The sequence below is a fragment of the Armatimonadota bacterium genome, assembly GCA_016223145.1.
Taxonomy (GTDB): domain Bacteria; phylum Armatimonadota; class Fimbriimonadia; order Fimbriimonadales; family Fimbriimonadaceae; genus Nitrosymbiomonas.
The window spans coordinates 1-57118 of record JACRPN010000008.1 but is presented as its reverse complement, the minus strand read 5'-3'; the positions used below and the strand labels follow the sequence as shown (position 1 = coordinate 57118).

General features: G+C 61.8%; 41 protein-coding genes and 1 tRNA gene. 15 read left to right on the top strand and 27 right to left on the bottom strand.

Translation table 11 applies throughout. From position 1 onward, the window contains the following. Positions 1–11: 11 nt before the first annotated feature. The 4 genes from HZC36_05495 to HZC36_05480 all read left to right on the top strand — a co-directional run bounded on the left by HZC36_05495 (position 12) and on the right by HZC36_05480 (position 2149). On the top strand, positions 12–404 hold the full coding sequence (locus HZC36_05495; protein ID MBI5706426.1) for a DUF4346 domain-containing protein: 393 nt from the start codon (positions 12–14) through the stop codon (positions 402–404). Between the two features lie 13 nt (positions 405–417). Continuing rightward, on the top strand, positions 418–804 hold the full coding sequence (locus tag HZC36_05490) for a hypothetical protein (protein ID MBI5706425.1): 387 nt from the start codon (positions 418–420) through the stop codon (positions 802–804). 1 nt (position 805) lies between these two features. Further along, complete coding sequence (locus HZC36_05485) at positions 806–1303, top strand: hypothetical protein (protein ID MBI5706424.1); 498 nt, start codon at positions 806–808, stop codon at positions 1301–1303. Between the two features lie 111 nt (positions 1304–1414). Continuing rightward, entirely contained in the window at positions 1415–2149 is a 735-nt protein-coding gene (locus tag HZC36_05480) for a sulfite exporter TauE/SafE family protein (GenBank protein MBI5706423.1), read from the top strand. A gap of 40 nt (positions 2150–2189) precedes the next feature. On the opposite strand, the gene HZC36_05475 is transcribed toward HZC36_05480, so the two are convergent. The 24 genes from HZC36_05475 to HZC36_05360 form a co-directional block, all read right to left on the bottom strand. Then, positions 2190–2501: a P-II family nitrogen regulator gene (locus HZC36_05475; GenBank protein MBI5706422.1), complete on the bottom strand. Its 312-nt coding sequence runs from the start codon at positions 2499–2501 to the stop codon at positions 2190–2192. Next, positions 2498–5641 (bottom strand): efflux RND transporter permease subunit, encoded by a 3144-nt coding sequence (locus HZC36_05470; protein MBI5706421.1) that lies wholly within the window; start codon positions 5639–5641, stop codon positions 2498–2500. The genes HZC36_05475 and HZC36_05470 overlap by 4 nt, the downstream gene beginning before the upstream one ends. After that, positions 5641–7194: an efflux RND transporter periplasmic adaptor subunit gene (locus HZC36_05465; GenBank protein MBI5706420.1), complete on the bottom strand. Its 1554-nt coding sequence runs from the start codon at positions 7192–7194 to the stop codon at positions 5641–5643. The genes HZC36_05470 and HZC36_05465 overlap by 1 nt, the downstream gene beginning before the upstream one ends. Next, positions 7191–8393, bottom strand: coding sequence for a TolC family protein (locus tag HZC36_05460; GenBank protein ID MBI5706419.1), 1203 nt, complete (start codon positions 8391–8393; stop codon positions 7191–7193). Before HZC36_05460 ends, HZC36_05465 begins: the two co-directional genes overlap by 4 nt. A gap of 528 nt (positions 8394–8921) precedes the next feature. Then, complete coding sequence (locus tag HZC36_05455) at positions 8922–12017, bottom strand: efflux RND transporter permease subunit (GenBank protein MBI5706418.1); 3096 nt, start codon at positions 12015–12017, stop codon at positions 8922–8924. Then, on the bottom strand, positions 12017–13552 hold the full coding sequence (locus HZC36_05450) for an efflux RND transporter periplasmic adaptor subunit (GenBank protein MBI5706417.1): 1536 nt from the start codon (positions 13550–13552) through the stop codon (positions 12017–12019). The genes HZC36_05455 and HZC36_05450 overlap by 1 nt, the downstream gene beginning before the upstream one ends. Then, positions 13549–14739, bottom strand: coding sequence for a TolC family protein (locus HZC36_05445; protein ID MBI5706416.1), 1191 nt, complete (start codon positions 14737–14739; stop codon positions 13549–13551). The genes HZC36_05450 and HZC36_05445 overlap by 4 nt, the downstream gene beginning before the upstream one ends. A gap of 953 nt (positions 14740–15692) precedes the next feature. After that, positions 15693–18047, bottom strand: a complete 2355-nt coding sequence (gene hypF / locus HZC36_05440; protein MBI5706415.1) for a carbamoyltransferase HypF — start codon at positions 18045–18047, stop codon at positions 15693–15695. Then, positions 18041–19033 (bottom strand): hydrogenase expression/formation protein HypE, encoded by a 993-nt coding sequence (gene hypE / locus HZC36_05435; GenBank protein ID MBI5706414.1) that lies wholly within the window; start codon positions 19031–19033, stop codon positions 18041–18043. The genes hypF and hypE overlap by 7 nt, the downstream gene beginning before the upstream one ends. Positions 19034–19095: 62 nt before the next feature. Next, positions 19096–20211, bottom strand: a complete 1116-nt coding sequence (gene hypD / locus HZC36_05430) for a hydrogenase formation protein HypD (GenBank protein ID MBI5706413.1) — start codon at positions 20209–20211, stop codon at positions 19096–19098. Next, positions 20183–20521, bottom strand: a complete 339-nt coding sequence (locus HZC36_05425; GenBank protein MBI5706412.1) for a HypC/HybG/HupF family hydrogenase formation chaperone — start codon at positions 20519–20521, stop codon at positions 20183–20185. Before HZC36_05425 ends, hypD begins: the two co-directional genes overlap by 29 nt. Further along, positions 20512–21258 (bottom strand): P-loop NTPase, encoded by a 747-nt coding sequence (locus tag HZC36_05420; protein ID MBI5706411.1) that lies wholly within the window; start codon positions 21256–21258, stop codon positions 20512–20514. The genes HZC36_05425 and HZC36_05420 overlap by 10 nt, the downstream gene beginning before the upstream one ends. After that, on the bottom strand, positions 21255–21662 hold the full coding sequence (gene hypA / locus HZC36_05415; protein MBI5706410.1) for a hydrogenase nickel incorporation protein HypA: 408 nt from the start codon (positions 21660–21662) through the stop codon (positions 21255–21257). The genes HZC36_05420 and hypA overlap by 4 nt, the downstream gene beginning before the upstream one ends. Further along, positions 21655–22164, bottom strand: a complete 510-nt coding sequence (locus HZC36_05410; protein MBI5706409.1) for a hydrogenase maturation protease — start codon at positions 22162–22164, stop codon at positions 21655–21657. The genes hypA and HZC36_05410 overlap by 8 nt, the downstream gene beginning before the upstream one ends. Then, complete coding sequence (locus HZC36_05405) at positions 22121–23584, bottom strand: Ni/Fe hydrogenase subunit alpha (protein ID MBI5706408.1); 1464 nt, start codon at positions 23582–23584, stop codon at positions 22121–22123. The genes HZC36_05410 and HZC36_05405 overlap by 44 nt, the downstream gene beginning before the upstream one ends. After that, positions 23581–24597, bottom strand: a complete 1017-nt coding sequence (locus HZC36_05400) for an oxidoreductase (protein ID MBI5706407.1) — start codon at positions 24595–24597, stop codon at positions 23581–23583. Before HZC36_05400 ends, HZC36_05405 begins: the two co-directional genes overlap by 4 nt. After that, complete coding sequence (locus HZC36_05395) at positions 24594–25097, bottom strand: hydrogenase iron-sulfur subunit (protein ID MBI5706406.1); 504 nt, start codon at positions 25095–25097, stop codon at positions 24594–24596. The genes HZC36_05400 and HZC36_05395 overlap by 4 nt, the downstream gene beginning before the upstream one ends. Continuing rightward, positions 25090–26790 carry a CoB--CoM heterodisulfide reductase iron-sulfur subunit A family protein gene (locus HZC36_05390; protein ID MBI5706405.1) on the bottom strand — a complete coding sequence of 567 codons (1701 nt, stop codon included), beginning with the start codon at positions 26788–26790 and terminating at the stop codon, positions 25090–25092. The genes HZC36_05395 and HZC36_05390 overlap by 8 nt, the downstream gene beginning before the upstream one ends. Next, positions 26787–29480: an FAD-dependent oxidoreductase gene (locus HZC36_05385; GenBank protein MBI5706404.1), complete on the bottom strand. Its 2694-nt coding sequence runs from the start codon at positions 29478–29480 to the stop codon at positions 26787–26789. The genes HZC36_05390 and HZC36_05385 overlap by 4 nt, the downstream gene beginning before the upstream one ends. Then, positions 29473–30636 carry a (Fe-S)-binding protein gene (locus HZC36_05380; GenBank protein ID MBI5706403.1) on the bottom strand — a complete coding sequence of 388 codons (1164 nt, stop codon included), beginning with the start codon at positions 30634–30636 and terminating at the stop codon, positions 29473–29475. Before HZC36_05380 ends, HZC36_05385 begins: the two co-directional genes overlap by 8 nt. Next, positions 30633–31064: a hydrogenase iron-sulfur subunit gene (locus HZC36_05375; protein ID MBI5706402.1), complete on the bottom strand. Its 432-nt coding sequence runs from the start codon at positions 31062–31064 to the stop codon at positions 30633–30635. The genes HZC36_05380 and HZC36_05375 overlap by 4 nt, the downstream gene beginning before the upstream one ends. Then, positions 31064–34429 (bottom strand): FAD-dependent oxidoreductase, encoded by a 3366-nt coding sequence (locus HZC36_05370; GenBank protein MBI5706401.1) that lies wholly within the window; start codon positions 34427–34429, stop codon positions 31064–31066. The genes HZC36_05375 and HZC36_05370 overlap by 1 nt, the downstream gene beginning before the upstream one ends. Continuing rightward, positions 34422–35333 (bottom strand): CoB--CoM heterodisulfide reductase iron-sulfur subunit B family protein, encoded by a 912-nt coding sequence (locus tag HZC36_05365; protein ID MBI5706400.1) that lies wholly within the window; start codon positions 35331–35333, stop codon positions 34422–34424. Before HZC36_05365 ends, HZC36_05370 begins: the two co-directional genes overlap by 8 nt. Next, positions 35330–35935, bottom strand: coding sequence for a 4Fe-4S dicluster domain-containing protein (locus tag HZC36_05360; GenBank protein ID MBI5706399.1), 606 nt, complete (start codon positions 35933–35935; stop codon positions 35330–35332). The genes HZC36_05365 and HZC36_05360 overlap by 4 nt, the downstream gene beginning before the upstream one ends. Positions 35936–36644: 709 nt before the next feature. Between HZC36_05360 and HZC36_05355 the strand changes: the two genes are divergently transcribed. From HZC36_05355 to HZC36_05315, 9 genes are all read left to right on the top strand, one after another. Beyond that, positions 36645–37898 carry a nucleotide sugar dehydrogenase gene (locus tag HZC36_05355; protein MBI5706398.1) on the top strand — a complete coding sequence of 418 codons (1254 nt, stop codon included), beginning with the start codon at positions 36645–36647 and terminating at the stop codon, positions 37896–37898. A gap of 64 nt (positions 37899–37962) precedes the next feature. Beyond that, positions 37963–39891 carry an asparagine synthase (glutamine-hydrolyzing) gene (gene asnB, locus HZC36_05350; protein MBI5706397.1) on the top strand — a complete coding sequence of 643 codons (1929 nt, stop codon included), beginning with the start codon at positions 37963–37965 and terminating at the stop codon, positions 39889–39891. Then, a complete protein-coding gene (locus HZC36_05345; GenBank protein ID MBI5706396.1) occupies positions 39870–41975 on the top strand; it encodes an alginate lyase family protein in 2106 nt (701 codons plus the stop codon). The genes asnB and HZC36_05345 overlap by 22 nt, the downstream gene beginning before the upstream one ends. After that, complete coding sequence (locus HZC36_05340) at positions 41972–43333, top strand: hypothetical protein (protein ID MBI5706395.1); 1362 nt, start codon at positions 41972–41974, stop codon at positions 43331–43333. Before HZC36_05345 ends, HZC36_05340 begins: the two co-directional genes overlap by 4 nt. Continuing rightward, positions 43330–44583 carry a glycosyltransferase gene (locus HZC36_05335; GenBank protein MBI5706394.1) on the top strand — a complete coding sequence of 418 codons (1254 nt, stop codon included), beginning with the start codon at positions 43330–43332 and terminating at the stop codon, positions 44581–44583. Before HZC36_05340 ends, HZC36_05335 begins: the two co-directional genes overlap by 4 nt. After that, on the top strand, positions 44571–45785 hold the full coding sequence (locus HZC36_05330; GenBank protein MBI5706393.1) for a glycosyltransferase family 4 protein: 1215 nt from the start codon (positions 44571–44573) through the stop codon (positions 45783–45785). Before HZC36_05335 ends, HZC36_05330 begins: the two co-directional genes overlap by 13 nt. Beyond that, positions 45785–46981 carry a glycosyltransferase family 4 protein gene (locus HZC36_05325; GenBank protein MBI5706392.1) on the top strand — a complete coding sequence of 399 codons (1197 nt, stop codon included), beginning with the start codon at positions 45785–45787 and terminating at the stop codon, positions 46979–46981. The genes HZC36_05330 and HZC36_05325 overlap by 1 nt, the downstream gene beginning before the upstream one ends. Before the next feature lie 73 nt (positions 46982–47054). Continuing rightward, positions 47055–49193: a bi-domain-containing oxidoreductase gene (locus HZC36_05320; GenBank protein MBI5706391.1), complete on the top strand. Its 2139-nt coding sequence runs from the start codon at positions 47055–47057 to the stop codon at positions 49191–49193. 116 nt (positions 49194–49309) lie between these two features. Further along, the gene (locus HZC36_05315; protein MBI5706390.1) at positions 49310–50626 is read left to right on the top strand and encodes a glycosyltransferase family 4 protein; all 1317 of its coding nucleotides are present in this window, start codon (positions 49310–49312) and stop codon (positions 50624–50626) included. 277 nt (positions 50627–50903) lie between these two features. On the opposite strand, the gene HZC36_05310 is transcribed toward HZC36_05315, so the two are convergent. Further along, positions 50904–52232 carry a hypothetical protein gene (locus HZC36_05310; protein ID MBI5706389.1) on the bottom strand — a complete coding sequence of 443 codons (1329 nt, stop codon included), beginning with the start codon at positions 52230–52232 and terminating at the stop codon, positions 50904–50906. Between the two features lie 436 nt (positions 52233–52668). After that, positions 52669–52744 (bottom strand) — tRNA-Glu (locus HZC36_05305). Positions 52745–52881: 137 nt separating this feature from the next. Between HZC36_05305 and glpX the strand changes: the two genes are divergently transcribed. Next, a complete protein-coding gene (glpX, locus tag HZC36_05300) occupies positions 52882–53832 on the top strand; it encodes a class II fructose-bisphosphatase (GenBank protein MBI5706388.1) in 951 nt (316 codons plus the stop codon). Between the two features lie 407 nt (positions 53833–54239). Next, positions 54240–54950 (top strand): hypothetical protein, encoded by a 711-nt coding sequence (locus HZC36_05295; protein MBI5706387.1) that lies wholly within the window; start codon positions 54240–54242, stop codon positions 54948–54950. A gap of 219 nt (positions 54951–55169) precedes the next feature. Here the strand turns inward: HZC36_05295 and HZC36_05290 are convergent, their stop codons facing one another. Continuing rightward, positions 55170–56333 carry an AIPR family protein gene (locus tag HZC36_05290; protein ID MBI5706386.1) on the bottom strand — a complete coding sequence of 388 codons (1164 nt, stop codon included), beginning with the start codon at positions 56331–56333 and terminating at the stop codon, positions 55170–55172. Between the last annotated feature and the right edge of the window lie 785 nt (positions 56334–57118).

Below are 57118 nucleotides of genomic sequence, written 5' to 3'. Positions count from 1 at the left end.
AGGATTGCACCATGAAGAACCGGCCTCCGTTGAGCCCCTATTCGGGAGCGAAATTGACTGTCGAGCGGATTCAGGCCCGCAACCCGGAAGTCTTGAAGCTCGACCCCAGCGGCTTCTTCATCGTGCTGCCGAATTCTGAAACCGGCATGATCGTCTGCGAGCATTACCGGAACGACGGCAGGCTCGCGAACGTCGTCGAGGGGCGGAAAGCCGCCGTCATTGCCTCTACCGTGGTAGAAAAGGGCCTCATCTCTCGACTTGACCACTCCGCCTATCTTGGCCGCGAACTCGCCAAGGCCGAAATCGCCATCCAAACCAAGACCTGGTACGAGCAGGACGCCGCTCTAGGCGAACTGCGCGATGCCGTCCAGTGCCCGAACACGTCGACCTGCAATTGCCAATGAGGAGGAATCCACCATGAAGCCAACCCTACTTTTCTCGCTCGCGATCCTCGTGATCTCCCTGACCGCTTCCCTCGCCCAGTCAGGACCAAAGACACCGGCCCCCAAGGACAGCCCGTTGACGGTGAACCAGATTGCCGCCGCCCCAACCTCTCACCTGGGGAAGGTCACCGTCATTGGAATCGTGGCCACCGTGACCCCCAAGAAGGGCTTCCTGCTGATCGATCCCAAGGAGTACAAGGAGTGTGGACTCTCCTGCCTCTCGGAAGCCGGAACCAAGAAGATCCCCGTTAAATGGACCGCTGCGTCTCCCAAGAAGGAGCAGAAGGTCAAGGTGGACGGCACTCTCGCCAAAACGGAGAAAGGCTTCTCGTTCACCGCAACCAAGGTGACATCGAACTGAGATGGGCCGGTTGCTTCGCTCTTCGGTCTCTTATGCGTTCCAAGCGTTCGTGATCGTGCTCGCCGGGCATGCGCTGTACGTACGCCAGGTCTCGGCGGCGCCGACCTCGGGCTGGGACGATGCGGGGCTGACCGACAATGGCTGGCTCGGGCTGGGGGCGTATCTTGGCGGCAAGGAGTACTTGATGGGGCTCTCCTATGCGCTCGGCGCGGCGTATGGCGTTTGGTCCATTGGGGTAATGATTCGGGCTCGGCAAGCGGCCGCTACCGCAGGCGCTGCGGGGAGCATTACGCTGGTCGGGGTGGTGATGGCGCTGGGGTGCTTCTTGAGCGGATGCTGCGGCTCGCCAATGCTCGGGGTTTATGCGAGCATGTTCGGCGCGAAGGCGCTAGGTGTGGGAAAACCGATTATGCTGGGTGTCACGGTTCTCTCCGTGCTCGGCGGCTGGCTCTACATGCGCCGCAAGTGCCCCAGTCCGTGCTGTGGAGCCGAAAGGTAGCGGTAGGCGAGTTCCCGTGTCTCCTCGGCGGCGGAGGTGCCGGTGCTGGTGTTCTCCAGACCCGTCACGCGGCCGACCCCAACCAAACAAAAGCCGGTATCGTTTGACCTTATGACCGTTCACGAGATCGGCCTGATCGCGTGCATCTTGCTTGCGGCGACGCTTTATTCGTCGGTCGGGCATGCCGGCGGTTCGGGCTATCTGGCGGCAATGGCGCTCTTCGCGGTCGCGCCGGAAAGCATGAAGCCCGCCGCTCTGGTTCTGAACGTCCTTGTCGCGGTGATCGCCACGACGCGGTTCGTTCTCGCCAAAGCGTTCTCTTTGCGGCTGTTCTTGCCGCTCGCCATCGCTTCGGCTCCACTTGCGTTCGTCGGGGGAGCGTGGACGCTTCCGGGGAAGTGGTACAAGATTCTGGTCGCCATCGCGCTTGTCGTGGCCTCATTTCGGTTGGCCTTTACCGGCAAGGCGAAGGAGAAGGAACTGGTTGCACCGCCCTGGTGGCAGACCGTGGGTCTCGGCGCGGCTATCGGGCTGCTTTCGGGGCTGACGGCGGTCGGCGGCGGGATCTATCTGACGCCAGTGATTTTGTTCGCAAGTTGGGCGCGGCCGCGCGAGGCGAGCGGGGTCTCGGCGGCGTTCATCTTGGTGAACTCTGTCGCGGGGCTTGCGGGCCGGTGGCAAACGGCGCAGAACCTCCCGCCGCAGCTTCCCCATTGGGCGGCGGCGGCGGTTGTAGGCGGCTTGGTGGGATCGCATTTGGGCGTTCGGAAGTTCGGGGCATTGGGTCTCAAGCGGGCGCTCTCCGTCGTGCTGGTGATCGCGGCGCTGAAGCTTGCGTTTGCCTAAGGCCCATTCCGCCCCAGGTTAGGCGACATATCCTCCATTCTCACCTGGCTGCTTCCCCTCGCTCGCCGGTGCGGATGACGATGCTGTCTTCGATCGGAATGATGAAGATGCGCCCGTCGCCCGCGTTGCCGGTGTGCGCGGCCTGGGCGATCAGGCCGATCACCGCCTCGACCTGATCGTCCGGGACCATGAGCTCGATCTTGGCCATCGGCTCTGACTCGTAGAACTCCGCGCCGACGTTGGTCGTGGTGGCCTGGGAGCTGACTACCGCCGGCAGGCGCCCGATCTTGTGCAGGGCGTTCAGCACATCGTCCAGCTTGTGCGGCCGGATGACCGCTTTGACTTCCTTCATTCGATGATCTCCTTCTCCTGGGGCATTTCCTGGCCCTCGGGGGTGACGATGACGGGCGCGGGCCGGGCGCGCTCGAACCACGTGTAGAGTACCGGCAGAACGAGGAGCGTCAGCAGCGTGGCCGAGGCGATGCCGCCGATCACGACGGTGGCCAACGGCCGCTGGACTTCCGCGCCAATGTCGGTGTTGATCGCCATGGGAACGAAGCCCAGGGCGGCCACCATTGCCGTCATGAGCACGGGCCGAAGCTTTTCCATGGCCCCTTGGCGCACGGCTTCTGCAACCGACAGTCCGTGTTCCTCCCGGAGCCGGTTGATCGCTGAGACCATGACGACGCCGTTGAGCACGGCAACGCCCGAGAGCGCGATGAACCCGACACCGGCCGAAATGGAGAACGGCAAGCCGCGCATCGCCAGGGCGAACACGCCTCCGGTGACCGCGAGAGGTACACCCGTGTAGATGAGCAGCGTCTGCTTGATGGAGCCGAAGGTCATGAATAGAATCATGAAGATGAGTGCCAGCGCGGCGGGCACGACGATCATGAGCCGTTGGCTCGCCTTCTGCAGGTTCTCGAACTGGCCGCCCCAGGTGACGTAGTATCCTTCGGGGAGCTTGACCTTGCTCTGGATCGCCTGCTGCGCCTGGGCTACAAACGTGCCCATGTCGGTGCCGCGGACGTTCATCTGCACCACTACACGGCGCTTGCCCGATTCTCGACTGATCTGCGCGGGTGCAGGCTTGTTGTCGATGTGGGCCAATGACGACAGAGGCACGCTCTCCCCGTTGCTCGCCTTCACGGGCAAGCTGGCAATCGCCTCCGCGTCGTTGCGGATGTCTTCGGGAAGCCGGACGACCATGCCAAACCGCTTGTCACCTTCGACAATCTGGCCGATCTCCTCTCCACCTAAGGCCGAGCTGACCAGTTCCTGGATCTCGTGGATGCTCACGCCATAGCGCGCGATGGCCTCCCGGTCGATATCGAATTGGAGAACGGGTATCGGCTCGACCTGCTCAACTTCCACGTCCGCCGCACCGGGGAGCGCCCGCACGACGGCCGCAATCTCGTCTGCCTTCTGCTTGAGGATGTCGAGGTCTTCGCCGAAAACCTTGATCCCGATGTCGGCCTTGACACCCGAGATCAGCTCGTTGAACCGGAGCTCGATCGGCTGGGAGAAGTTGTAGCCCTGTCCAGGAACTTCGCTGACTTTCTTCTCGATCTCTTCGCGTATCATGTCCTTCGTCATGCCCGCGCGCCATTGGCGGCGCTCCTTCAGGATCACGTAGGAGTCGGTGATGCTCAGAGGCATCGGATCTGAGGCAACCTCGGGCGTTCCGCTTCGAGAAAAGACTGTTACCACTTCGGGCACTTCCATCACCTTTCTCTCAGCGGCAGTCACGAGCCGACTGGTCTCCTCGGCATTAACTGTGCGTGCTCGAAGGGGCTGAACGACCAGGTCCCCTTCGTCAAGCCTGGGAATGAACTCGGAACCAAGACGGGTGAAGACGAGCCCGGCCGCCACGAGAACCAACACCGACGCTCCAACGACCAGCGCCTTGAACCTCAAGGCAAAGCCAAGCGTCGGCGAGTAGAGCTTGCTGAAGAAGCCCATCACCGGATTGTGCTTTTCTCGGGTGTCACCGGATAGAACCAAGCTCGCCAACGCGGGGACCAAGGTGAGAGTGAAGAGAAGCGCTCCGATGAGACAAAACGCGACGGTCCAGGCCATCGGCTTGAACATCTTGCCTTCCGTTCCTTCCAAGGCAAGAATCGGGATGTAGACGACGGTGATGATCGCCAGGGCAGTCAGCGTGGGCTTGGCAACCTCTCGCGAGGCCTCGAGGACGGATTGTCGAACCTCCTCTTTCGAGAGGGTCCGACCCTCGTGTGCGCGGCGTTCCGCAAGCCGCCGCACCATGTTCTCGATCATGAACACGGCTCCGTCCACGATCAGACCGAAGTCGATTGCTCCGAGGCTCATGAGGTTTCCGGATACGCCGTAGCTGGTCATCAAGGAGAACCCGAAGAGCATGGACAGCGGAATCACTAGAGCCGCTAGCAACGCGCCTCGCAAATTGCCGAGAAGCACGAGAAGGACGATGATGACGAGAGCGCCGCCTTCCAGGAGGTTCTTCTGGACGGTACCGATAGTCTTGTTCACCAGTACGGAGCGGTTGTAGACAGGGGTGAGCTTCACGTCCTCGGGAAGCTGCGCCTGCACTTCTCTTATGCGCTTTCCGACCGCTTCAGCGACCGTCCGACCGTTCGCACCCTTGAGCATCATGGCGATGGCGATGAGCGCTTCCTTGCCGTCTTTGGATGAGATACCGGTGAGAACGGGCGCTCCCATCTCGATGTCGGCCACGTCCCTCACGAGAACCGGCGTGCCCTCCTCGGTCGCGATGGGGATGTTCTCAATGTCAGCGGACTTAGTTGCCATTCCAACCGAGCGGATAAGCACCCTCTCGCCGCCGCTGTCCACCACGCCGCCGCCTGCATTCTGGTTGTTGTTCTGAAGAGCCTCGATCAGGTCATGAACTCCCAGCCCGTGGGCCAGCAACCGCATGGGGTCGGCAACGACCTGATATTGCTTGACGTTCCCATCGGCCACGTTGACTTCGGCTACGCCGGGGACGGTTCGGACCTGAGGAGAAATCTGCCAGTCCATGATCGAGCGAAGCTCTTTCATGTCACGCTTGTCGCTTTCGACCGCAAACATGTAAATGTCCCCGAGTCCCGTAGAAACAGGTCCCATTTGGGGCGCTTCAATGCTCGTTGGAAGCACCTCTCGCACGTTGCCAAGCCGTTCGTTTACGAGTTGGCGAGCGAAGAAGATATCCACACTGTCGCCAAAGGTGACCGTCACCTGGGAAAGGCCATATTGGCTTAGGGACCGCACTCCCTCCACGCCCGGCAGCCCGCCCATCGCCGTCTCGATGGGGAAGGTGACGAGGCGCTCGACCTCCTCGGGTCCCATACCGCCCGTTTCCGTGTTGATCTGAACCTGGTTGGTGGTGATGTCCGGCACGGCATCGAGATTGAGCCGCGTCCAAGAGACCCCGCCCCAGATAGCAAGCGCAATCGCGCCCATGATGACGAGCAGCCGCTGGGTAAGGCTGAAGTGAAGCAGTTTGTCAAGCATCAGTCTTCGTGCCCCTTGAGTTCGCTCTTGATCTTCTCGCTCTTCAAGATGAACCCGCCCTTGACGACGACATTGGCCCCTGCCGCGAGGCCGCTCAGCACCTCGACGTATTCGCCTTTCGTCCGGCCAAGCTCGACGACCTTCTCCTCGTACTTGCCGCCCTCTTCCGCGACGTAAAGCAGCCTGTGGTCGCCGTCCTCGACGATGGCGCTGCGGCGGACCGCCAGCACCACGTCGCTTTGGCCAACGCCCAGAAAGACGGTGGCGAACATGTCCGCTCGGAGCGAGCCGTCCGCGTTGTCCACCAGGACTTGCACCGGCATGGTCCGAGCCTTCTTGTCGAGGCGGCTTCCCACGACTTGGACAACCCCGGCGAAGATGCGGCCCGGAAATGCCTTCACCGCCACCTGCACCGAAGCTCCGTTCGTGACCTTGCCAATGTCCCTTTCAGAGACACTGGCCGTGACCCAAACCGACCTCAGGTTTTCGATGTGGCAGATCTCGGAGGTGCGCTCCAAGGCCTGTCCAAGGGTCGCCTCGCGGTCCGTGACGATGCCGCCGATGGGTGCGAGAACGGTTACCGCGCCGCCTGACGCGCGCCCGCTTCCGGAAAGGGCTGTATAACTGACCTTCGCCGCCAAGAGGCCCTGCCGGGCCCCTCGCTCTGAAGCCACAGCGGAACGGTGCTTGATCCTCGATTGTTCGAGGCCCAGGCTTGCAGCGCGTACCTCGGCCTCTGCGGTTTGAATCTCCCTGGAGTTCATCAGGTTACGCTGAGCAATGGACTTTTCGCGCTCGAAGGTCGCCTTGGCGATCTCGATCTGGCGCTTGGCCCTTTCCTGTCGCAGCCGGTCCTTTTGGACTTCGAGCCTTGCTTCTTCCAACTCGCTCCGAGAAATGAGCTCCTGTTTGAACAGCCGCTCCGCTCTCTCAAGTTGAGCCTCGTGCACGACATGCTCCTGGATGGCCCCCTCCAGCTCCGTTTCAGCTTCATTGAGGTCCTTTTGGGCCTGTTGAAGCGCAGGCTGGCTAAAGGCGCCCGCGCTGGCAAACTGTTTTTGACGATCCAACGATGCCTGGGCGGTCTTAAGCTGGCCCTTTGAGAGTTCCAGTTCGGCGGCGGCTTCTCGCACTGCCGCCTGTGAAGTTTCGAGGTCGCGCTGAGCTTCAATGATCCCCGCCGATGCCTGCGCCAAGTCGGAAGACTGCATGATCGCGATCGGCTGGCCCGCCTTTACGCGATCCCCGACGCCGATGAGCATCTGGGTGACTTTGCCCGCGACCGGCGGCGTAACCACTGCCTTTCCCTGAGAGGAATTCGTGACAACGCCTGGGACCTTCAGCTCGCCCTGCATGGGCATGTTGCGAGCCTCTTCCAGCTGGACGCCGGCTGTCTTGGCAGCTTCCGAAGAGAGGACGATATCTCCGGTATGTGCGGCCTCCTTATGCTCGGCCTCGACATGCGGGGTTTCTGGCGGCGGGCTTTGCTTGCCGCACCCAGCGATGAGCAAGGCCATGGCGAGGACAAACGACGGTATTGCTGACCTTCTCACTTGGGCACCTCCAAAAGCTGGCCACTGGCCTTCAAATAGGCGGATTGGGCCTTCGCAAGTCGAAGCTTGGACTCCACCAGGCCCTCCTCGGTCTCTCGAAGCGCTCGCGTGCTTTCCAGAAGCTCCACCAGCGTTATTGCTTTCTCGGTGAAGCCGATTCTTGACTTCTCGACAAGGGCGCGTGCGTTCTGGACGATGGCCTGATATCTCTGAATCTGCTCTTGTGCCGCGGACAGATTGGTCCTTGCGGCGGCAAGCTCGGACTCGGCGATTCGTGTCGCATCCGCCAGCGCCTTTCTCGCTGCTTCTGCCTTGGTCCGCGCGGCGGCCGTTTCAGCGCGGGACTTTCCGAAATCATTGATGGGGAATCCCAGCTGAATCCGCAATCCGTATTGCTGATCACGCTCTTGCCATGGGGAGCGCCGGCCCTGAATCTCCAGTTCTGGAGCGGCGCCAAGTTTGGCCACGCGGGTCTCTGCTTCTGCCGCGCGGATTTCTGAAGCGAGCAAAAGTAGGTCGGCCCTTTGTCCCGGAAGCCGGGCAGGATCAATGACATTTACTGAAAGCTCGGCAAACGCTTCAACTGACATTGCCATGCCCACCAGGCCGCTAAGTCGCTGAAGGCTGGCTTGTAGCTCTGCGTTTCGCTGACCGTTGGCAAGCTTGGCACGGTCAAGTTCGATCCCGACTCGCATCAATTGAACACCCGGTAGCTTGCCCTCGTCGACCAGAGTGCGGATGGAGTCATAGAGTCGTTGAGCGATCTCCTGGATCTGGGCCGCGTTCTGTGCAAGCGCCCTTGCGGCTGCGGCTTCGCTGAATTCGTCGATCACGTCGGCCTGTAAGAGCGCAAGGACTGCCTGTAGTTCAGCCTGAGCCCGAAGGATCTCGGCGTCGCCGGTCGCTTTCGAAGCAGCGGTCCTTCCGAAAAGATCGATCGGCTGCGCGATCGCAAGATCGGCCTCGGTGCCATCGAGGGCGAGGTTATTCTGATAGCCGATGAATAGCCGGGTCGCGGGATAGGCGCCAAGTCCGCGCCGCGACAGTCGAGCGCTTGTCAGGCGTAGCTGCGCGGCCTGCACGCTCGGACGGTTTGCTCGTGCAAAGGCGAGGGCTTGGGAAAGCTGAAGAGTTTGTTCCTGCGCCTGAGCGGCCGTTAGGACGACAGCCGCGCAGGCGAAAAGCGCTATGGGTTTCAATGAGGCTCCTGTCTGAGTTAGGGTCGAGGCTCCGGCATGGCGGAGCGATAGACGACGACTATCTCAGACAGAAAGGGGGAGCCCGCGAGGAGGCGGCTGACGGCGGGCCGTGCGCCAGGTGCGTTTCAATGAGTTCGATGGGGCCGGCCGCCACGGGTGCGGTTGGAAACTCAAGGAGGCAGGGCACCTCCGGCATCGCAAAGTCGAAGTGGACGCTCGATGGGACGGCCGCCTTGGCTCCAGACTGAGGGCTAGAGCAAGCTACCAACGCGCAGCAGTCGTGGCAGTCGCCGTGCTGCGTGCCCAAGCCTGAGCCCAGGGGGTCGCCTGGAAGGTGCTTCAGCTTGGGGCACGTTTGGCAAGATGCGCCGTCTGGCAGGCGAAATTGCTCTTGGCAGGCGTGGACTTGGCCCACGACGACCAGCAATATGCTCAACACTGCGGCAAAGGAACGAAACAACCTGGCGATGATACCCATAACACCCCCACGCCACCGACCGTTCCAGATCGTCAGACTCCGCACTATTTCTATACATCCTCCACGACTTCAGGGTCCTTGTGAAGCCAGACGTAGAGGACGGGCAACACCACAAGAGTCAACAAGGTCGCTGAGGCGATGCCACCGATAACGACGGTCGCGAGAGGGCGCTGGACCTCCGCCCCAATGCCCGTGTTCAACGCCATGGGAATGAACCCAAGGGCAGCCACGAGCGCGGTCATCAGCACCGGCCTTAGCCTCAGCTGAGCGCCTTCGTTGACCGCGTCCTGCACGGCGCGGCCGTCCTTTCTTAAGTGGTTTATCGCAGAAACCATCACGACCCCGTTGAGCACGGCGACGCCCGAAAGCGCGATGAACCCCACCCCCGCCGTGATGCTGAACGGTATGCCGCGCAAAGCCAGCGCGACTACCCCTCCCGTGATCGCCAACGGCACTCCACTGAAGATGAGAATGGCCTGCTTGATGGAGCCGAAGGTCGTGAACAGCAGGACGAAGATCAGTGCAAGGGCCACCGGAACCACAATGAGCAGCCGGGCGCTCGCCTTTTGCAGGTTCTCGAACTGCCCTCCCCAAGTGACGTAATAGCCCTCCGGCAGGGCCATCTTCGACTTGAGGGCTGTCTGAGCCTCCTTGACGAACGAGCCTAAGTCTCGGCCCCGAACATTGAGCTGCACGACCACGCGCCGCTTTCCACTCTCGCGGCTGATCTGCGCTGGCGCCGGGACAAAGTTGAGGCTCGCCAAGGTCGAAAGGGGCACATGCCCGCCCACTGGCGTCTCGATCGGCAAGGCGCCCAGAGCGTCCACATCGTTGCGAATGTTCTCGGGGAGCCGAACGGTTAAGGCGAAGCGCTTGTCGCCCTCGACCACCTGGCCGATCGGCTCTCCGCCCAATGCCACGGCGATGAGCTCTTGAATCTCGCTGACGTTCACACCCTGGCGGGCGATGGCGTCGCGATTGATATCGATCTGGAGAACCGGCACCTCGTCGACCTGCTCCACTTCGACGTCTTCCGCCCCTTGAATCTTGTTTACGATGGAGGCGGCTTCATCGGCCTTTGCTTTCAGGATCTTGAGGTCTTCTCCAAACACCTTGATTCCCACGTCGGCCTTGACTCCAGCGATCAGTTCGGAGAACCGCATCTGGATGGGCTGGGTAAAGCCGTACCCTTGGCCCGGGACTTCGTTCGCTTTTTCTTCGATTTCCGCAATGAGTTTGGACTTGGTCATCCCAGACCGCCAGGTGTCGCGGGGCTTGAGCATGATAAACGTGTCGGTGAGGCTCAGCGGCATCGCATCCATCGCCACCTCGGGGGTCCCGCTCTTGGAGAAGACGTGCGACACTTCTGGAATCTCAAGCACCTTCTTCTCGGCTGCCGCCACGAGCCGAACAGTCTCCAACGCGCTCACGGTTCGAAGCCGCACCGGCTGCAAGAGAATCGAGCCCTCGTCGAGCTGGGGGATGAACTCTGAGCCGAGCCTCGAAAAGACGATTCCCGCCAAAACGATCAGCCCAGCAGCTCCACCGACGATCAGCCATCTCCACCGAAGCGCGAACCCAAGCGTCGGCCGATACAGCTTGGAAAGCAAAGCCATGACCGGATTCCTGGCTTCGCGAGTATTTACGGACAGGACCATGCTGGCAAGGGTTGGGATAAGCGTGAGCGTGAGAATCAGAGCTCCGATGAGCGCGAACACTACCGTAAAGGCCATGGGCTTGAACATCTTTCCCTCGATTCCTTCAAGCGCGAGAATGGGAAGATAGACGACGGTGATGATTGCCACTGCGAACGCAGTCGGTTGGGCCACTTCGCGCGAGGATTCGAGCACGGTGTGACGGACCTCATGGCGCGTGAGAGTTCGCCCCTCCCTTTCCCGGGCCTCCGCAACGCGTCGGACTGCATTTTCGATCATCACAACCGCGCCGTCCACAATGAGGCCAAAGTCGATGGCGCCAAGGCTCATCAGATTACCGGAGATGCCGAACCGGTTCATCCCAATAACGGCAACGAGCATCGAAAGAGGTATGGCGAGTGCTACGATGAGCGCTCCCCGAAGATTGCCCAAGAGCACAAGCAACACGGCGATGACGAGCGCTCCACCTTCCAACAAACTCGTTTGGACCGTATGGACCGTTGTATTGACTAGGTCTGAGCGGTTGTAAACTGCCGTCAACTTCACGTCTTTCGGAAGCTGGCCCTTGATCTCTTGAACCTTGGCGTCGACTGCATCGGCGACCGTGCGTCCGTTTGCCCCCTTGAGCATCATGACCACCGCGACCATGGTCTCCTTTCCGTTCATGGTGCTGACGCCAGTGAGGACGGGAATCCCGAGCTTCACCTCAGCCACGTCTTTCACGAGCACCGGCACGCCGCCCTCCGATTTCACCGGAACGCGTTCGATGTCGGATACTTTGGTGGCCATGCCCACGCTTCGCACGTAGACTCGTTCGCCGCTGTGCTCGACGACGCCCCCTCCTGCGTTCGAGTTGTTTTTCTGGAGAGCCGAGACCACTTCGTCGACCGCGATTCCCCGTGCGATCAAAGCTCTGGGTTTGACGATGACTTGATACTGTTTTTGGCTCCCATCGGCGGCGCTCACTTCAGCGACGCCTGGCACGGTGCGAATCTGAGGCGCGATGAACCAGTCCTGGATGGTTCGCAGCTCCATTGGGCTCCGCTCGTCGCTCTCAATGGCGTACATGTATATGTCGCCCAAGCCGGTAGCAACGGGTCCCATTTGGGGCGCCTCTACATTCGACGGGATCTGTTCCCGGACGCTCGCAAGCCTTTCAAAAACGAGCTGTCGGGCGAAGAAAATATCGACGTCTTCCCGAAAGGTGACGGTCACCTGCGAGAGTCCGTATTGGCTCATGCTTCGGACTTCCTGAACGCCCGGAATGCCTCCCATTGCGGTCTCAACAGGGAAGGTTACGAGCTTCTCGATCTCCTCAGGGCTCATGCCTCCGGTCTCAGTGTTGACCTGAACTTGGTTCGGAGTGATGTCTGGAACTGCGTCAAGAGTCAGAATCTTCCAGGAAGCGATGCCGGCTCCTGCGACTACCAATCCCGTAGCAAGCACGAGAAACCGCTGTGTCAGGCTGAAGTGAAGGAGCTTGTCCAGCATCACTCCTCTCCCTTGAGCTCGTCTCGCTTGAACTCGCTGACGAGCACGAAGACCCCCTGGGTCACAACTCTCTCGACCGCCTTCAATCCGGTGCGGATCTCGACGAATCCACGCTCTGCTCGGCCCGTCTCCACTTCGCGCTTCTCGAACTTCTGACCCGCATTCACGAAAACGTAGGACTTGCCTTCTTCCGTTGAAATTGCTGCTTTGGAGACGGCCACGACCTCAGACTGCCGCCCAACGCCTAAGCGAACCGAAGCGAACATCTCGGGCTTGAGCAACCCCTTCGCCACAGTAACGAGGCACTGGACGGGAAGAGTCCGGGTTTTCGGATCGAGATTGCCGCCGATCACTTGAACGACTCCCGCAAACTCTCGGCCCGGCTGGGATCCAATTGTAACGGAGCACGTTTGGCCGATTTGGACTTTCGCGATATCGATTTCAGGCACGTTGCAGGAAACCCAGACCGATCCAAGGTTCTCGATTTCCATCAGAGCCTGAGTGCGTTCGACAGCCTGCCCCTTGGTCACGTCCAGCCGGGTAAGAACGCCCGTGATGGGGGAGACCAGTGCCACGCGACCAACCGATCCAGTGGCTCCCCCGCTTAGGCTCCTGTAGGTTGCCTTAGCGTTTACTACTGCATTAGAGGCATTGTCCAAGGCAGCCCGAGCAGACTGGATTCGAATCTCAGCTCTTTGCTTGTCGAGCGAGCTGCTTCTAACCTCGGCCTCAGCAACCTGAACCTCTTTGGCATTCAAGAGCCCTCTGTCGAAGATGGCCTGCTCGCGTTCGAAAGCCGCTTTTGCGATATCTACACGTGCTTTGACCTTGTCGACTGCGATCCTGGACTGCTGCTCCGCAAGTCTTGACGCCTCCAGATCCGCCTTGGAAACCAGCCCCTCTTTGAAAAGGCGTTCGGCTCGATTCCGCTGCTCGGACTTGAAGCTGAGGTCTTGTTGCGCAGAGACAAGCTCGCTCTGGGACTCATTCAACTCGGTTCGCGCACTCTGGAGGGGCGCTTGACTGAAAGCACCTGCACGAGCCAGCTCGGTCTGCCGCTTTAGACTCCCACGCGCCGCATCGAGCTTCGCAGCAGAAAGGTCGGCCTCGGACTTGGCTTGGGCAAGATCTGCGGCGGCGGCATCTCGCAATCGCTGCGCTTCGGCAATAGCGGCCCATCCTTGCGCCAGGTCGCTCGACTCGATGATCCCCAACGTCTGGCCCGCACGGACTGAGTCGCCGAGTTGTGCCTGGAGGGACACGACCCTTCCGGGCACAGGAGGAGTTACAACCGCCCTCCCTGTACCCGTGCTCGTAACAACTCCGGGGACTTCCAGGCTGTCTCGCATCATTCGCAAGGCGGCCGCCTCGGTCTCGATCCCCGCGGTCCGCTGCGCTTCTGCGTTCAGCTCGACCGTCTTTACCGCCTCCTCATTGACCGAGGCCGTAGACGCGGTTTCCTTCTGAGGCTCAGGTCCCCCTTGGCACCCCGCGAGTGCGGACAATAGAAGGAAATAGACTAGTAATCGCTTCACTTCAGGACCTCCGACAAGTGTCCGGCAGCTTTGTATTGAGCCGTGACTGCAAGCGTAAATCGGAGGCTTGCTTCGACCGCCTCCTGCTCTGTTTCGCGCAGAGTTCGGGTCGTTTCCAGAACGTCGGTCAGAGTCCCCACGCCTTCGGAAAAGCCTTTTTGGGACTTAGCGACGAGTGCTCGAAGCGAATCGAGAATCGCTCCGTAGTTCTCGACCTGAACCCTGTCCGCTTCGATCTCCCCTTTCAGCGCGGCCAGCTCAGCTTCTGCCCTCCCCGAGGCATCTCTGAACGCTTCAAATGCCGCCTCAGCCCTCTTTTTTGCCGAATCGACTTCAAAGCGAGATTTGCCGTGGTCGAACAGGGCCCACGTGAGCTGGATACGCGCCCCGTAAAGTGCTTGCGATTCAGTCCACGGCGATCGCCGGGCCTGCAATTCGAGTTCAGGCATCCTCGCAGCCCGACTGATTCCGGCTTCTGCTTCTGCGATGAGCGCTTCGGCTTGAAGTTGAAGAAGGTCCGCGCGCCCCGAGACATCAGTCGCTTCCAAGGGCGCCAGGCTGGCCCGCAGGTCCAAGTCCGATACTCCGAAGCCAACGGTACCTCTAAACCGCTTGATCGCCGAATCTCGCTGAGCGCGACGCAAACTCGCCGTCTGCCTCGCTTTTTGAAGCTCCAAGTCGGCTCGCAAAAGTTGGACCTCAGGAATCAGCCCCTCGTCGAACCGGCGTTGCGCCGCGTTTTTTAGTCCTTCAGCCAACTTAAGAAGCTCGTCCGCGCTGCTCGCGAGCCGGGTTGCAGTCACAGCCTGGAAGTAGGCCTCAAGCACATCGGTTTGCAGGTCGAGCATGACCCCTCGGTATTCCGCCTCGGCACGCTTCACGTCTGCAAAGCCGGCCTTGCGTCCCGCCGCTGACCGTCCAAAAAGATCCACAGGCTGACTAAGAAACAGATCCTCGTCGCTCCCCCCGACCTCCGATCTCGTGGATCTTCCAACGCCCAAAAAGGTCGGCGGATAGCTGCCAAGCACCCTGGCCGCAAGACGGGCTTGGTCCAGACGCAGGCGTGCTGCTCGCACGATTGGCCGGTTTTGAGCGGCGACTCGCAGAGCATCGTTGACGCTCAGCGGCTCTTGTGCCGGACAATTGGCGACTGCCAAGAAAGGAAGGACGAAAACATAAGGTTTCACTCGATTGCTCCAACGCTGAATGGACCGGTGGCGTAGCCGCAGTCGAACCCGCGGCAGGCCAGACGACTAAAGCAGCAAGGAGCAGGGAGGGGCGCGGGATGCTTGTTCGAGAGGAGGGCCGGTGGAGGGGCATCCAGGGATTCTCGTGAGGATGGGAACCAGAGGGTTTCTTGTCCCCTGGGGTATCGACCAGTCTTCGCCGAGCATCGCCACTTCGACACTTGGTGTCGACGGCGCTTGTATGGACAGCTTGGATACGGGCTCCGCCTGGAGCGTTAATTGGCAGCACGCACGACAATCGTTCTCGACTGTGACCCCGAAGTGACCCATCAGCAGTGCTTCACTGATGTGAACGCGGCAAGGAGAATGCGGGCACGTGGGGCACTCCTGGCCGTTCGGCATGACGTAAGCGGGCCGGCCAATTCCGAGTTGGCTCGAGATTAACGCTGCAATCCAGAACATGGCGACCCCCGGCCGCATGTGCGGATTATAGCCAAAGCGGTCACATGCGTACGCGCTTGCCAGGTGCGCGCCTTGAACCAAGCAGATTTGCCTCGTAACCGCACTCGGGAGAAGCTCGCAATGATCTCCTCGGTAAACTTGGGCCATCCACAACAGATGCAAGGCGGTTCACGCAATTGCTTCGAACTGTCTCAGAGGATTGGTAGAGCGCCTCGATGTGTTGACCGAGCCATTTTGTCTCTCAAATGTCTCTCAATTGGGGGAGACAAAATGAGACGATCTGAGACCCCCGTAGAATCTAAAATGGTCGTTTGAAGCTACCCAAATCTCTTTTACACCGAGGATGTCGGCGGTTCGAGCCCGTCATCGCCCACCACCCTTTTGCAGGCCCTTCCATTAGTGTCCGTTCTCGGAGAGCCGCGTTCAACTCGGCCACAGTGAGGCGTTCGAGACGATTTTGAAAGGGAACAGAATCCTCGGCTTAGCAGCCGTCAGCTCGCCTGCGAAAATGGGATCCGTGAAGCAGCGACCGCCGCTTGTCCCAGGGCCACGCCGCCGTCTCCGCAAGGGACCACCGAGTTCATGAAGAAGCCAAGTTCAGCGGCCTCAAACGACTCCTGCAGGCGTGAGGCGATGGCATCGTTCACGACGCAGCCACCGCTCAGGCATACGCCCCCAATCCCCCACTCCCTTGCCGCGTCAATCGCCATCTGCGCCATGCCCTTGGCAAATGTCCGCTGCGCGGTCGCCGCCAGATCGTTTGTAGAGGCACCCTCCTGCTTCATCCGGCAGAGCCTTACAAACAGCGTCGGACCGTCCAACTCCCTAAGCGTTCCAGAGCCGGTCTCCCGCGCCACGACGGGCGGCTCGATGTCCAGTGCGGTACCCCTGGCCGCCGCGGCCTCTAGGCGCATCGCCGGTTCCCCCTCGTAAGTTCGCTCATCGCATAGCCTCAGCAGGGCGCTCGCCGCATCGAGGAACCGCCCGGCGCTGCTCGTCATCGGCGAGTTCACACCCGACTCCAACTGCCGCAGAACCACGTTGCGCTCCACCTCCCCTCCCCGAAAAGGCAAGTCCAAAATGAAGTCGCCAAGCTCGTCACCTTGTAGCCCGGCAGCAAACAGATACGCCGCAGCCATGCGGGCGGGATACCGGGTTGCCGCATCACCGCCAGGCATCGAGACAGGCCGCAGCCCGCCGACTTTGTCAAAGCGCCCGTGCTCGACTACAAGCACCTCACCGCCCCAAACCTGCCCATCGGATCCAATGCCAATGCCGTCCAGCGCAATCCCGACCGCCCGGTCCAGGCCATGTTCCGCCATCACCGAGGCCACGTGGGCGTGATGGTGCTGCACCGGAACGATCTGTGTGCCTGGGCTCTCGGCGGCGAGCTCGCGGGCGACCTCCGAGGTCAGGAATTGGGGATGGAGGTCACAGGCGATGAGCTTGGGCATCCTGTGCCCCGTGAGCGCCAAAAGGTGGCCGATGGTCTCTTTCAAATAGTCCAGGGTCTCAAGATTGGCGATGTCTCCGATGTACTGAGAAAGGTACGCCTTGCCATCAGCGTAAAGGCAGATGGCGTTCTGCAATTCGGCCCCAAGGGCGAGGATTGGCTCGGGACCAAGATCCACTTCGATGGGGGTGGGCGCCCAGCCCCGAGAACGGCGGATGAACCGCGGGGCCCCAGCGCTCCAGCGGACCACCGAGTCGTCGCACCGCGAGACGATGCGCCGGTCGTGCAGGAGGAACCCATCGGCCACCGGCGCGAGTTCCGAGAGGATCGCGCCGTTGTCGATTGCCATGGGCAGGCCCGGGAAGTTCGCGCTCGTCATGACCAGCGGGAAGTCGATGCGCTCGAAGAGAAGGTGGTGAAGCCCGGTGTAGGGGAGCATCACCCCGACGGTGTGCATCCCAGGGTTCACCGAGTGCGCCAAGTTGGCACCCTGGCAAAGGGGGAGCACGACGATCGGCCTTCGCGCACTGGCGATCGCCTCGAGTTCCTCTGGCGTTGCTTTGGCGATGGCTGGAATCATCGCGGGCGTGGCCATCACAGCAAACGGCTGGAAGAACCGATGCCGTCGCTCCCTGAGGCGCGCAACCGCCACTTCGCTCGTGGCGTCGCAAGCCAAGTGCGAACCGCCGATCCCCTTGATCGCCACGATCTTTCCGGCTCTCAGCGCCTCGGCGAGGCACTCGACCGGCTCTCTCTCGATCGTGCCATCGCCGCCGACGAACTCCAGCCTCGGTCCGCAGTGCGGACAGGCCGTGGCTTGGGCGTGAAAGCGGCGGTCCAGGGGGTCTTCGTACTCGCGAGCGCATTCGGGGCAAAGCGGGAATTCGAGCATCGAGGTTCGCTCGCGGTCGTACGGGAGCGTCTCGGCGAGGGTGTAGCGCGGGCCACAGTTGGTGCAAGAGGTCGCCCAATAGCCTTGGTAGCGGGTCGCGTTCTTGATGTCCGAGAGGCACTCTTCGCAGATGGCGACATCGGGCGGAATGGTGCCGCCGCCGGAGCCCTCGGAGGTAGATGCTTCGATTCTGAAGACTCCGCCCCGCACGTCTTGGGGGATGTCTTGAGTGTTCCACGGTTCGGCTTCAAGGCTGTAAATCCTGGCGAGCGGCGGCAATTCGTTCGCAAGACGCTCTTCAAAGGCTGCCACCTGTCCAGGTGGCCCGGACACCAGAGTCTCCACCCCGGCGTCGCCCCGGTTGCGAACCGAGCCCCCCAACCCGAGTTCCGTCGCCAACCGATAAACATAGGGCCTGAATCCGACACCTTGCACGATACCGGTTACCTTGATGAAGACGGCTTTTTGCGTCTCGGGCTGAAGCTGGTCGACAGTTAGCATATTCTTGGCAGCATCTCCCCGGGCAGAAGATCGACGATCCGAGTGCCGCCGGCTCGGGCGCGAAGGTACACCGATCCGGCAGGCGCGGCAAGTACCTCGCCAACGATTTGGGCGTTTCGACCGAGGGGATGGGCTCGCATCAGATGCAATGCCCTCTCGGCGTCGTGTGGAGCAACGAACGCCACAAACATGCCCTCGTTGGGTACGAACAGCACATCCAGCCCGAGCATTTCGCAGGCCGCACGCACCTCGGCGCGAACTGGCAGTTCGGCCTCTCGAACGCGGATGCAGACGCTGGAACTCTCGGCGATCTCTTTGAGGACACCGGCCACGCCCCCGCGAGTAGGGTCGCGCATGGCGTGAACCTCGATTCGCTTTTCTAACAGCACGCGAACCAACGGCCAGACCGCCGCACAGTCGCTCTTGAGTTCGGTCTCAAACTCGATCCCCTCACGCGCGGCCATCACTGCGATTCCGTGGTCGCCGGCCGTGCCGCTGAACAGGATCTGGTCGCCGGGACGGGCGCCGGAGCAGGATATCGTGTGGCCGTGCCCTAACTCGCCGATCCCGGACGTGGAGAGGTAGAGCCCGTCGCACGCCCCGCGCGGCACGACCTTGGTGTCGCCGGCGACGATGTGGACCCCAAGCCCCTCGCATTCATGCCTCATGGAGTCTGCGACCCGGCGTAGGTCCTCGATGGGCAAACCCTCTTCGAGGATGAACGACGCGCTGAGGTGCAGCGGCCGCGCGCCGCACATCGCAAGGTCGTTGGCGGTGCCGCAAACGGCAAGCTTTCCAATGTCACCCCCAGGGAAGAAGTGAGGCGTGACCACGAAACTATCGGTGGTGAAGGCCAGCTTTCCTTTTGGACTGGGAAGTACGGCCTGGTCATCCATGCCCCCCAACACGGGGTTATCAAACGCGGGCAGGAACACGTCGCAAATGAGTTGGCGGGTGAGCTTGCCTCCGCTTCCGTGGCCCAGCATGACGCGCACACTGGTCGGAGTTCCCACCGGACACGAAGCTACCTGCACCTCAGCGACCGCGCTCACGATCTCACCTCCTGCAGAGAATCAGGGCTAACCGACGGATAGGCGAAGTACGCGGCGCAGGCGCCTTCACTGGACACCATCGTGGCTCCCATAGGGTGCTCGGGCGAGCAGTTCTTTCCGAACGCGGGGCAATCGGCCGGCTTCCTCAGCCCCTGCAAGATCAGCCCTGCGATGCACCCGTTCCCTTCTTCTGCCGCCGGTAGCCCCATGCCATAGGCGGCCAACGCATCGTGGGCGCGATATTCAGGAGAAACGGTTAATCCGCTTCCCGGGATTACCCCGATCCCGCGCCATTCTCGATCTTCCGGAACGAGCACCTCATTCATCGCCTGTCGAGCCCGCAAGTTGCCTGCAGCGCGAACGGAGCGTGAGTATTGGTTCACGACACAAGTCTCCCCGGCCTCTAGTTGCCGGACTAACCGCAGGACCCCCTCCATGAGGTCGAGGGGCTCGAAGCCGGTGATGACAAAGGGGACTCGGAAGTCCTGCGCAATCGCCTCATAGTCGCTCGATCCGGCCACCGAACACACATGCCCGGGTCCGAGGAATCCATCGACTCCGACCTCTGGCGTGGCCAACAGCGCCCGGATAGCTGGTGGCACCAGCACCATCGCGGAGAGCACCAAGAAGTTGGATATTCCGAGCCTTCGAGCTTGAAGGACCGCCATCGCATTTGCAGGCGCCGTCGTTTCAAATCCTACAGCAAAGAACACCACCTTGCGATCCGGCTGACGCTGCGCCAGCAGCAGGGCGTCGAGGGGAGAATAGACCGTTCGAACGTCCGCGCCCCCAGCCCTCGCCGACAGCAGGCTTTCGCGGCTCCCCGGAACACGGAGCATGTCGCCGTACGAGCAAAGGGTCACACCGGGTTGCCCCGCAATGGCGATGGCGCGGTCGATGAACGAGATTGGCGTCACGCAGACCGGGCATCCGGGGCCGTGCAGGAACTCGACCGAGCCTTCAAGGAGCTGGTGAATGCCGTTTCGCAGGATTGAGTGGGTTTGTCCGCCGCAGACCTCCATCACACGCCATCTGCGGCTCGCGATCCTCTTTATCTCTTGCGCGGTGCGCCGAATCGGCGCCTCATCGCGGTATTCGTCCAGGTATTTCATGGTTGTCGAGGGGAGTTTTCAGGGGGATCAAAGCTGCCTCAAAGGGCCTGTGCCCAGGGTCCCAGTCCGCCTTGTCACGCCATTCGGCAGCCTCCAGGTCGCTGAGCAGTTCGAAGGTCTTCTGTGCCTCTTCGTCGTCGAGAGTCGAGATTGAAAAACCCGCGTGAACGATCACGTAGTCGCCAATCTGGGCTTCCGGAGTGAACTCAAGGCAAACGCTTCGCATTACGCCGCCGAAGTCCACTTTGCCCGACCTTATGCCGTCCACGTCCTCGATCGAACGCACCTGGGCCGGGACGCCTAAACACATGCGTGCATCTCCTTGCTTCGGCCCGTTAGGAGACCCAGCCCGGTAATGGCGCGTTGAAGGTCCTCGCTGAACTGGGTGGCAAGAAGCCGCTCCGGCGCGCCAATCGCCGCCTCATAAGACGGGTCAAACCGGACGTCCCAAGTCGTGATCGCGTCGGGTCCGGGCGCACCCTCGGTAACCCGGTTGCGCACAGTCCCCAGAATCGGCCGCTGGCAACGCAAAAGCAGCCCCTCCAGCCGCGCCACGGTCTCATGCGAAAGCAGAGAAGGTGTGGTGACCACGAGGTATTCGGCCCGCGGAAGGTGGCGGATCAGGTCGAGCGTGGCGTCGCCGACCCCCGGCGGCATGTCGAGCACGAGCAAGTCGAGTTCGTCCCAACGCGTGATGGCGATGAGTTCGAGCAGAGCGCTGGAGACGTCGGTACCGCGAAACGGCACCGGGCTCGTGCCGGCATAGTATGCGGGCGTCATCAGGCGAACCCCGGCAATCTCTGGCGGCACGATTCCCCGGTCCTCCTCGGGAAAGGCGTCTCCCGCACCGAGAAGGATGTGGGCCGACGGACCGTGAAAGTCGAGATCGAACAGGCCGACTCTCTTGCCTGCTTTCGCCATGAGAAGGGCAAGACAGGCAGAGACGGAGCTCTTGCCCACGCCCCCTTTCCCGCTGGCGACGGCGACCACCCGCTCGACGCCCTTGAGCCGGTTCTCGATGGCAGATAGCCTTGGATCGATGTTCATGCCGTACCTCTCATCGCGGTTAGGGTCACGCCGCGCCCGCGCACCACTTCGAAATCGGGTCCGCCACACCTCGGGCAGCCGAGATAAACGTGCGCCATTTCGGGAACGAAGTGGATCGCCTCCAGTTCGAATTCGCTCAGGGGACTCAGCGCGGGGCTCCACTCCGCATCGCAGCTTCGACACCGGAAGACCGCAGGTTCGCTCTCAAACGCGAAGCTCGTCTCGCGGAGCGCCACGGGCGCCGATGGAAGCAGGTTCTCAAGCGCAAACCGCATTACATCGGGATCGACGCGCTGCAGTTCGCCAAGCCGGACCGTCACCTCCGAAACCTGCGACAGCCCGCTCCGCCGAGCCTCTTCGGCTGCGGCGCTAAGGGTGGCCTCCGCCAATGCCCATTCATGCATAAGTTGCCTCTCTCATTAGGATTTGCTGCGTGATCCTGACCATTTCTGGCACCGCCTGGCGCACCTTGCGAGTCATCCTTCCGCCAACCGTCGCCACGTCCTTGGCGCCCATCGCCACGATCCGCACGTCTCGCGGAAACGACATCCCGAGGGTCTCCGCCGCCTGAAGCATTTCGGGGAGACCCACATAGTGCGGCGATCCGGGCGAGCATGGCCGAAACGACTTCGGGTCGAGCTCAACAACCGACCCGGGCGCGGTGTCTGGCGAGCAGATCACGTCGAGGATAACAGCCCGCTCAAACCCGATCAGCTCCGCCAACAGCGCCATGCCGCTGACGGCGGTATGGGTCACGAGCGCCGCCTTCCCCAGACGGCGCTTCAGTGACCGCGCTGCGAGCAATGCCGCTCCATCGTCGGCCAACAGATCGTTGCCGAGCGCGAGCACGATGGTCTTCGGCTTAGTCGCGAGTGATTTCTTGGCAGAGCCTCCGCTTCGAATCATAAATCTGGAGCTTGAGGGGCATGTGGCCCGGCAGAGCGTGGGTGGCGCATCCGTGGCAGGGGTCATAGGCCCGGAACGCCATCTCGACCATGTTCAGCACTCCATCGTCCACCTTCCCCTCGCGAATCAAGTTGCGCGCCGACTTGTCGACCGACATCGCGATCCGCGCGGCGTTGTTTTGGGTCGCCACGATCAGATTCGCGCTGGTCAGCACCCCGCGCGGGTCCGACGTGTAATGGTGGATGAGCGTGCCCCGGGGGGCCTCGACGATCCCAATGCCCTCGTCGGGGGTCGCGGTCGGAAGGGTCCGCGGCATCGGATCGAGGATATCGGGGTCGGAGGCGAGTTCCTTCATGCGTTCCGCCGCATACAGCAGCTCGATCAGCCGCGCCCAATGGTTGGCGAGTGAAAAGTGGACCGGCTTGCCGCCCAACGTTGAAAAGAACTGCTCGTAGGCCTCCTGTGCCAGCGGGGTGGCCATTCCGTCGGAGGCGTTCAGCCTTGCCAGAGGCGCCACACAATACACGCCGCTCTCGGGACCGTCTTCAAACCCCTTCCAGCCGACGTCCTTCAGGTAGCAGAACTTGATGTAGCTCCATGGCTCGACATGCTCGGCGACGTGGTCCAAATACTGGTCCGCATTGAACCGCAAGAACTCCTTCCCTGAGGGATCCACCACCCTGATGACGCCCTCGTAGAAGTTGACCTTGTTGTTGGCGTCCACCTGGCCCATGTAGTACGTCTTGTGGGTGTACGCGTCGGAGGTCACCCATTCCACATACTGTGGGTTCTTGAGCACCACGTCGTCGAAGACCTTCAGGCTGAACTTGCCAAACTCAATGGCGCGGTCGGCGGCAACGACAAACTCCTGTTGAAGGTCTTTGGTGATCGCTTTCGACACGCCGCCGGGCAATCCAAAGACCGGGTGGACCACCTTTCCGGCTGCCTTGATGATGAGGTCGCGAAGCTGCCTCCGCACGCCGATGACCTCTTTGCCGACTTCTAGGCCCACCTTGCCGAGCACCCCGAGCACGTTGCGCTCGGCCTTCGGAGCGCTGGGGCCGACCACAAAGTCCGGTCCACCAAGGAAGAAGAAGTGGAGCGCGTGGTCCTCGACGAAGAACGTGCAATACACCAATTCGCGGATCTTTTTGGCTGAGGCGGGCGGCTCGACGTGGAAGAGCGCGTCGAGCGCCTTGGTGGCCGCCATGTGGTGGGCCGTGGGGCAGACCCCGCAGATGCGCGAAGTGATCTGCGGCATGTCCTCCGCCGCACGGCCTTCGGCGAACTTCTCGAAGCCCCGCAACTCGGGGATTTGGAAATACGCCCGTTCGACGTCGCCTCGATCGTCCAGGAAGATGTCGATCTTTCCGTGGCCCTCTAGGCGCGTGATGGGGTCGATGACGATCTCGCGTTTCATGGCTTCACACCTCCCGCAAGCTCCGACTCACGGGCGTCCGTGTTTTCGGGGACACGCACTTTCCGGTGAAGAAGCGAACCGGGAAGGCTGTACCGGTAGAAGGTGCCGACGGGGTCCACCAGCACCTCCATCGCCGACTCAATCGTGGCATCGTCCTCGCCCTCGACCACTGAGGCCAGCCCGGAGAGCGCCTTCGCGCCGAAGTCGGCGACCCGGGTCGTAGGGCCGAGGCAGCCGGTGCAGGGCATGTTGCCGGTGGTGCAGACCGCCCCGCACCCGCTCCGTGTCGCGGGTCCCAGGCACATCAGGCCCTGGGCCAACAGGCAGACCTCGGAATCGGCGATAACCAAATGGGGCCTCTTGAGTTCCTTGATCGAGAGGCGGTCCGGTTTGGTCGCCTTGCGCGGGCACTCTTCGCAGAGCGCCACGTCGGGTGCAAGAACTGTGCCCTTGGGCGGCAAGTTGCCCGAAAGCACCGCCTCGACGGCCGCCTGAAAGAGCTTGACCGGAGGCGGGCATCCGGGAATCGTGTAGTCCACGGGGATGGTCTGGCCCAGGGTCCGGACCGTATCGTAGAACCTCGGCAAGGTCACCGTGTGGCCGTTGAGACGGGTGACCTCCTGGGGAAAGGTCCCTTCCGGATTGACGGTGGACTGTGACTCGACGTAAGCCCGGTCGAAAATGGATTTGCGGTCGAAGAGGTTCGCCAGCCCCGGGATGCCGCCGAGGTGCGCGCAGCTTCCAAAGGCCACGATGAGTTGGGCTTTGCGCCGTAGGAGCTCGGCCATTTCGACCTGTTCTGAGGTGCGGATGGCGCCGTTGATGAAGCAGACGGCCATCTCGCCGTCTTCCATGGCTTCCACGTCGCTTCGCTTGAAGTCCATGGCCACAGGCCAGAGCACGATCTCGATGGCCTCCGCCACTGCGAGGATGTCTTCGGCGAGGTCCACCACCGACTCTTCGCAGCCGCCGCAGGACGCGCACCAATAGAAGCCGACTTTGGGTTTGTTCATCGCACGACCTCCAATTCTCTCAACTTCTCACCGGGCTGCCCCTCCACGATGGAACTCGATTCGCGGAGCATCGCAAGCTCCTCTTCGAAACCCTCGGGCCGCGTCAGGTGAAGCGGCCCCAAAGCCCGAAGCGTTTCGGTCATTTCGCGCATGGTTTTCTGCACCAGGTCGCCCTCAGAGGCCGAAATCCACACCAGCCGGAAGCGCTCCTGTTCGATGCCCATTTGCACCAGAAGCCTCTTAAGGGCTTTGGCCCTGCGCAGGGTCTTGTAGTTGCCCTCTTGGTAGTGGCATTGCTCCGGGTGGCAACCGCCGATCACCACCCCATCCGCCCCGGCGTGAAACGCCTGTAGGATGAACTGCGGGTCTACGCGGCCCGAGCACATTACGCGGATGATCTTCACGTTTGGAGGGTAGGACAGGCGCGAGACCCCAGCCAAGTCAGCGGCGGCATAGGTGCACCAGTTACAGAAAAACGCCATTATCTTTGGCTCATACATGGACTAACTCCCGTTCTATCGTCCCCTCCGTAAGGCTCCGCGTCGACGCGAGGATCATCTCGGAGATTTGGCCATCGGTGAAGCCGCGCTGCTGCATCGCGCCCGAAGGGCATGCCGCCACGCACGTGCCGCAACCCTTGCACTGGATGGCGTTCACAAATGCCTTCTTGCCCGAACCCCCATCGCGCATCGAGATCGCATGGTAGGGACAGAGCCCGGCGCAGGTGGCGCAACCGGAACAGAACTCTTCCTTCACCCAAGCGTTGATCGCTTCCACGCGCATCTTCTGTTTGGCCATCAGGGCTGAGGCCTTCGATGCCGCGGCGTATCCTTGCAGCACGCACTCCGACACCGTCGCGGGCGCCCTCGCCGTGCCGCAGAGATACACGCCGTCGGTGGCGAACTCCACCGGACGGAGCTTCACGTGGGCTTCGAGGAAGAACCCGTCGCCGCTCAAGGGCACCTTGAGCATGCGCGAAATCTCCTCCCTTCCAAGCGCCGGGGCAAACGGCACCGTCAGCACGACGCGATCGGCGGGAATTTGGAGCGGCCCCTCGGATGTGCTGACCTTGACAGCCGTCGCTTCCCCATCCACGACGATTTCGGGTGGCGCTTTGACGGAATAGCGAACGAAACGCACACCCTTGTGCATCGCGTCGCGCAACGAGCGTTCAAAGTCCACCCCGTAGGTCATCAGTTCCCGGTAGAGGACGGTCACCCGGGTATCCGGAGACCGCTCCTTCAGTAACAAGCTGTTCTTGATTGCGGCCATGCAGCAGGCCCGCGAGCAATAGCCCACTGCGCCGGCGCTCTTCTTGGCCTCGTCCCATCCGACGCACTGGATCATCACGACGCTGGAATGGCTCACCCCATCCCTTAGCTCGTTCTCAAGATCGAGCTGCGTGATGACGCCTGGCTCGTCGGGAGGTTCGCCAAACTCCCGGCCGCCCGTCGCGACGATGATCGTGCCTGCTTCGACGGTCGTACCGTCCCTCAGCCCCACGTCGAAGTTGCCCACGTAGCCGCCGACCTCGGAGACCTCCGCGCCGAGGTGGACCCGCAGGTTCGGCAGGTCCGCGATCTGTTCTTTGAGGCCCCTCAAGAGTTCTTGTGCGTCCTCGCCAGAAGGATAGAGGGTGTAGAGCCTGCGCACCGTGCCCCCAAGCTCGCGCTCCCGCTCGACAAGATCGACCTGAAAGCCTTGGTTGGCCAGCGCGATGGCCGCCGACATGCCCGCGACACCGCCTCCGATGACGACGCTGGATGTGCGGACGGGAATTTCGGCCTCCTCTTGCGGCTCCAACAGCCTGGCCTTCGCGACCCCCATGGCGACCAGGGCCTTGGCCTTCTCGGTCGCCTTTTCGGGCTCGCGCATGTGGACCCAGGAGCAGTGCTCGCGTAGGTTCACGAACTCGAACAGGTACTTGTTCAGCCCCGCCTTCACACAGTTCTGTTTGAACAGGGGTTCATGGGTTCGTGGGGTGCAGGAAGCCACCACCACGCGGTTCAGCTCGTGCTCTTCGACTGCGGCGCGGATCGAGTCCAGTCCGTCCTTGGAGCAGGTGTAGATGTTGTCCTCGACGTGGATCACGTCGGGAAGGGTCCGGACGAACTCCGCGACGTCCTTGATCCGGACGACGCCGCCGATGTTCGTGCCGCAATGACAGAGGAACACTCCCACTCTCGGGCTCATCGCTTTCCTCCTACTAGGGTCTCGGCCGCCCGGCAGGCCGCCGCAGACGCCTGAACGACGCTGTCGGGAATGTCCTGCGGTGCCTGGCAGAAGCCGCACACGTAGATGCCTTCTCGGTTCGTGTCCACCGGCCGGCGAAGCTTGTCCTTGACGCTGAAATAGCCAAACTCGTCCACGTTGAGACCCAGGACTTTGGAGAGTTCGCTCGTGCTTCCAGAGGGTAGGAGCGCTTGGGCGAGCACGACCATGCCGAACGAAGCGCTCTTGAATTTGCCGTCGTCTTGGTCCTCATACCAGAGCGACAAGTCGTTCGTTACCGGGTTCTCCGTCACGCTTCCCGGCTTGCTGCGAACGTAGCTGACCCTGTATTCGCGCTCAGCTCTGCGTGTGTAATCCCAGAAGCCCTTTCCCATCGCTCGGAGGTCGGTATAGAAGATCGTCGAACTCAGGTCGGGCTCATGCTCGTTGGCAAGGATCGCTTCCTTGGTGGCGTGCATGCAGCACACCGTCGTGCAATACGGCATGCAGTGGACGTCGCGCGAGCCGACGCACTGGATAAAGGCGATCTTCTCGGGCACTTTGCCATCCGAGGGGCGCTCGATGTGGCCGTGAGTCGGTCCAGAGGCGCAGATCAGCCTCTCGAACTCCATGGCGGTGAGCACGTTTGGGAAGGTCCCGTAGCCGTACTCCTCAAGGGCCCGGATGTTGTAGTAATCCAGGCCGTTGGCCACCACGACCGCTCCCACTTCCGCCTCGACGATCTCGTCCCTCATCGAGTGGTCGATGGCCCCTGCCCTACAGACCGCCACGCACTCGCGGCATCCCGAACATATCGCGCACTCCAAGCATCGGTTCGCTTCGGCCTGCGCCTCTTCGAGCGTGAACACACTCGCCACTTCGTCGAAGGTGCGCCGTCGCAGCTCGGGCTCCACTTCTTCTGGCTTGTGCCTTTGCTCGGCTTCGTGCTCTCTCTTCAGCGCGATGATCTGGCCGAGCGACAACTCGCCCACGCCCAATCTCGCTTCGAGAGGCTCCACGGGAACGCCGCGAAGGTACTGATCGATCGAATGGGCGGCGAGCCGGCCGGACGCCATCGCGTGGACTACCGTTTGGTCGCATCCGGCGGCATCGCCACAGGCGAACACTCCCACCCTGCCGGTCCGGCCGCAATCGTCCACCCCAAGGAATCCTCGTTGAGTCGTGGACAGGCCGGACGCGCCGGCGATGAACTCCAGGTCAGCGGCCTGGCCGATGGCGAAGATCACCGTGTCCGCCGCGATCACGTGCTCCGAGTCAGGCTCCTCCTGAAGAGTCAATCTCCCGGCTTCGTCGAACGTCGCCGACACCACTTCGCTGCACTCAACGCCTTGAACGGAGCTCTCTCCAACAATCCGCTTGAAGGAGACTGACGGGTGGAGCACGACTCCCTCCGCCTCACCCTCGTGAATCTCGTCGGGATGTGCCGGCATCTCGCTCCGCGATTCGACGCAGGCCATGCGCACTTCCAAGGCGCCCAGCCTCATCGCCGTCCGCGCGCAGTCGAAGGCCACGTTGCCGCCTCCCAGAACCAGAACCCTGGGACCCAGCTTTGGCGGGTCACCCAGAGCCACGTCTCGCAGGAACGCGGTGCCGAGCAGGACGCCGGGAAGGTCGGCCCCGGGGATCGGCAGTTTCTTCGATTTGTGCGCGCCGGCCGCGATCAAGGTCGCCTCAAACCCCTGCGTCGCAAGATCACTCAGCGAAAGGTCCCTTCCGATCCGTGTGCTGGTCCTGATCTCCACACCGAGGGACTCGATGAAGCCGATTTCCTTCTGAAGCACGTCCTTGGGCAGGCGATAGGCAGGAATTCCCACTGCGAGCATCCCGCCGGCCAGCGGAAGCGCCTCGAACACGGTGACCCGGTAACCCAGGAGCGCCAGATCGTGGGCTGCCGTTAGGCCGCCGGGCCCCGCGCCGATGATCGCGACCTTCTTGCCCTTCTTGTCGGGGAGTTTGGGCGGAGTGGGATCGCTGACGTGATCGCAGACAAATCGCTTCAGCGCCGCGACCGCGATCGGCTGGTCCACGTGCTTCCTGCGGCAGATGGTCTCGCATGGGTGCATGCACACGCGCCCGCAGATCGAGGGCAGCGGATTGGACATCCGGATGAGGTTGTAGGCCTCATTAAGCTTGCCCTTGGCGATGAGCGCGATATAGCCCTGGACGTCCATGCCTAACGGGCAGGCGTTCTTGCAGGGCGACTCCAGCTTGTCGATCACGAACCGCTTCGGGACCGCCTGGGGGAAAGGAATATAGATCGCCTTGCGCGTCGAAAGGCCCATGTCGAACGCGTTGGGCACTTCGACCGGGCAGACCTTGGCGCAGTCGCCGCACGCCGTGCAGTTGTCCTTGACGAACTTGGCCTTTTTCTTGATCAGCGCCTTGAAGTCGCCGGCCTCACCCTCCAGCGCCACGACCTCGGCATGCGTCAGCACCTCGATGTTCGGATGATCGAAGCACTCGATCATCTTGGGCGCCAAGATGCACATGCTGCAGTCGTTGGTCGGGAAGGTCTTGTCGAGCTGGGCCATCCGGCCACCGATGCTGGCCTGCTTCTCGACCAGCTTGACCTTGATGCCTCTTTCGGCCAGGTCGATCGCGGCCTGAATGCCCGCGATTCCGCCACCTATGACGAGCGCGTCCTTAGACATGGGCTTCCATCGCCTCCGCGACGAGATTGGCAAGGTCTTTGACCTCGATTCCCTGGACTTCAGGGGATATTGTCTGGTTGGTGTGCTGGGTGCACTTGAAGTGGATCTGGCACTTGGGGCAGGCCGTCACCAGCGTGCTTTTCGCCTGGGAGAGCCGGTCCAGCCGGATTTTCTCGCGGACCTTGTCGCAGCCCGAGAACGCCGACGTCCCGCAGCAAGCCGATTCGGCCTTCGTTTCCGTCATCTCCTCAAGCCGCAATCCGGGGATGCTGTTGATGACGTCCCTCGGCTCTTGGAACACCCGCATGTGCTTTCCGAGGCGGCACGGGTCCTGATACGACACGGTTCTCTCGGTCTCCGGCTCATCTTTGAACCGGATGGTTCCGTCGCTGATGAGCTCGCTAAGGAACTGGGAGCTGTGGACCACCTCCACGTTGAAGTCCACGAACTCAGGGTAGTCCAGCTTCAGCGTGCGGTAGCACTCCGGGCAGGACGTTACAATCCGCTTCACGCCACGCTCCTGGATCATCGCGGCGTTCTTGCGAGCGAGCGCCTTGAAGACGTCTTCTTCGCCGGTCCACAGCTTGTCGTGTCCGCAGCAGACCTCGTTTGCGAGCACGACGGGAGCGATGCCCGCCGCGTTCATGATCTTGACCATGCTTTGCGCGATCGTTTGGGTGTGCACGACGTCTGGGAACACCAGGTCGAAGTACGGCAAGCAGCCGACGAAGTAAAGGGTCTCACCCTCCACAGCAACCTGCAGATCGCCGACCCAGTCCATTCGCTTCTGCTGGAGGTCCCTTTCCGCCATCAGGTTCGCAATCTCCGAGAGCTGCGATCCACCGGTGCAGAGCCGAACCTGGCCGTTGGCCCTCTCCTTCCGGATCTTCGACCGCGCCTGGCGGACGAAGCCGGGAAAGTCCACGTCCGACGGGCACTTGAGAGCGCAGGCGTTGCAAGTAAGGCAGTCCCAGATCATGCCGGAGTGGTCGTCAATCTCACCCTGAAGCGCCTTGGAAACCACGGCCCGAGGGGAATATCCGCCGTCGCGGTCCAACTCATACGAGGCGCGTGCCAGCGGGCATCGCCCCGTGCACTTGGCGCACGAGATGCAGCTATAGGCCCGGGTCGTTTCGATGAGGGGTTCGAGGTTCATTTCAGCGGTCCTAAGCGTCGAATGGTCTCAGCAAACTCATTGGCGGTCTTCGCGAGCCGGTCGCCCTCCGCAGCGGAGATCCACTCCAGGCGGACCCGTTCGGGTTCGAGACCCAGGGCAAGCACCAGCTTCGCCAGCCTCTCAAAGCGCTTTTCGGCGAAGATGTTGCCGCGGACGTAGTGGCAATCGCCCGGATGGCAGCCCGTGATCAGCACGCCGTCCGCGCCATTGGCAAGCGCCTTCAGCACGAAGCTGGAGTCCACCCGCCCGGAGCACGGCACGCGCACGATCCGCACATGGGGCGAATACTCCCTGCGGGAAGTCCCGGCAAGGTCCGCCGCTTGATAGGAGCACCAGGTGCATGAGAACGCCAGGATTCTCGGCACAAACGCAGCTGGCTCACGTTCGGCGACAAGAGGTTCGGTCATCATGAGAGCGCCCCCGCTACTTCGGCAAGGATCTGCCGGTCTTGGTAGTGCCTCGGCTGCGGAATGTGCGCCGGGCATTCGATGGCGCAGAGCCCGCATCCCCGGCAAAGAGCTTCGTTGACGACGGCGACCTCCTTGGCACCGTCGTAATAGATCGCAGTGAAGGGGCAGACGTCGATGCAGGTCTTGCACCCTTTGCAGAGCGCGTCGTCGATCCAGGTCACAAACGGCTCCGTTTCGACCGATCCCCGGTCCAGAAGCGCCATGGCTTCTGCGGCCGCGGCGCCCGCCTGGGCGACGCTGTCGGGGATGTCTTTCGGACCCTGGCAAGCGCCTGCGAGAAAGATGCCGTCGGTGAAGGTGGACACCGGCCCGAGCTTGACGTGCCTCTCCAGGAACCACCCTTCCTTGCTGCAGTTGACGTTGAATGTGCGCCGAACGTCCTCAGTGTCGGTCTGCGGCTCAAAGCCGACGGCGAGGATCACCATATCCACCGGAATCTCGCGGATCTTGCCTAGCAGCGTGTCTTCTGCCCTCACCACCAACTGGTTCCGACCCTCGACTTCCCGCTCCTTGATCTCGCCGACCCGGCCGCGAATGAAGTGCACACCTTCGGACTGCACCTTGTCGTAAAACTCCTCGTACCCCTTGCCGGGCGTACGGATATCGATGTAGAAGTTGAAGACCTCGGCCTCCGCCCTTTCCCTGGCAAGATGGGCGAGTTTCAGCGAGTACATACAGCAAACCCTGGAGCAGTAGCGGTTCGTGTTCTCGTCCCGGCTGCCGACGCAGTGGATGATCGCCACAGACTTCGGCTTCTCGCCGTTGCGCATGCGCAGTTCGCCGCCCGTCGGGCCAGAGGCATTTACCATGCGCTCGACCTCAAGGGCCGTGAAGACGTTGTCGTGCCTTCCGTAGCCGTACCGGGAAATCCGCTTCGCGTCGAAGACCTTGAAGCCCGTCGCGAGCACGATCGCTCCGACTTCAACCTCCTGGACCTCGTCTTGCTGCGAGTAGTTGATCGCCTTGGGCTCGCACACCGAGGCGCATAGCCGGCAATCGCAACAGACGCCGCAGTCCAGGCACCTCTTGGCTTCGGCAACGGCCATGTCGCGCGTGTAGCCCGTGCGCACTTCTGCGAAGGAACGGCGGTGACCCAGCCCCGTCAGCGGGACTGGAATCTGGGGAGCGTAAGCCGTATAAGACGTGTCGACGGTCCAGGTCGGCACGAACGGCTCTTCGGCTTCTCTCCCAACGGTAAGGTCTTCCCCGTTGATGAACCTTTCGATGGAAATCGCGGCTTTCTTGCCCGCGTAAAGGGCGTTGACGACAACGTCGGGCCCGGTGACGCAGTCGCCACCGGCGAAAACGCCGTCCATCCCAGTCTGAAGCGTGAGCCGATCGGCCTTGAGGGTTTTGAAGCTCGTTTGTTCCCATCCGGCAGATTCGCCGAGCGATTCGAGGTCGGGAGTTTGTCCGACTGTGACGATCACCGCGTCGCAGTCGATCTCGAACTCTGAACCAGGGATGGCTTCGGGCGCAGCCCTGCCGGAGGCGTCGGGCGCGCCGAGCCTCATCCGCACGCACCTCAGACCTTGGACGCCGGGTTCCGGTTGGCCGAGAATCTCCACCGGCGCCGCAAGCTCCATAAGGGTGATTCCCTCATCAAGAGCCTCTTCCACTTCCTTGGGATCGGCTGGCATCTCATGGCGGGTTCGCCGATAGAGGATCTGGACGCGCTCGGCTCCACAGCGCCTTGCCGTTCTGGCGGCATCGAGCGCGGAGTTGCCGCCTCCCACGACCACTACGTGCCGTCCAATCTCGCATGGGCCCTCGAGGTTCACCCTTTTCAGGAACTCCACGCCCCGCCAGACTCCTGGCAGCTCCTCACCGACAATCCCCATCGTCCGCTCGCGATGCGCTCCAATGGCGACAAACACTGCCGAGTAGTCCTTGCGGAGCGAGTCGAGCGTGATCTCCTTGCCAACAGGCGTGTTGAGCCGGATCTCGATTCCGGTCTGCTTGAGGCGCTCAATGTCGGAGAAGAGAATCTCTCTGGGAAGCCGAAACTCCGGGATGCCGAGGGACAACATGCCTCCCGGGACGCTCGCGGCCTCGAACACCACGACTTGAAACCCCTTCTGCCTGAGCAAGTAAGCCGCCATAAGGCCCGCCGGCCCCGAACCCACGATCGCGACCCTTTCGGAACGATCGAATTCGGGTCTTGGAAGCTTGTAGTCGGAGAATTGATCCGATACGAACCGCTTGAGCGCCGGAATGTTGAGCGCTTCGTCGGTCTTCGTGCGCGAACAATTGGACATGCACGGGTGCGTACAGACGCGACCGCAAATCGCCGGAAGCGGGTTGTCCCGCAGAATGACGTCCAGCGCCTGGCCAAACTTGCCCTGCGCGATCAGCTTCACGTAGCCCTGGGCGTTCTGATGGATTGGGCACCCCGCTTGGCAGGGCGGCGTGCCCTTGCGATCGATCGTGTAGACGTTGGGTACCGCTTGCGGAAACTGGCGATAGATGGCCTTGCGCGTGGACAACCCTTCGTCGAACTCGGAAGGCAAGTCCACGGGGCACACCGTCGTACATTGTGCGCATCCGGTGCACTTGTCCGGGTCCACGAACCTGGCCCTGCTTCGGACGCGAACCTTGAAGTTGCCGACGTACCCCTCGACCGACTCGACCTCCGAATAGGTCAGCAACTCGATGTTCGGGTTCGAGCGCACCTGGGTCATCTTGGGGGTAAGGATGCATGCCGCGCAGTCGAGTGTGGGGAAGGTCTTGTCGAAGCGCGCCATGTGCCCTCCGATGGAGGGTTGGCGCTCGACCAGATACACCTTCTTCCCGGAGTCGGCAAGCGTGAGGGCGGCCTGGATGCCGGCAATGCCCGCGCCCACCACCATCGCATCCGGCAGAACGCGAACGCTGCGCCTTTCGAGCGGCTCGTGAAGCGCCACCCGGCGCACGGCGGCAGCGACCTGGCCCTTGGCCTTTTCGGTGGCGTCGCCCATGTCGTGGGTCACCCAGCTCACGTGCTCCCGGATGTTTGCCATCTGGTAAAGGTAGGGGTTGTTCCCCACCTCCGAAAGCGTCCGGCGGAAGGTCGCCTCGTGCATCAGCGGCGAACAGGAAGCCACCACCACGCGGTCGACGAGCCCGTCTCTCAGGTCCTGCTGGATCAGGTCTTGGCCGGGGTCGGAGCACATGAATTTGTACTCGCGCGCCACCGCCACGAACGGCAGCCCTCTGGCGTGCTCCACAACCTCGGAAATCCGCACTTTTGCGGCGATGTTGATCCCGCAATGGCAGACGTATACGCCAATCTTCGGCGCGCCGGGAACGAGGGATTCAGACATGGGCGTGCTCCTTCAGGGCCGCACTTTCAAGGGCAGGTTCAAGGGGTATGAGCAGCCTTCTCAGCCCCAGCTCCGCGCCGGGAATGCCGAGGGCAACCCCAATGAGCTGCGAGAAGTACACGGCGGGCATCTCCTTGAGTCCCGGGCGAGATTCCCTGAGCTTTCGTTGAGAGCATTCGAGGTTGTATTCGCAGATTGGGCAAGCGGTGACGATGACGTCGGTGCCGGCCTGGACCGCACTGGCAAAAACCTCGCCAGAAAGCGCTAACCCAACCTCTTCGGCCGTGGCCATCAAGGATCCGCCGCAACACCGTGTGTTGGCGTCCCAATCCACCGTCTCCGCGCCCAAGGCGCGGACCACTCGATCCATCGAGGTCGGCCGGTTCGCGTCGTCGAAGGGCGCCGTGGGGCGAACCAGAAGGCACCCGTAATAGCACGCCGCCTTGAGTCCGTGGAGGGGACGGACTACTTTGGCGGCGATCTCCCTCGCGCCAATGTCGTTGGCGAGAAGGTCAAGGGGATGTCGGACTTTGACGTTTCCGGCGTAGGTCAAAGCGTTCGATTCGAGGGTCTTGAGCGCGGAGATTCCTCTTGGGGTCCGCTTTGCCACCTCGTCGCCGGCCTGGTTCAACACCATGAAACAGGCGCTGCAGGGCGCCATCATTTCGACCCTTGCGGCGCCGGCTCCGGATTGCTGTTCCGCAAGCGCCAGGTTCCTGAGCGGCATCGTAAGCGAGGCTTCAAGGTCTACGGATGAGCAAATGGTCGCCCCGCAGCAGTTCCAATCCTCCAGCGCCTCCATCTCGACGTCGAAGGCCTTCAGCACCGATTGGAGCGACTCGGCGTAGGCCTTGCCCGAGCCCTTCATCGTGCAGCAGCATCCTGGGAAATTGAGAAGCCTCACGAGCCAACCTCCTTGGCGCCATCAACCCGTTCCGTGCTTCCATTGACGAGCCTCGAGAAATCCGCTCTGTTCTTCACCGCGTCGGGCAGAAGCTCCAAACGCCCCTTGAGCCACAGCTTTCCAGCGATGCGGATCATTCCAAGGTGCTTCAGGGGTTTCTCGCGCAAATAGGTGTGCAGCATGACGAGCCCATCGTTGGACCTGCCCCTCGACGCCGTCACACCATGAAAGCTGCGCGTCAGGAGGGGTGGGGCGAAGCGCTTGGGATAGGTCTTGCGGGCGATCGTCTCTCGCCTTAGGGCGTGGATGATCTCCGTGATCGGGATCTTTTTGGGGCAGACCTCGGTGCAGGCGTAGCACGAAGCGCAATACCAGATGGCCTTGCTCTTGAGCAGGCGCTCGGAGAGTCCGCTTCTGGCCATCCCTACAATCTGCCGTGGCGTGTAGTCCATGAAGCCGCTGACGGGGCAGACGCTGCTGCAGGCTCCGCATTGGAGGCACGCGCGCAGCGCGCTCCCCTCCTCATTTTCGATCTTCGATACAAACGAAAGATCCGACTCAGACGACGCAATGTGCCCTTCATCGGTTGAAGCTGTTGGCATGGCTCCACTCCGCGTCTTCTCACGGGCGCCGAGGATAGGGTTCGGCCTTGGTCGGTGAACTGCCGCCAGTTGGGCCTGTTGTGGCGCCCGGACGACGCTAGCAAAGAGAAGCTACCCAGGCAGATGTCATCTTGTCAAATCCATCAGAATATTTAGAACTTACTTGAAAATTCTGAAAATTCATTGCACCTCGATTCATGATGGAATCGTGAGGAAAGGTGTGTAGATCCAGCCATGGCCGGCGGCATCGCACCGGCGATCACCGGTTGGCCCGGTTTCCGCCATTCCGGGATTTCACACAAATTTGGTGCAGAAAGAGCCCCGAAGTTGGCAATCTGAGGGCAAAGAATCCATACAATTGTTCGTAGATTCGAATCCTGGTGGGTTTGCCTGACCTCATTGGCACAATGCGCCGGCCAGAGCATCCAGGTCCGGCGACTCTGCACTCCCATCCCGCACGAAGCCATGCACGTCTTTGCAAGGTACTATCCGCCAGACGGATCGAGTGGCATGGTTGTGGCGACGGTTGTGTGCCTGCCGATGTTTTGGGGCCCCGTCGACACGACGAACTTTTGTGGTGCTCAATCCGCACCCTTTCTTGACGGACCGCCGTGGGTCTGATGGGTGATCGCAAGCATGGAGGAGGACTGAGTTGGCGATAAAGGGAGAGTTGGGGAGCAAATTAGAGGCCACGCCCGGGTTCGGGGTTGTGCAGCTTGGCGTCAGTCCAGCCAAAATCCAGGTGCTTGGTCTTGGCTACATTGGCCTTCCGACCTCTCTCATGTTCGCGGGCGCTGGGTTCGAAGTGGTCGGGGTCGACCTTAACCCGACCACCGTGGATCTTCTCAACTCCGGCAAAACCCACCTGAGCGAAAAGGGCCTTGACGCAAAATTCGAGGACGTTCGTCGCGGGAGCAACTTCAGGGCTACGACGACACCCGAAGGCGCCGATGTCTTCATCATCGCGGTCCCCACACCCGATCGAGGCGCAGAAGGCGCCGACTTGAGCTTTGTTCGCGCGGCTTCAGAGTCTATTGCGCGCGTGATCCGGCACGGAAACATGGTGGTTCTCGAAAGCACCGTCCCACCCGGCACCTGCGTCGACGTGATCGCGCCGATCATCGAGCAGGTTGCGGGGCTGCAGCATGGGAAAGACTACGACTTGGTGCACTGCCCCGAACGCGTGATCCCCGGCTCGATTCTCAAAGAGCTTGTGGAGAACAAGCGGGTCATTGGCGGCACGACGCTGGCTGCGGCCGAGCGAGCCAGGGAGCTCTATGCCTCCTTCGTGCAGGGAGAAATCCTCCTCACCGACGCCACCACCGCAGAACTCGTCAAGGTAATGGAGAACACCTATCGCGACGTCAACATCGCGCTGGCAAACGAGTTCAAGGCGATAGCCGAGACGGTTGGCGCAGACGCCTACGAAGCCATCAGGCTTGCCAACCTCCACCCGAGGGTCGAGATCCACCAGCCCGGAATCGGCGTGGGAGGCCATTGCATCCCGGTCGATCCCTGGTTCCTGGTCGCGGCCGCACCGGACAAAGCGCGGTTGATCCGAGTCGCCAGAGACATCAACAGCGCAAGACCCCATCAAGTGGCAGAAGAGATCATGGCCGCAGCCGACTCTCTGCAGGCAAGCTCCATCGCCTTTCTCGGCCTTGCCTACAAGCCCGACGTCGACGATTTCAGAGAGTCTCCTGCCTTGGAGATCGTCCAACTCGTTGCAAGCAAGTTCAGAGGCTCGTGCCGGGTCGTCGAGCCCTTTGCAGAATCGTTGCCCGATGGCCTCGCCAAGCTGCCCAACGTTCAGATCGCGACGTTGGAAAGTGCCCTTGAGGAATCGGAAATGATCGTCACGCTCGTGCGGCATCAAGCCTTTGTGAAGCGGGGCGCACCCGACTGCAACCCCTGCCGCGTGCTGGACTTTGCCCGCGTTTGGCCCAGCGGGGAAGGGCGGTGATCCGCCTGCCGGTTTGTTTGCCGAGGTTTGGACGTCCATAATATCGAGTCCCTCCTCATAACCCATGTGTGGCATCGTCGGTACCCTCTCGTTCAAGGCATCGGGCCGTGGTGTCGATGAACGGCTCCTCGTCGCGATGCGCGACACGATGGTCCATCGAGGCCCGGATGGCGGGGGGCTTTGGGTCAGCGCCGACTCTAGGGTTGGATTTGGACACCGGCGGCTCGCGATCATTGACCTGTCGGAGGCTGCGAACCAACCCATGCAGAACCCCGAGGACACCCTCAGCTTGGTGTTCAACGGCGAGGTGTACAACCACGCCGAGATCCGGAAAGAGCTGATCGCGCTCGGCCATACGGTCTGGAAGACCGACCACTCGGACTCTGAGGTGGTGCTCCGCGCCTTTGAGCAATGGGGCATCGAGTGCCTGAGCCGATTCCGCGGCATGTTCGCGCTGGCCATTTGGGACTCGGTGAAGCGAGAGCTCTGGCTGGCGCGGGACCGACTCGGAATCAAGCCCCTCTATTACTCGCTTCATGGGGGCAGGTTCTCGTTTGCCTCGGAGATTAAAGCGCTCCTATCCGACCCGGGGCACCCGCGCGAGCTTGACGAGGCCGCGCTTTTCCACTTCTTGAGCTTCCTGGCAACGCCTGGCCCGGAAACCCTGTTTCAAGGCGTGCGAAAGCTCCCGTGCGGGCGATGGCTCAGGGTCAGCGAGTCCGGCGAGATGCGCGAGGAGCGCTACTGGGACGCCCTGACCCATGCGGCGGAGTGCCCGGAAACGGGCACCGCAGCCGGGCAGGTCCTGGATCGGCTCCGCGAATCCGTCGCGCTGCGCAAGGTTAGCGACGTGCCGGTCGGCGTCTTCCTTTCGGGGGGCCTGGATTCGACCTCCAACGCGGCCCTCTTTCGGGAAGGAGAAGCGCTGGTCAAAACCTATAACGTCGCGTTCGAAGGGGACAACGCGAGCTACCAGAACGAACACGAACATGCGCGTGAGGCCGCCAAGTTCGTGGGCGCCGAGCATCATGAGGTCTTCCTCAACAGTGAGGACGCGCTCGCCTTCTTGCCCCAGATGGTCGAATTCCAGGATGAGCCCATCGCCGACCCGGTCTGCGTGCCCCTCTACTTCGTAGCGAAGCTGGCCCGCGAGGACGGGACGATCGTGTGCCAAGTGGGAGAAGGGGCTGACGAGCTGTTCTGCGGCTACAACCAGTGGCGTTACATGCTCAAGCTCGCCGGCCTCGCCGACACGCTGCCCGGACCTCTGAAGCGCCTAGGCCTATCGGCACTCGACCTCATCGGAAAGGGGAACAGCCCCATGCGAGAAAGGTGGCGGCGCGCCGTCGCCGGAATGCCGCCGTTTTGGAGCGGCGCCGAGGCGTTCACGCAGCCCGAGAAGGACCTGATCCTCTCGGACAGTCTGAAGAAACGGGTTGGCCCTTTGACCTCTTGGGACGTGATTCGGCCGCACTGGGAGCACTTCCAGACGCACGCTCCCGAGCGCTCACATTTGAACTGGATGACCTATGTGGACCTCAACCTGCGCCTGCCTGAAATGCTGCTCATGCGGGTGGACAAGATGACGATGGCAGTCAGCCTCGAAGCCAGGGTGCCGTTCCTGGACCACAAGCTGGTCGAACTCGTAATGGGGCTGCCGTCAAACACCAAATACCAGGGAGGCGAGCTCAAACCTTTGCTCAAACAGGCGGTACGGGGCCTGATTCCTGAAGCCACGATCCAGCGCAAGAAGCAGGGATTTGGTATTCCCATCGACGAGTGGTTTGACCAGCGCCTAGGGGGATTCGCCCGGGAAAAGGTCCTTGCGTTCAGCCGGCGGACCGACCTCTTCGATGCGGGACGCGTCGAGAGGTGGCTCCCGCAGGCGAGCACCAAGCAGATTTGGTATTTGCTCAACCTGGCGCTGTGGCATGAGAGGTTTTTGGAGGGCTGCAAAGAGGTAGGTGAGGCGTGGGTGTCAACCCGAAGCTGACGCGCCTCCTCAGCATCCCGGCGCCCCTGCTCGCGGCGAAACTGGCCCAGGTCGTAGCGGCAAGGATGCGCGCACCGGCGCTTCGCGCCGCAGACAGGTCCAGATCAACCTATGGCCCGAAGACAGGCGAGCACCTGGGCCGCGTGCTTCGCGGACGTGAGTGGGCATTCGCCGACACTCCGGACTGGCTTTCGCAGGCCAACGACGCCACCCTAAGGCACGAGTTCGACCTCCTGGGTTCGGGGCCTAAACGCGTAGCGCTCCAGGCCAAGCAGGACGAGGCCCTTCTCAAGCTCTTGGCGCGCCACCTGCCCGAGGGCTCGCGTGAGGAAGCGGCGAGCCTCGCAGCTCGGTTGCCGGCAAGCTACAAGCCGCTGGACTGGCAGCTCGACTTTCGGTCTGGCCATCGGTGGCCTGTGCCCAAGTGGTACCGGGACGTCCCGATCGCCCTGGGGCATGGGGCCGACATCAAGGTCCCCTGGGAGCTCGGGCGGCTTCAGCACCTGCCACTGCTGGGGCTCGAATACGCAAGCGCCGACGATAAGCGCGCGGCCCAGCTATGGGACGAATTCAAGGCCCAGGTCGTCGACTTTCAAGCCCAGAATCCGCCGCGTTGGGGCGTCCAATGGCGCTGCACCATGGACGTCGCCATCCGAATCGCAAACGTCTTGCTGGCCCGCGACATGTTCCTCGCCGCGTCCGCGCCTTGGGAAGAAGCGTTCGAGGTCGAACTGGCGCGCATGGCGCGGGACCACGCGGCCCATATCGTCTCGAACCTAGAGTGGTCACCAGCGCACACCGGAAACCACTATCTGGCCAATGTTTGCGGGCTTGTGTTCGCGTCGGCCTATCTTCCCCGCTCAGCGGAGACGGACGCGTGGCTCGCCTTTGCAGTACAGGAACTCGTCGCGGAAACGGAAAAGCAATTCCTCGGAGACGGAGGCAACTACGAGGGCTCAACCTCTTACCACCGCTTGTCCGCCGAGATGGTGCTCTTGGCGACGGCCCTCACGCTCGCGCTTCCTGAAGAGAAAGTTCACGCGATCGAGCACTCAGAGACGGCCGAATGGAAGCGCAAGCCGCCCCTTCGTCCCGCGCCTCGTCCGATGTTTGGCGTTCGCGGGTCGGTCTTCAGGAGCCCGTTTCCACCTGCCCACTTTGAGGCATTGGTGCGCATGAGACACTTCACGGAGTCGCTCTCCAAACCCGACGGGACCGTCGTGCAGATCGGGGACAACGATTCGGGCCGGTTCTTCAATCTCGGCGACCCAAAGACGCCATCGCTCGACCACCGAGGTTTGATTCAAGCGCTGGACGCCCTCGCGAAGACGGGGAAAAACATGCCCTCCGATCCCGCAGCCCGAATCGTCCGTTTGTTATCGGTGAACCTGCCCGCGTCTTCCCTTCCGCCCGCCGCCCCAATCCATGGCGATTGGAGTGAACCCGCCGCGGCGCGTCTGGCCGAGCTCTTTTCGTTGGCGGAGCCACTCCCGATTGGCCGCAAACAGCACTACAGAGTGACCCTCGGACCAGGGGTTTGGGAGGGCCTGACGGTCGCCGAGTTCCCGGACTTCGGGGTCTATTGCCTGCGTTCGGACCGGGCCTACCTTGCCTTTCGCTGCGGCAGGCTCTCGCACGATGGCAGGGGCGGCCACGGGCACAGCGACGCCCTATCGATCGAGCTCTGGGCCGACGGAAAGTCCATCTTGCGGGACCCTGGGACCTACACCTACACCGCCGACCCGGCCGCAAGAAACCGCTATCGCTCGGCGGCTGCACACGCTTCGCCGCACGTCAGCTCTCATGAGCCGAACCCCCTCGACGTCTCCATGTTCCTGCTCCCGGACCGGTGCCGGTCCCAGGCCCTGGTATGTGGCGACGCCGGGGTCGCCGGATGCCACTTTGGCTATCAAGACCTGCTGACCCGGGTGGTCCGTTTGACCCCTGACGGCCTTGAAATCCTGGACTTCCTCACGGGGGATGGTGACGGACGGCTTGCTCGAGAAGATTACGAGGCTTTGAAGGGTCCCTCCCATGTGTGCTTCTCTCCGGGCTACGGCCAAATGGAGGTGGCGAACACGTGAAAGGTCCTTCGGCGAGCCCCGCCCTGGTGGGCAAGGTCTTCAGGGTCTTTGTGGCCGCCTATTTCCTGCACGGACTCCAGGCTTACAACCTCGGCCCGATACCGCTTGACTGGATTTCCCAAGTGCTCCTGATTGGCACCGCCGGGTATCTAGCCTTCAAGAGGCCCGTCCCGCTGCCTCCGGACTTTATCGGTTTCAAAGTGTTCTTCGCGTGGGTGTTGGTGGTCACGGTCGTGGCAAGCGGGCTGTTCGACTATTCGACTTATGTCCCACCAAATGCGGCCAACCCGTACCTGATTTACATGGCCCTGCGGCTCAACTTCTTTCTCGCGTTTTTCGGGGCGGGATACACGGTTTGGTGGCTTTGCAGACAGGGCCTTGAAGAAAGGATAACCCGGGCGATCGTCCTGGTTGGCGGGTTCTTGGCGCTGGCTGTGCTCTACATCTTCGTTGCCCAGTTGACTGGGCTTCCTGAGCCGCCGAGGACCCGTCTTGGGACGAGCGGGTTCGAGCAGGCCACCGAGTTCTCCGGCGGCATCGTCAGAGCGCTCGGCACGTTCCGCGAGCCGTCGCACATGGCTTCGTGGATGATGCTTCCCTTGTTGATCAGCCTGCGCAAGCCATTTCGTCTGGCCGGAATTCCGACGGCCATGATGGCGCTGTCCATCCTGCTCTCCGCGAGCCTTTCATCGTTCATCGCGCTGACGGCCGCGCTGACGGTGGGAATGCTGTTCTTCGGTTGGCGCTCGACCCGCGTCATGACCTCGCTCGCTTTGGCGGTGCTCCTACTGGGCGGCGGCGTGCTCGTCTTCGATATGGTCTCGCTGTCAGCCTCCAAGTCCAAGGTGTCCTTCACCAAGATGCTCCAAACCCGGCTTGAGCCCCTCATCGCCGAAAAGGGTCTCAAGGGCTCGAACCGAATCCATATTTATCGCTACGCGGAGCAGCAGAAACCAGGACTCGCGGGCATCGGGTGGGGCAACGCGAACCTGGTCTTCGCGCATGGGATCGGCCTCGACGTCGTGGCTACCTTCAGCAGCCTCTACCTGAACGCGCTCATGTCAACGGGGTTCGTTGGGCTTGGACTAATAATCTTGGCCGTGTTGTGGCCCATCATTCGCGCGATTTCCGCTCTTCGGGGGCGCGCTGGAATAGCCGAGATGATGGCGGCCATGTCGGCCTATGTCGCCTGGGCGACGCTCTACACGGGCCTTTTTGAGGAGTTCTATCCCTCGTTCGCCGTCGCGCTGGCACTGCTTGCCTTTCGCACGCGCCTCGCCCTTCAGGCGCGAGCAACCAAGCCTTCCGCCGCTCCCGGAACCCTTCCTCCTCGATTGGCCGGAGAGGCCGCGGGTTGAAGGTCCTGATCGTCACCTACAAATACCCGCCCGTCCTTTCGCCGCGGGCGTTTCGATGGGGTGAGGTCGCCGAATGGTTGGCGCAGCGCGGCGACGAGGTGGCCGTGGTGTGTTCGCAGACCCCCGGCGCGCCATCGCAGGAAGACCGTGAGAGGGTGCGGGTCCTCCGCGTAGGAACGGGCCTGGGCACGGTATCGTCGTGGCCCCAGGACGTGCAGGATGGGCCTGCGGGCGGAACTGGACAGTGGCACAGGCTCCAGAGGGCGTGGCGCGCGGCGTTCCGGTGGCCGGACTACGCGCGCACCTACTATCTCCCCGCTCTTCAAGCGGCCCTCGCGCTGGCGGGCGAGGTGAAGCTGGACGCCGTTGTGAGCGTCTCACACCCGTTCACTCCACACCTGGTGGGGCTGGCGCTGAAAAGGCGGCTCGGCATTCGGTGGATCGCCGATATGGGCGACCCGTTCGCGCTCCCAGGCACTCCCCCCCTGAACAACTCACTCCTCTTCGCGACTCGAAACCGCAATGCAGAAAGGTCGGTCCTGGCCCATGCCGATTCCGTCGCCGTCACGAACCAAGAGACACTTGCCGCATTTGAGCGGACCTACCGTGGCGTAGCGGGCAAGCTCACGGTCATCCCTCCTCTCGCGCCAATCGTTGCGAACGTGCCCCATTCTGGGGCAGAGCCGGGAGCCGGTCCGAGGCTCATGGTGGCGGGCCGGCTCTACAGGAAGATGCGCAGCCCCATCCTGTTGCTTGAGGTCTTTCGGCGGCTCAGGGAGTTGCCGGGGATGGGCGAGGCGACCCTGCACGTCTATGGCTCGACGCGAGACTGCGCGGACCACTTCAAGAACCCGCAATACGCAGGGGGCGTGGTCCTGCATGGCGTCGTCCCGCGTGAGGAGGTCCTTGCTGCTTATTCTGAGGCGGACGGTGTCGTGAACATCGGCAACGCGAACGGGCTGCAGCTGCCGAGCAAAGTGGCCGAACTGGCCTCGCTTGGAAAGCTCATTCTGAACTTCTGTTCCAATTCGGACGACGCTTCCTGCCGGTTTCTCTTGGAGCACCCCCTTGCGCTCCAGATCACGGCCGGGACGGGCTTCGATCCTCGCCATGAGGCGAAGAGGATTGTCGAGGCGTTGAGTGCCCCAACATCGGAAGCGGAAATGGAGCGGATCGAACGGTTCATGGTTCCCTACCGGATTGACGCCGTTGCAGGGGCCTATCGGAGGCTGCTTTCATGCGGGTCCTGATCCTCTGCCCGCACTATCTGCCCGGCTTTCAGTCTGGGGGTCCTGTCCGGTCGGTCTCCTGCCTGATCGAGGCCCTGGGAGACCATTTCGAGTTCTTCGTGCTGACGCATTGCCACGACGCCAAACTGGCGGAGCCCTATCCCGGAGTGCCCATTCGCGAGTGGGTGCGGGTCGGCAAGGCGAGCGTGATGTACCTTCGAGATGAGGACTTTCATCCTTGGCGTCTGGCGAGGTTCGTCCGTGAGGCGCGCCCCGATGCGGTGCTGCTCAACAGCTTCTTTCATCGCCTCGCGACCCTGAACCTGCTCCTGCTCCGAAGGCTGGGAAAGCTTGGCTCGCTTCCTGTGGCCCTTGCTCCACGCGGGGAACTCGCTCCCGGGGCCCTGCAACTCAAGCGAACGCGCAAACGGCTCTTCCCCGTGGCGGCCAAACTTGTTGGGCTCTATCGAGGGGTTCATTGGGTGGCCTCCAGCGACTTTGAGAAGGCCGAAATCCATGACGTCATGGGGGATCGCGAACCCGTCGCCGTGTTTCACATTCCTCCGCGATGGGAGGACTTGGCCGGTTCAGCCGGTGATGACGGCGCCCGTGCGCCGAAGCGCCCTGGCGAAGCCGACATCGCGTGCATCGGCAAGGTCACGCCAAAGAAGAACCTGGACTTCGCTCTGGACCGCCTCCTGAACGTCAGGGGCAACGTCAGGGTGAGCATCGTCGGAAGGCTCTCGGATTCGGCGTTCGAGGCCGCGATCAAGCGCCGGATTCGGGCTCTGCCTGCGCACGTTCGGGTGCAGTTGCTCGGCCAGCAGACCCCCGCCGAGGCGATGGCTATCCTGCAGAAGAGCCACCTTCATCTCTTCCCAACTCGGGGCGAGAACTTCGGCCACGTGATCGTCGAGTCTCTCGCGACCGGGTGCCCCGTCTTGCTGAGCGACCGAACCCCGTGGCGGGACCTGCAAGCAGAGGGAGTCGGTTGGGATCTTCCCCTGGACAGGCCGGAGGCCTTTGAGGCCGCGCTTCAGTCGGTGCTGGACCTGGATGACGCGGGATGGCGCGCCCTCAGCAAAAGGGCTCGAAGCTATGCCGAGCGCATTTGCACCGATCCGCAACCCGTTCAAAGGGCAAGGGAGTTCTTCGCATCGCTTTGCCGTCCTTCGGGCTCAGCCGAAGCAAAGCAAGAAGAGGTACAAGCCCCAAAACGCTGATGAAGAAGCCGGTCGTCCTTGTCCTTTGCCCGCACTATCTGCCCGGCTACCGCTCGGGGGGCCCGGTGCGCTCCGTCTCGACGCTCATCGAGAGGCTTTCGGACCAGTTCGACTTTCGGGTGATCACCCATTGCCACGACTACGGACTTGCTCAAGATTACGAAAACGTGCCCGTCAGACAGTGGACCCGCGTCGGCGCCGCCCAGGTGCTGTACTTGCGCGATTGGGATTTCGCCCCGTGGAGGCTGAGACGCTACATCCGTCAGGTCTCCGCTGACGCGGTGTATCTGAACAGCTTCTTTCATCGCCAGACCACGATCCCCTTCCTCTTCCTGCGGCGCTACGGGTTGGTTCCCAAGACCCCGACGGTGATTGCCCCGCGAGGCGAATTCTCTTCAGGCGCACTCAAGCTGCGCGGACTTCGGAAAAGGCTGTTCCTTGGGGTCGTGCGCTTTATCGGTCTTTACGAGAACCTCGTGTGGCAGGCCTCCAGCGAATACGAAAGAGACGACATTCGAGGATGCCTTCGCAAGAACGTCCGAACAGTCATCGTTCACGTGGCTCCGGACCTCTCCATGATCCAGAGCAACGCCGGGACTTCCGATGCCAGGGCCTCGAAGAACCCAGGAGAACTGAGGGTGGTCTACTTGGGGCGCATCTCCGCCATGAAGAACGTCGACTATGCCCTAAAGCTGCTGCGGGACATTCAGGGCAGGGTTGTGTTCGATCTTTACGGGCCTTTTGAAGACCCTTCCTACACGGCGGCTTGCCGCACGCTCGCCTCGGAGCTGCCCGAGAACTGCCAAGTCACCTTCCACGGCCCGATCCCCCATGAGGAAGCTTTGGCGGCGTTTGCGTCGCACCACGTCTTTCTCTTTCCAACCCGAGGCGAGAACTTCGGCCACGTGATCCTTGAGTCCTTTGCCGCCGGGTGCCCTGTGCTCCTCAGCGACCAGACCCCCTGGCGCAACCTGGCAGAGCTGGGAGTCGGCTGGGACCTGCCGCTTGCGGAACCATCGAAGTTTGAGGCGGCGCTCCAGAGCCTGATGGACATGGATCGCGAGCAGTGGAATAAGCTGTCCTCCTCCGCTCTCGCCTATGCGGCAAAGGTCACCACCGACGAAAAGCCGCTGGAAGCGAGCCGCAAGATGCTCCTGGACCTCTGTTCCCCGGAGACGCACCCGGAAGGCCCCTGAACAGACCGAAAGGCGCGGCCTCAGATAGAATGACGGAATCTTTGCGGCAAGCCGCCGTGCCCCTGAGGAGCGATTGAACCAAGTCCTGCAGTCCCTTGCGAACGGAAATGTCGAAGTTGCCGAGGTGCCATGCCCCAGCCTCAAGGGCGGCCACGTGCTCATTCGAACATCTGCGACAATCATCTCAGCTGGGACCGAGCGCATGCTCGTCGAATTCGGGAAGGCCAGTCTGCTTGCCAAGGCCAGAAAACACCCGGACCGCGTCAAGCAGATGTTGCAGAAGGTGAAAACCGACGGCTGGGCGGCGACGATCAAGGCGGTCCGCACGCGTCTCGACGAGCCTATGCAGCTCGGCTACTGCAATGTGGGCGTCGTGCTGGCGGTGGGGGACGGGGTCACGGAGTTTCAACCGGGCGACCGGGTCGTCTCGAACGGCAGCCACGCCGAGATCGTCTGCGTTCCCAAAAACCTTTGCGCCAAGGTTCCGGAGGGTGTCCCCGACGAGGCTGCCGCCTTCGCGGTGCTTGGCGCGATCGCGCTTCAAGGCGTGCGGCTTGCCGAGCCGACCTTGGGCGAGCGTTTTGTTGTGACGGGCCTTGGCCTGTTGGGCCAAATCGCCTGCCAGGCTCTCAAGGCGAACGGCTGCGGGGTGCTGGGCCTCGATTTGAGCCCTGAGCGCTGCGCCCTGGCGAGGTCGTTGGGCGTCGAGGCGCTACAGCTCCAACCGGGCGAGGACCCTGCCGTGGCCGCAGAGCACTTCTCGCGGGGGCGGGGGGTGGACGGCGTGATCGTGACGGCGTCCACAGCCTCTTCCGAGCCGATCAGTCAAGCCGCGCACATGTGCCGCAAGAAGGGCCGGATCGTGCTCGTGGGCGTCACCGGGCTCGAGCTCAACCGGAACGACTTCTACCACAAGGAGCTGAGCTTCCAGGTGTCGTGCTCCTATGGGCCCGGAAGGTACGACTCGAGCTATGAAGAGTGCGGGAATGACTATCCGATCTCCCACGTCCGCTGGACGGCCCAGCGCAACTTCGAGGCGTTCCTGGACCTTTCGGCCTCTGGATCGGTCCAAGTCACACCCCTTATCTCTCACCGGATTCCACTCTCCGATGCCCCCAGGGCCTATGATCTGATCACCTCGGACAAAAGCGCGCTGGGGGTGCTGCTGGAATACGCCAAGCCCGACGTTCGGCCCGACGATTCCCTGCTCGGACGGTGGGTCGAGCTTGCACCCACGGGGCCGATTCCTTCGGGCAAGCCCGTAGTGGCGATGATCGGCGCGGGGCTGTATGCACGATCCGTGCATTTGCCCACGCTGAAAGAGGCCGACGTCGTGCGCAGAGTGGTGGCGGCCAGCAGCGGCGTTTCCTCAAGGAAGGCGGCGACGACCTATGGGTTTTCCGAGGCCACCACCGACCTTGAGAGGGTGTTCGGCGATCCGCAGGTCAACACGGTCGTGATCGCCACACGCCACGCCAGCCATGCGCCGCTTTTGATCCGTGGCCTAAGGGCCGGAAAGCACGTATATGTCGAAAAGCCGCTGGCGATCGACGAGGATCAGCTCGAAGCCGTGATTGCCGCCTACGAGGAGACCCGGGAACTGGGCGGCCAGTTGATGGTCGGTTTCAACCGGAGATTCTCGCCGCACGTGGTCCGTCTCAAGGCTGCCCTTGATCGGCTGCGCGAGCCCAAAGCTCTGTCCATGACGGTCAACGCGGGGGCTATCCCGCCAGATCACTGGACGCAAGACCCAGCGGTCGGGGGCGGCCGGATCATCGGCGAGGCGTGCCATTTCGTGGACCTTCTGCGGCATCTCGCCGGCGCCCCGATCGTCAGCGTCACGAGGCAGGACCTGGGCGGCACATCCCCGCCGACACCGGACTCCGTCCATATGCACCTGCGGTTTGAGGATGGGTCGGTCGCCACGCTGCAGTATCTGAGCAACGGGCATCGCTCCTATCCCAAAGAGAGGCTCGAGGTCTTTTGCGGCGGACGGGTGGCGGTACTTGATAACTTTCGTACCTTGGAACCCTACGGCTGGGCCGGCTTTTCGCGCTACAAGACCAAATCCCAAGATAAGGGGCAGCAGGCCAGCCTCGTCGCATTTCTGGAAGCAGCAGGGAGCGGAAGGCTTTCACCCATACCGTTTTCGGAGGCTGTCGAAGTCACTCGCGCAACGTTTGTGCGCCAAAGTTCCAACCTGGAACCCTAGCGCGGTCTGTTAAGTCTGCCAATACAAGAACAAGAGGCCGCTGGTAAGCTCTTGCCTCCGAGGCGATGGGGCCTTACGAATCGTCTTTGTAGCGAGCATTGCGGATCGACTCCCATATGAAGATCTTGTTCCTGGCAGACAATTACCCACCTGAAACGAACGCCGCGGCATCGAGGGTTCATGAAAGGGCGCGCTACTGGGTGTCTTGGGGCCACGACGTGACCGTGCTGACCAGCGCTCCCAACTTCCCTGAGGGCAAGGTGTATGCCGGCTACAAGAACCGCTGGCTGCACCGCGAGGTTATCGACGGCATCAAAGTCATCCGCGTCAAGACGCTGATCGCCCCGAATAGCGGCGTGAAAATGCGCATCCTCGATTTCATGTCGTTCATGGTTTCCGCAGTTTGCTGCGGCGCGTTCATGAAGCGGCCAGACGTCGTGGTCGCAACCTCGCCCCAGTTCTTCTGCGCCGTCGCGGGCAGAATTCTGGCGGGTCTCAAGCGCATCCCATTCGTCTTCGAATTGAGCGATCTGTGGCCTGCTTCCATCCGTGCAGTCGGGGCGATGAAAAGCGAGCGGGTCCTCAGGTTCGTGGAGAAGCTTGAGCTCAAGCTCTATCGGGACTCCCACACGGTCGTGGCGCTCACCAACGCCTTCAAGGAGGACCTGACGCGGCGAGGGATTCAGCCGGACAAGATCAAGGTGATCCCCAACGGCGTGGATATCGGGCACATCGAAGAGCGCCCCTACAGTCCGGCTCTGGCGGAGTCGCTCGGTCTCAAGGACAAGTTCGTGGTCGGCTACATCGGCACCCACGGCATGGCGCACGACCTGGGCAATGCTCTGGAAGCCGCCAATGCGCTGCGTGGCGACAGCCGGATCCGCTTCCTCTTCGTCGGCGCCGGCGCACAGCGGCAGGAACTGATTCAGGAAGCCAAAGCGCGCGGCCTTGATAACGTGGTGTTCCTTCCAAACTTGCCCAAATCGGAGATCGGCGACTATTGGAGGCTGCTCGACGTGGCGCTGGTCCACCTCAAGGCCGACCCACTATTCTCGACCGTGCTCCCCAGCAAGATCTTTGAGGCGATGGCCTACGGGTTGCCCATTCTCTATTGCGGACCGAGGGGCGAGGCCGAGGAACTTATCCTGAGCGAAGGAGCCGGGATCTGCGCTGCGGCCGGCGATCCGGATGACTTGGCGGCCAAGGTCACCCGCTTGATCGAAGACCCGATCCTCAGAGAGAAACTTGCGGCAAGCTCCAGCAGTGCGGCTTCTCGGCACACCCGAGAGCGTCAGGCGGCCGACATGATCGCCGCGATCGAGCGCTCGGCCGGGATCGCGCCGCCCACCTTCGCGGTAGCCCGCGAAGCCGAGGGAACCAGCACCTCCCGCACCAGCCAGCAAGGGCTGAGGTCCGGCTCTTCGGGGAACTAGAGACGAAGTCCTCGCGTGCTGTGGTCCGTTTCGAGGCATTAGGGCATTAGGGCATTAGGGCATTGGGCATTGAGCGGCGCTTTATAGGGAGGCGGACTTGTCCTTCGCCCCTAGGTGGGCAAGCCGCGCCGACAAGCCGGCTGATCCAAAGGGGCGAGAGGTCGCCGCAGCCCAAAATGAACCGCCAAGCCTAAGTGTGCGGCCCAGCGCCCTAACGAGCAGCCTTCATGGGTCGGCCAGGCACCCTAAACCAATACCCCTGGAGCACCCTAGGCGACTAGGCGTCCACTTCTCGCATCCGCGCTCGGATTGTCGGCCAATAGAAGATCAACATCGCCCCGATGAAGCCGATCCCCGCAAGAAGTGCGCGCCGGGGTCCCACCGGCTTCCACTGGGTCTGGGGCTCATCCAGGATCTCGTACCGCGAAGGATCGCGCTCTTCTGCAATCCGTGCTATTTCGAGCTCCCCGCGCAAGGCGCCCATCTGGCTCATCGCCGCATTGAAAGTCTGCTTTGCCCGCTCAAGCTTGGCGTACTGCGTCGCCGAGACCGGCATCAGCTCCTCGTACTTCGCCAGCACCTCTTCGTTCTGGGCAAGCGTCACCTTGAGCGTCTCGAACTGTACGCGCGCGTCGCGGAACTGCGGCGTCAAGTCCTCTTTCAAAGCATCCTCTTCCAGCTTGAGCCGCTCGTCGGCAAACCGCTTCGTCAGGTTGAGATCGCGCTTGGCCATTTGTACTTCCACGCTGCTGTTCGTGAACTTGGTCATCGCCGTCTCAAGGGCAATCCGCTTGGACTCAAGCGCGCCGGCGAGCCCCGAAAGGTTGCCGCTCACATAAGGAAGGGCGAACACGCTCGTCTCCTCATCTTGGCTTAGCTCGATGAGCTGTTTGAGGGCCTTCTTGTTGATTTCCAGGACCGCCTGCGCCACCTTGAGCTGAACCTTTGCGTCGTAAATGGCGCTCCTTGCGGATAGGTATTTTCCCTGAATCTCATCGTAACCGGCAAGCCGAAAGTCGGTGAGCATTTGCGTCAGCCCGCCCTGCAGACTGTCCACCTCTTTCACCGCCAGGTCGTACCGCTTCTCGACGAACTCCCTGTTCTTCTGGCTGACGTTGATGGTCATGGCCTCTGCGCGGCGATTCAAAAAGCCGTACATGACGTCCAGCATCTTGACGCAGAGCCCGCGCGATTCTCCGGTGATCTCCACCCTTAGGAACCCGCTCTTTTCCACCGTCACCGACAGGCTGTCCTTGAACTCCTCGACCGCCTCCCCCTCCTTCTTCTTCCAGCGCTCGACGAGACCACATTTCCGGACGACTTCTCGCGCGCAAGCCGTGCTCTCCAAAATCCCCGTCGCCGTCTGTGTCCCCGAGCCCACCAACGGCGACAGCAGCGCCCCACCGAAATTCCTCACCGCGCCTTGGTCCGACTCTGCCGAAGACCGGATGCCTGCCAGCAGCATCGGGGTTGCCGATGTGTTAGGGAAATATAGGCTGAAGTATCCCAAATAGGTGGGCGCAAGCAGGTAACTACCGCCGTAGATCACGACGGCGATTCCCAGCGAAATCCACAACGGACGAAGCGACTTGATCCAATCCCTCATCGGCAATCCAGCTGCGCTTGCGCGCCGAACACATCCAAAAGGACGCACGGGACCGGGATTTTGGAGTGTGGATAACCTCTCTGATGGCGCATCAGAACAAAAGCCCTGCTCGGCCGGCAACTGAATACCAGCCAGACGAGCGGCCCAATAGATGCTCAGAGACCCTCATGCCTTGGTTGAAGAAGCAGATCGAGCTCCTTCGCGAGTTCCCGAAGCCTCACCACACCTTGCCGGCAGTCGTCTTTCGCTGCTCATAGGCGTTAGCCCCGCGCCCCATACTTCGCACCCTGGACTCTGAACCCTGAACCCAGCACCCCGCACTCGGAACACCCGAACACCCCACCACCTGAAAACCTGAAAACCTGAAAACCTGAAAACCTGATAACCCGACAACCAGGTGTCCCCGCTCGGCAACGCCGCAAGCATGAAAGGAAGTTGGTAGTCCCGACGGGATTCGAACCCGCGATCTTCGCCTTGAGAGGGCGATGTCCTAACCGCTAGACGACGGGACCAGACGGACCGAAAAGGTACCCGAACCGGCCCCTTCCCGTCCAGACCAGGCACCTTTTCATCCGAGGCAATCCAGACCGCCCCGGAATCGCCCCATAATATTACTGGCCCGACCAAAGGCGCTCGGGCAAAACAGCACATGATAGGCAACCCGCATCTCGATTACGTTCGCATCACCGAAGCCGCCGCCATCTCCTCCGCCCGTTGGGTGGGCCGTGGCGACCGAAACGCCGCCGACCAGGCCGCTTGCGAGGGCATGAGGTCCACCCTCAACGAGCTCCCTATCGACGGCACCATCGTCATCGGCGAAGGCGAGCGCGACGAGGCGCCCATGCTCTATATCGGCGAGAAGGTGGGCAGCGGAGAAGGCCCCAAAATCCAGATCGCCGTGGACCCCCTGGAGGGCACCAACCTCTGTGCCAACGGCCTCGCGAACGCCATCGCCGTGCTCGCCGCAGCCGAAGAGGGCAAGGGCAAGCTCATGCATGCGCCCGATTGCTACATGGACAAGCTGGTGGTCGGAAAGGAGTGCAAAGGGGTGGTGGACATCAAGGCGCCGCCTGCCGAGAACGTGAAGAAAATGGCCAAGGCTCTCGGCAAAGACGTGGGTGAAATGATCATCGGCATCCTCGAGCGCCCTCGCCACGATCCCATCATCAACGAGCTGCGATCCGTGGGTTGCCGGGTCCACCTGGTCACCGACGGCGACATCACCATCGCCCTGGCCGCGCTCGATCCTGATGGCGGCTTGGATGGCCTCATGGGCATCGGCGGAGCGCCGGAGGGCGTCATCACCGCAGCGGCCACGCAGTGCTGGGCAGGCGAGATGCAGGCCCGATTGCTCTTCCCCAGAGAGGGCCAGCGCGAGAGGGCCGAGCGCATGGTGGGAGGCGACCTCGACCGCGTGTTCTTCACCGACGATTTGGCCTCTGGCGAGGTCACGGCCGTGGCCACCGGCATCACCACCGGCGACATCCTGCGCGGCGTTCAGTTCAGGAGGGATTCGGTGATCACGGAGTCGCTGGTCATGCGCGCCTGGAACCGCACCGTCCGCCGCATCGAAACCCAACACCTCGACCACGGGGTGTAATTCCCTACTCTCAAACCGCATCGCGTATCGCGCATCGCCCATCGCCCTTCGCCCTTCGCGCATCGCACATCGCACATCGCACATCGCAGAGTAGCCCCCTCCTTGGTTTTGCGCAGCGAAACTGCTTCCGAGTCCCGACGTGTCGGGAAGGAGGGGGTTGTCGCAGATCCCGCCGAGCGTAGTGAGGGGAACGAAGTCGGGAGGGGTGGAGACCGATCTTCGCCCATCCCCAATCTGAAATCTCCAATCTCAAATCTGCGATCTCTCCTCCCCCTTCGCCCTTCGCGCCTCGCAGGAAGGGCCTGGTTTGGGTGAGGGAAAGGATGAGGTGTGGGATGTGCATGTACTATGTCAAGGGCCTATAACTACTGTGTCAACCGCATAAGCACCTATGCCACAATTATGTAATGTTAACAGGCACTGATGTCGATCCTGGTGAGATAGTCATAGAGTATGGGCGGCTATCTGTTCATGTGCAGCGGGCGATTGCAGACGTTGATGAAGCTGCTTTTCGAGATATGGCAGCCTGCCTTCGCAACTGGTGGGAGATGCGCAAAGCCGTCGATTCCCTGTGTGAGCAATACGGGATCATCCTCACATTTGATGAGTTATTGACAAGTGGAGACAAGGTGAAGCAGTTGGCTCAGAGGAACCCCTATCATCAACTACTGCTGCCTTGCCCCCCCGGCGGGCTGAATGTCACCATCGGCGCTATGTTCCAGATCGCGGGCCCAATCTCAGACCAGGCCGACGCTGCCGCCATGTACAAAGCTGGACCTCCGCAAACTCGCCGGCGCAGGATGAAGTTTGTAGAATGGCTGGGTTGTCGCATCTATGTATTCGGGAACCAGAGACGCCGCGATGGCCGCAACATGGATATTAGCCGTGGCGTCTTGATTCAGAGAACGGCCAACGTATTCGGTGGCTCACATCCTCGGAAGAGACCTAACGAGAAAGCCAAGAAGAACAGGTTTGACCGCTACGTCAGGCTCATGCACCGACAACAAGTGGCCGGTGGGTACCCGATGACATACTATATCTTACTCGCGACAGCTCAGGAGATTGGACGAACTCTTCGACCACTAGTCGATTCACTCAACTCTCGAGCGTTAGCTTGAGCCCCGACGCCTTGCCGACTGGTGTGAGCTCGCGCGAGGCCTCGCGGTTCAGTTCATATCCAGGCGAAGCTCTGCCGAAGCGAGTCGGTTCTCACCTGCGATTCCGTCAATTACGAACTGTCGTTGCTTGCCTCAACACCTTTAGGTGTTGAGGCAGGAAGTTCCTGATGGAAAGGTAGTGTGGCCCGGAGATTTGTATTCGCCAGGCCACACACCGAGTTACCCCCCGAATTTTCTGAGGTAGGCGCTCTCCACTGTCGACGCCAACGTCTGCCAGTGCCATTTTGCCTTGGCAATTGCGTCTGGCTTTTTGGCTACTGCATCACTTGTTTCGACCGTCAACTGGATTAGTTGAGGCGCGATCTCAGTCCAGAATTCCACGATTTGAGGGAAAGGCACCTTCCACTCGTAGAGGTCGCTGATCGGGTTCAGTTTCACGAAACACCTGAAGGCGCTGATAATCGGGAAGAGTGCCCCCTTATAGGGTTCATACTCTGACTCGGTGCCGATGAAGATATAGCGGAACTTCCTAGTTCCCGCTGCCTTCTTGACCCAGGCTAACCGGCCACCACGTCCACCTTCCTGATTGCGAATATCGCGGATGCTGCTCGCGATGATGTCTCTCAGTTGCAGAATTTCGAGCACGATGCTCTGCATGCGCGAGAACCGCCTTTCATCCTTTAGGTAGGAGTCCAGAACGCGCCACTCGCTCGCACAGGTTCGGATCGGGTGCTTTCCCTCAGCAACCGGAAACTCGTCAATGTTGAAAAGATCGAGAATTCCCAGCACTTCCCTTACAGTGTATTCCCGGTCCTCATTCCCCTTGTAGGCAATGTCCCGCTCGAAGGGCTGACCGCGGAGTACACGTTTGAGCCAGTCGAACTTATTGTCAAGTTCGGCCAATGCAGACTGCTGCACCTGCACTGCAGTGTTCAAGCCCCCTGCAATCTGAGCAACCATTTCATCGTCGATGCCCGTTAGGATGTCGACACGCACGAATTGCTCAAGCGCGACCTCGTCGCCATTTTGTGTTCCGCGAGCCCGCAAATCATCCAGGTTCTCCTGAATGATTGCATACGTGTGGCCCCCGTCGACAATTCCGTGGCGGCCGTCTTGGAACACCACCTCATAGGCTTCAGATCCGTCATGAGATGCCACCCGACTTACGGAGTCCGCAAGTACCGTGATTCCTTTGTTCTTCAGGTGGAACGAGTTCGGTCTTGAGTCGTCCTCGTTACGGAGACTTCTGGCGACACCTTTGTAGATCGCAGCTTCGATCTTCTGCTTTCGCGGATTGGTATCCATGGGCAGGCCGACAGGCATGTCCAAAACGTTGATAAGCCAGAGATGGCGTTCGGCTCCCTCGAAGATAGGGTCTGCCATGCGCTTTGCTAAGCGCACCTTGAATTGACTTCTAGTCACTACGATGCTCCTTGTGGGCGATCCCGCCCGTTTTAGTCACCGGAACCCCGATGCCGGATCCATTATTGCAGACCACGTGGCGTCCTTGTCAACAGGGGCACAACCAGGTTGACGTCCCCGCCCTTTCTGCCGCCTGCCTCATTGTATGCATATCAACTCATTGGCACATGCCTTTAGGGAGTTGGGGCTTTCCGTCATCCCCATCCCCAAACTCGCGTCCCCTCTCCTGCGTCCACAAACCTTCCAGGTACCCCAAAACCCCTGGACGCGGGGGAGGGACAGGGTGGGGGTGAAGGGCATCGGCTACATCACGGCAGCAGCGGCCCTATCGGGTAGCGCACAGCCAGGCGGGCACAAAGGTGCGGTGAAACACCCCAAGACGCGGGGGAGGGACAGGGTGGGGGTGTAGGGCATCGGCTACGTCACGGCAGCAGCGGCCCAATCAGAGAACGCACGGCCAGGCTGCCACAGGGATGCGGTGAAAGTGGCGCAGCACCCCCACCCGGCCCAAGGGCCACCCTCCCCCGCGACGAGAGCTTCTCCGGCAACCGGGAAAGGGTGTCGTCGCAGGAGAAGGGACGGAGCGCGGCCGCCGAAAGAGGCCGGAAGCCCATGGTTGACGTCTCCGCCCTTTCTGCCGCCTGCCTCATTGTATGCATATCAACTCATTGGCACATGCCTTCAGGGAGTTGGGGCTTTCCGCCATCACCATCCCCAAACTCGCGTCCCCTCTCCTGCGTCCACAA

What these genes read in the sequence shown, in the direction of transcription:
- asnB (MBI5706397.1), top strand. Translation starts at nt 37,963, where the DNA reads ATGTGTGGCATCGTCGGTACCCTCTCGTTCAAGGCATCGGGCCGTGGT.
- HZC36_05375 (MBI5706402.1), bottom strand. Translation starts at nt 31,064, where the DNA reads ATGACCGAACCTCTTGTCGCCGAACGTGAGCCAGCTGCGTTTGTGCCG.
- hypA (MBI5706410.1), bottom strand. Translation starts at nt 21,662, where the DNA reads ATGCATGAATGGGCATTGGCGGAGGCCACCCTTAGCGCCGCAGCCGAA.
- HZC36_05330 (MBI5706393.1), top strand. Translation starts at nt 44,571, where the DNA reads ATGCGGGTCCTGATCCTCTGCCCGCACTATCTGCCCGGCTTTCAGTCT.
- HZC36_05325 (MBI5706392.1), top strand. Translation starts at nt 45,785, where the DNA reads ATGAAGAAGCCGGTCGTCCTTGTCCTTTGCCCGCACTATCTGCCCGGC.
- HZC36_05290 (MBI5706386.1), bottom strand. Translation starts at nt 56,333, where the DNA reads ATGGCAGACCCTATCTTCGAGGGAGCCGAACGCCATCTCTGGCTTATC.
- HZC36_05295 (MBI5706387.1), top strand. Translation starts at nt 54,240, where the DNA reads ATGTTAACAGGCACTGATGTCGATCCTGGTGAGATAGTCATAGAGTAT.
- HZC36_05310 (MBI5706389.1), bottom strand. Translation starts at nt 52,232, where the DNA reads ATGAGGGATTGGATCAAGTCGCTTCGTCCGTTGTGGATTTCGCTGGGA.
- hypD (MBI5706413.1), bottom strand. Translation starts at nt 20,211, where the DNA reads ATGAAATACCTGGACGAATACCGCGATGAGGCGCCGATTCGGCGCACC.
- HZC36_05455 (MBI5706418.1), bottom strand. Translation starts at nt 12,017, where the DNA reads ATGCTGGACAAGCTCCTTCACTTCAGCCTGACACAGCGGTTTCTCGTG.
- hypE (MBI5706414.1), bottom strand. Translation starts at nt 19,033, where the DNA reads ATGCTGGGCCACGGAAGCGGAGGCAAGCTCACCCGCCAACTCATTTGC.
- HZC36_05385 (MBI5706404.1), bottom strand. Translation starts at nt 29,480, where the DNA reads ATGTCTAAGGACGCGCTCGTCATAGGTGGCGGAATCGCGGGCATTCAG.
- hypF (MBI5706415.1), bottom strand. Translation starts at nt 18,047, where the DNA reads ATGCTAACTGTCGACCAGCTTCAGCCCGAGACGCAAAAAGCCGTCTTC.
- HZC36_05380 (MBI5706403.1), bottom strand. Translation starts at nt 30,636, where the DNA reads ATGAACCTCGAACCCCTCATCGAAACGACCCGGGCCTATAGCTGCATC.
- HZC36_05425 (MBI5706412.1), bottom strand. Translation starts at nt 20,521, where the DNA reads ATGTGTTTAGGCGTCCCGGCCCAGGTGCGTTCGATCGAGGACGTGGAC.
- HZC36_05390 (MBI5706405.1), bottom strand. Translation starts at nt 26,790, where the DNA reads ATGAGCCCGAGAGTGGGAGTGTTCCTCTGTCATTGCGGCACGAACATC.
- HZC36_05490 (MBI5706425.1), top strand. Translation starts at nt 418, where the DNA reads ATGAAGCCAACCCTACTTTTCTCGCTCGCGATCCTCGTGATCTCCCTG.
- HZC36_05400 (MBI5706407.1), bottom strand. Translation starts at nt 24,597, where the DNA reads ATGAACAAACCCAAAGTCGGCTTCTATTGGTGCGCGTCCTGCGGCGGC.
- HZC36_05405 (MBI5706408.1), bottom strand. Translation starts at nt 23,584, where the DNA reads ATGAAACGCGAGATCGTCATCGACCCCATCACGCGCCTAGAGGGCCAC.
- glpX (MBI5706388.1), top strand. Translation starts at nt 52,882, where the DNA reads ATGATAGGCAACCCGCATCTCGATTACGTTCGCATCACCGAAGCCGCC.
- HZC36_05485 (MBI5706424.1), top strand. Translation starts at nt 806, where the DNA reads ATGGGCCGGTTGCTTCGCTCTTCGGTCTCTTATGCGTTCCAAGCGTTC.
- HZC36_05395 (MBI5706406.1), bottom strand. Translation starts at nt 25,097, where the DNA reads ATGTATGAGCCAAAGATAATGGCGTTTTTCTGTAACTGGTGCACCTAT.
- HZC36_05315 (MBI5706390.1), top strand. Translation starts at nt 49,310, where the DNA reads ATGAAGATCTTGTTCCTGGCAGACAATTACCCACCTGAAACGAACGCC.
- HZC36_05420 (MBI5706411.1), bottom strand. Translation starts at nt 21,258, where the DNA reads ATGAACATCGATCCAAGGCTATCTGCCATCGAGAACCGGCTCAAGGGC.
- HZC36_05410 (MBI5706409.1), bottom strand. Translation starts at nt 22,164, where the DNA reads ATGATTCGAAGCGGAGGCTCTGCCAAGAAATCACTCGCGACTAAGCCG.
- HZC36_05470 (MBI5706421.1), bottom strand. Translation starts at nt 5,641, where the DNA reads ATGCTTGACAAACTGCTTCACTTCAGCCTTACCCAGCGGCTGCTCGTC.
- HZC36_05480 (MBI5706423.1), top strand. Translation starts at nt 1,415, where the DNA reads ATGACCGTTCACGAGATCGGCCTGATCGCGTGCATCTTGCTTGCGGCG.
- HZC36_05370 (MBI5706401.1), bottom strand. Translation starts at nt 34,429, where the DNA reads ATGTCTGAATCCCTCGTTCCCGGCGCGCCGAAGATTGGCGTATACGTC.
- HZC36_05475 (MBI5706422.1), bottom strand. Translation starts at nt 2,501, where the DNA reads ATGAAGGAAGTCAAAGCGGTCATCCGGCCGCACAAGCTGGACGATGTG.
- HZC36_05495 (MBI5706426.1), top strand. Translation starts at nt 12, where the DNA reads ATGAAGAACCGGCCTCCGTTGAGCCCCTATTCGGGAGCGAAATTGACT.
- HZC36_05360 (MBI5706399.1), bottom strand. Translation starts at nt 35,935, where the DNA reads ATGCCAACAGCTTCAACCGATGAAGGGCACATTGCGTCGTCTGAGTCG.